We start from the raw sequence: 50,746 nt of genomic DNA on the forward strand, positions 1-50,746 counted from the left end.
TTCGGCGAGGTCAGGACCACAAGCGAGGCAGTCTTTGCAGCCTCGACGAGCCCGTCCACATCAGGCAGGAGCGTCACCGGATCGCGCGGCACCTCGACGACCGGCGTCTCGACCATCTCGGCGTAGAGCTTGTAGACAGAAAACGTCGGCGGGCATGTCACCATGGTGTGCCCGGCGCCTCCGAAGGCGAGGAACAGGTTGAAGAGCGCCTCGTCGCCGCCATTCGAGACAAGCACCTGCTCGGGCGTCACCTCATGCCACTCGGCAAGGGCCTCCCTGAGCTCAGGAGCCAAGGGTGCCGGATAGCGGTTCACGACGACATGCGCCAGCGCCGCCTGCACGGAGCGCCTGACCTCTTCAGGCATCCCATGCGTGTTCTCATTGGCAGAGAGGTTGATGCGTACCGGCGTGAAGCCGGGATCGTACGGCTCGAGATCGGCGACACTCGGACGGGCGAGCGCACGCACACGGGGAGAGAGTCCTTTCCCCATGGCTACTCCCCCAGAGGCACGCGGCCAGGGGTGGAAAGCTTCGTCGGCCAGGCAATCTCCTGCGCCCCGGCAAAGGCAGCATCGGCGTCAGCGATGTGGTCCTGGCCTTCCTCGACGAGCTTCCTCCTCAGTCCTGCCGAAAGGGCATGTGCCCAGAGGCCTTCCGCTTCTGCCATGGCCTGGGTTGCCGGGGCATCTGCCATGAGGCCCTGGGGCGTATAGGAGATGACGGAAGAGCGCTTCTGGAAGTCGTAGACCCCAAGAGGATTCGAGAAGAGCGCCGTGCCACCGGTCGGCAGCGTGTGGTTCGGGCCTGCGACGTAGTCTCCCAGAGGCTCGGAGCTCCAGGGACCACAGAAGATGGCGCCAGCGTTCTTGATCTTGCCGAGGATCGAGAAGGCCTCCGGCACATGGAGCTCGAGGTGCTCAGGGGCGATCACATTGACGGAGTCGATGGCAGCGTCGAGCGAAGGCGCAATCACGATCTGGCCACGGTTGTCGAGGCTTGCCTTCGTGATCTCGGCACGCGGACTCTCCTTGAGAAAGCCATCGATTGCAGCAAGCACCCTGTCCGGAAGCTCCGGCGCATCTGTCACGAGGTAGCACGCAGCCATCGGGTCGTGCTCTGCCTGTGCCATGAGGTCGGCAGCGACGATCACAGGATCTGCCGTCGAGCCAGCGAGCACGCAGACCTCGGAGGGGCCAGCCACCATATCGATGCCGACATCGCCCGAGACATAGCGCTTCGCAGCGGCCACATAGGCATTGCCCGGACCGACAATCTTCGCGACCTTCGGGATGGACTCCGTGCCATAGGCAGCAGCAGCGATGCCCTGGGCACCGCCGACAGCGTAGACCTCGTCGACCCCTGCGATGGCGGCAGCGGCGAGCGTATAGGCAGAGAGCGTGCCATCCTTCTGGGGCGGCGTCAGCATGATGACACGCTCGACGCCTGCAACCTTTGCCGGGACCGTGTCCATGATGACGGTAGAGGGATACTGGGCGCGTCCTCCCGGAACGTAGACGGCAACAGAGGGCACCGGCGTGACCTTGACGCCCAGGATCGTGCCATCAGGCCTCGTCTCGAACCAGGAATCCTCGCGCTCGTGCTCGTGGAACTCGCGCACCTGCGCATAGGAGCGCTTCACGGCCTCGACGAAGCGCGGATCGACTTTCTCGAGCGCGCCTTTGACGGCCTCGTCGGGCACGCGGAAGCTCTTGGGGCAGGCACCATCGAACTTGAGACAGAAGTCACGGACAGCCGCATCGCCGCGCTCGCGCACCTCGTCGACGATTGCCTGGGCAGACTCCATGACCTCCTTCGGCAGGGCACCTGTCCTCTTCAGGTCAGCATTGGTGAGGGTCTCTCCCTCGGACAGCACGATCTTCCTCATTATTCCTCCTTGCTGGCTGCAGCCGCGAGGCGGTCAGCCAGGGAACGTATGCGGGCATCGGAGCGATAGGCAGCAGGGCCTGCGAAGAAGCGGGCACTGCACTCGAGTACGTCGTCGACAATCTCGAGGTCGTTCTCCCTGAGCGTCGTGCCCGTCGCCGTGATATCGACGATGCGGTCTGCCATGCCGACAATCGGGCCAAGCTCGATGTTGCCGTGGAGCGGCAGAATCTCGACCTGCCGGCCGATACGGTCATAGTACGCCTGCGTGATGTGGGGGTACTTCGTTGCAACGCGCTCGTAACCGCGCCAGGCATAGGCACGGTCGGTCTTGCCGGCAGCGCTTCTCGGCTCTGCGACGACGAAGCGGCAGGCACCGTAGCGCAGGTCCACAAGCTGCAGGAGCTCGACCTGGGCCTCGAGGATCGAGTCGTTACCGCAGATGCCGCAATCGGCACCACCATAGCCCACGAAATACGGGGCATCCTGGGCACGGACGATCACATAGTCGACCCCGTCCTCATGCACGATGAGGCGGCGTCCCGGGTCCTTGAGCCCCTCGACCGGAAGCCCAGCCTTCTCGAGCAGCTTCACGGTATCGCCGAAGAGCGATCCCTTCGGCACGGCAATGCGGATCGGACGCTCTGCCAGGCGCACGCCCGGCGTCACGACGCCGGTATCTCCCATCTCGCCCAGGACCTCCTGGAGACGCTCGAGCGAGAGGGCGAAGCCGCAGGCGCAGGTATCGGGCATGCCGAGGTTCTTGAGGACTGCATCGTAGCGGCCGCCGGAAGCAAGGGATGCGGCGATGCCTTCCGAATAGGCCTTGAAGATGATGCCCGTGTAGTAGTCGAATGAGTTGATGATCGAGAAGTCGAAGGCAAGCTCCCCTGCCTGGGCAAGGTCGGAAAGCGATGCCACGAGGGCCCTGAGCTCAGAGGTGCCTCTTCCCTCCTGGGGGACACCGGCACCATCCAGGAGCTCGTCGAGCGCATCGATCGTCTCAGCTCCGCCATTGAGCCTTGGCAGCTCGTGGAGCGCACGTGCCGCCTCGGACGCAAGCGAAGAGGCTGCGACAAGCTCATCCAGGCTCACAAGATCGCTCTCATGGACGAGGGCAAGCGCCTGCTTCGCGAATGCCTCATCCGGTGCGCAGGTCTGGAGCAGCGCCTTCAGGGGCGAGACAGAGCCGCAGACAATCTTCCAGGCCGGCACATGGAGGGCCTGGAGCACCTCGCCCAGAAGGGAGACGACCTCGGATTCTGCCTTCACGTCGTCTCCGCCGATGAGCTCGACGCCGAGCTGCGTGAACTGGCGCGGCTGGCCCTTGAGGCTTGCACGCTCGCGCACGACAGGCGCCACATACCTGAGGCGTGCCGGCAGCTGCCCTGCCGCGAACCTTGCTGCTGCCATGCGCGCGATCGGCAGCGTGAGATCGGGCCTGAGCACGAGGAGCTCGTCGTCCTCCGCGTCGAAGAGCTGGAACGGCAGGTTCTTGATGCGTCCTGCCTCCTCGAGGGTATGGCGGTCTTCGAGAAGCGGCGTCTCGACCGGAAGATAGCCATGGCTCGCGAAGCAGCTCCTGACTGCGTCGCAGATTCGCTCGCGCGCCAATGCCTCCTTCGGCAGGATGTCGCGGAATCCTTGGGGTGTACCGCTCAGCACGATGTCGCTCCTTCATGTCCAGGATGCTTCTGCATCCATCTTGTCTGCTGGTGGCACTTTAGCACACTAAAGTGCTTGCCGCAGCGAGGACGCCGCTCTGTAACGTAGCGGCAATGGAGCGTGCCTGCCCATCCTGGAGCCCGGCCTATTTCCCCAGATACTTCTTCAGCGCCTGGATTGCGAGAATCAGCAGGTAGAAGACAAGGACCATGAAGACGATGACGGGAATCCAGATGAGGGCAGAGAGTCCTCTGAAAAGAGATCAAGGAGCATGGCACATCTTCTCCGGCAAGCGTGGGCTCTTGGGTTCTGTCCCGCATGGTACCAAGCAGGCAAAGGCCGAGATCTCGCCTGTGCCATTGTTTCGGCAGATGCAGCGAGGCCCCCGCCAAGCGGAGGCCTCGAAATCGTTTCGATGCTATCTGGCTGTTCTCTACCTGCGCAGGCGTGCCGGCAGGAAGCGGTCCATGAGGCGGCCGATTGCATCAGCCTCAGGGATCTTCAGGGCGACCGCTCCGCCGTAGGTCACGATCAGGGCCGGGATGCCGCCGATGACGGAATAGAGGATGCCCTTGAGCATCGAGCCGTCCGTGGGGCCGAAGAAGTGTCCGAGGAGCTGGAGGATGAGGAAGGCAGCGACAGCGCCTGCGGCACCGAGTGCGAGCGAGCGCACGGCAGAGACTGCCATATGGCGGATGCCGACACCGCCGATCCGGTGATGGAGCTCCATGAAGGCCACGATATCGACGATCACATAGAAGACTGTGTTGCCCCAGGCCGAGCAGTTGAGGCCGTATCTCGGCGTCGCGACCATGAGGTAGATGACCTCGACGACGCCGGCCACGATGTTGGCAACAGCGAAGAGCATCATATGGCGCATCGAGGAGCAGATCTTCTGGAGATAGATATAGACGCCGTAGAGCGGAAGCGAGAACGCAAGGGCGATGAGGAAGCTCGCCGTCATCTCGATCTCATCAGCAGAGAAGCTCCTGCCTGCCATCACGGTAATCAGGGGCGTCGAGAACACGATCAGGAAGAGCATCATCGGGATCAAGAGGAACAAGATCTTGCTTGTGCCGGACGAGATGCCGCGCCTATATCCCGTCATATCGTGCTTCGCATAGAGATCTGAGAGCTCTGTGAACATGGCCGTCGTGATCGGCACGCAGAGAATCGAATACGGCAGCGTATACCAGATGCGGGCATAGTAGGCGACCGAGGAGCCGGAGACCGAAGACTGCATCTCGCAGGATGTCTGCACGGAGGATGTGACGAACATCACGATCGTGCAGAGAAGCGACGGGATGCCGATGGAGAGCGTGTCCTTGATGGCAGGATCGTGGAGGTCGATCTTGAAGTGGATGCGCACGCCCATCTTGTGGAGGCTCGGCAGCTGCACGAGGAGCTGCACGGCAACGCCCAGAGGGTTGCCGAGCGCCAGGATCAGGAGCGCCAGCCCCTGGTTCGTGGGAACGAGCCAGGCATAGAGTACGAAGGAGGCGATCGTCACGAAGTTGTTGAAGATCGGCGCTGCCGTGCTCCAGAAGTACTCGCGTTCGGCATTCAGGATGCCGGAGACGACGGTCGAGAGCGAGTAGAGCATGATCTCGATTGCGAAGAAGCGGAAGAAGTAGACCGAGAGGTCGAAGTCGAACTCCTTGGTCGCCGAGAACGTCTGCGTCCACACGACCGGCGCCGCGAAGATGATGCAGAGGATGGAGAGGCCGCCCATGATGAGGAGGATGAGCGAGAAGAGGTTCGAGGCGTAGGCATTGGCACCTTCGCGTCCGAGCTTGCGCTTCACGTTCATGTAGACAGGCAGGAATGCCGTGACGAGCATGCCGCCCATGACAAGCTCATAGAGCAGATTCGGGAGGTTGTTCGCGATCGTGTAGCACGAGGCGAGCATCGTGACGCCGACGGCATATGCCTGCGCCCAGGTGCGGAAGAAGCCCGTGACACGCGAAATCATCACGAGCACGCTCATCATTGCAGACGAGCGGCCTACCGACTCGGCAAGCGCCTCTTCCTCGTCAGTCTGCTGCTCCTCGATGTCCATTTCTCTGTTCTCCATCATCGCCCTTCCTGCACGATATCGACGAAGCGTGCGTCCAGGAACTTGGCCAGGGGCTCCGGTGCCACGATGAGGCCGACGCCACGCTTCCCGCCCGAGATGCCGATCTCATCGAAGAGTTCGGCCGTCTCGTCGATCAAGGTCGGGAACTTCTTCTTCATGCCGACAGGGGTGCAGCCGCCACGCACATAGCCCGTGACGCTCTCGAGCTGCTTTATCGGCATGAGCTCGAGCGACTTCTCCCCTGCTGCCGCTGCTGCCTTCTTGAGGTCGAGCTCTTCTGCCACAGGTATGCAGCACACGACGTGGTCCCGTGTCGGCGAGACGCAGACAAGCGTCTTGAACTGGCTCTCGGGGTCTGCCCCGACCTCTTCTGCCATGCGGACGCCGAGTCCTCTCGAGATATCTTCTTCGCCCTCGACGACCTGCACCCTATAGGGGATGTGTGCCTGGTCGAGCTCGCGCATCGCATTCGTCTTGACCTGCCCCTCACGCTTCGACATCTGCTGCATCCTCCTTCTCCATGCGTGCCCGGTCGCGCGCAAGGATCGGCGCAAGATAGCGTCCGGTATACGATTCTTTGACCTTCGCGACCTCTTCGGGCGTGCCATAGGCAACGACCGTGCCACCCCCATCGCCGCCTTCAGGGCCCATATCGATGAGACGGTCCGCCATCTTTATGACGTCCAGATTGTGCTCTATCACAAGGACCGTGTTGCCGGCATCCACCAAACGCTCCAATACCTGAACAAGCTGGCGCACGTCCTCGAAGTGGAGACCCGTCGTCGGCTCGTCGAGGATATAGAACGTCCTGCCTGTCTGGACACGCTGGAGCTCCTTGGCAAGCTTCACGCGCTGTGCCTCGCCGCCGGACAAGGTCGTTGCCGGCTGTCCCAGGTGCACATAGCCCAGGCCCACATCGAAGAGCGTCTCGAGCTTGCGGCGGATCTTCGGGATGTTCTGGAAGAATGAGAGCGCCTCTGTGACCGTCATGTCGAGGACATCGGCAATGGACTTGCCGTTGTACTTGACCTCCAGGGTCTCCCTGTTGTAGCGCTTGCCATGGCAGACATCGCAGGGTACATAGATGTCAGGCAGGAAGTTCATCTCGATCTTGATCTGGCCATCGCCCTTGCAGGCCTCGCAGCGGCCTCCCGGCACATTGAAGCTGAAGCGTCCTGCGCTGTAGCCGCGGGCACGGCTCTCGGGCGTCGAGGCAAAGAGCTGCCGGAGATCGTCCCAGAGGCCGATATAGGTGGCCGGGTTCGAGCGCGGCGTGCGCCCGATCGGGCTCTGGTCGATATCAATGACCTTGTCGATGCACTTCCTGCCATCCTCGTCCTCGAGCCCCTCGAGCGTACGATAGGGGCCGACAGGACGCTTCGAGTGCTGGATGATGTTCGTCAATGCTGGTGCCAGCGTATCGGTCACAAGCGATGACTTGCCCGATCCCGAGACGCCCGTCACGACCGTGAAGGTACCGTATTCGACCTTGACCTTCACGTTCTTGAGATTGTTCGCGCGGCAGCCCGTGATCTTGAGGGCACCGCGTCCAGGATTCCTGCGCTCCTTCGGAAGGCGGATCATGCGCTTGCCGGTGAGGTAGGCGCCCGTAAGCGACTTCTCGTCTGCCATGATCTCTTCCGGCGTTCCTGCCGCCACGACGTGGCCTCCGAGCTCGCCGGCACCCGGACCCATATCGATCACATAGTCGGCAGCACGGATCGTATCCTCATCGTGCTCGACGACGATCACGGTATTGCCCTGGTCGCGCAGGCTCTTGAGCGTTGCAATCAGGCGGTCGTTGTCGCGCTGATGGAGGCCGATCGAGGGCTCATCGAGGATATAGAGGACGCCCATGAGGCCGGCGCCGATCTGGGTGGCCAGGCGGATGCGCTGAGCCTCGCCACCGGAAAGCGTCGCCGAGGCACGCGAGAGCGTCAGGTAGTCGAGACCGACGTTCACGAGGAAGCGCAGGCGTGCGCGGATCTCCTTCACGATCGGCCCACCGATCACCTCATGGCGCTCATCGAGCTTGAGATGATCGAAGAAGTCGAGCGCCTCCCTGCAGGAGAGGTCGCAGAGCTGCTTGATGTTGAGGTCGCCCACCGTGACTGCCAGATACTCAGGCTTCAGGCGTGCGCCGTGGCAGGTCGGGCAGGGCTCTTCGCGGATGTACTTCTCGAGGTGTGTCCTCATGGTCTCAGACGTCGTCTCCTGGTACTTCTCGAAGAGGATCGTCCTCACGCCTGAGAACTTCGTGAGCCAGCTCGTGTCGCGCCCATCGAGCGTGCGGTAGTCGACACGGATCTTCTTGTCTCCCAAGCCATCGAGCAGCGCATTCTGGGCCTTGCGGGGCAGCTCGTCCCACGGCGTATCGGCAGAGACGCCGATATAGTCGCAGACTGCACGCAGAATCTGCGGATAGTAGTTCGAGCGGTTGAAGAGGCTTCCGAAGACGCCCTGGGCAACGGAGAGATGCGGATCCTCGATGAGCGAGCGTGCATCGACCGTCTTCTTGAAGCCGAGGCCATCGCAGTCAGGGCAGGCACCATAGGGTGCATTGAACGAGAAGTCGCGCGGCTGCAGGTCGTCGATCGAGTGGCCATGGATGGGGCAGGCAAGCGCAAGCGAGTACTGCAGGAGCTCTTCCGGCATGTGCTCGGGGTCTTTCCTGTCGGCAAGCAGGAGCACGCCGACCTTGCCGGAGGCGAGCTTCGTCGCCTGCTCGACGGCCTCGGCGATGCGGCCAAGGGAGTTCTCGCGGATCACGATGCGGTCGACAACGACCTCGATCGTGTGCTTGATCTTCTTGTTGAGCACGATCTCTTCGGTGAGCTCATGCACCTCGCCGTCGACGCGGACGCGGGAGAAGCCTTCCTTCGCAAGGTCCTGGAAGAGCTTCTGGTACTCTCCCTTGCGGCCAAGGACGACAGGCGCGAGCACGAGCGCACGCCTTCCCTGCCCGGCTGCGAGCACCTTGTCTGCGACCTGGTCCGTCGTCTGGCGCTCGATGACACGTCCGCACTCAGGGCAATGCGGCACGCCGACGCGGGCATAGAGCAGGCGCAGGTAGTCATAGATCTCTGTGACGGTGCCGACGGTCGAGCGCGGATTCTTCGACGTCGTCTTCTGGTCGATGGAGACAGCCGGCGAGAGGCCTTCGATCGAGTCCACATCGGGCTTGTCCATCTGGCCCAGGAACTGCCGGGCATAGCTCGAGAGGCTCTCGACGTAGCGCCTCTGGCCTTCTGCATAGATCGTGTCGAAGGCAAGAGACGACTTGCCGGAGCCCGAGAGGCCGGTGATCACGACAAGCTTGTCGCGGGGAATCGTCACATCGACGTTCTGCAGATTGTGCTGCCGGGCACCGCGAATGACGATGGAATCTGATGCCATGCTTCCAACCTTCTATCCAAACGGCAGCAGGAACTGTCAGTCCCTGCTGCTGAAGAGCAGTCTTCACCCATCTCGAGATGGATACATCCATGGTAGCAATAAGGACCCCGCCCCGAACCTCCAAGGTCCGAAGCGGGGTCCCGAAACCCGCATGCCACCAAAGAACCAACAAGAAATGGCTATATCGTGAGATGCATCCCCGGCACACGGAACGTGCGCACGCGCGTGTCATGGGCAGCCCGTGCCTCCTCCTCGAAGGCAAGGGAAGCGTCCTTCTCCCCCATCTCGTCCAGGAGCCAGCGCACGAAACCGGGATTCTCCGGCAGGAGCGGACCTATGATCCAGGTAGCGATGAGGCCGCCCCGTCTCCAGCCTTCGAGCTTCGTCTCGACGTTGAGGCCGAATCCCACCTCGTCCTCGCAGAAGAAGCAGGACTCGTTGTGCCCTTCCATCTGCGTGAACTGTGCCTTGAAGCCGGCAATCTCGATAGGGTCTTCCCCCGGTGCCGGCACGAACGTGCCGAGCACGACATCGAGGTAGCGCTTCGGCATGTTCCGGTGCGTCGTGAAGCTGAAGAGGTCGAGTGCAGGGTTCGTCGTGCCGTCCGGATCCACGATCCAGGTGCCGAGGAGCTCGGCTGCGCTTCCACAGAAGAGCATGGGGACGCCACTATCGGCCAGCTCGGCGAGCCTCTCCTTATAGGGCATGAGCTCCTTGACCGATATGTCCTGCTGCTGCTCTGTCATGTTGCAGCAGAGGATGAAGGAGGGCACGTGCTCTGCGAAATAGGGCACATCTCCCCTATGCGTATGGATGAAGCGGGCATCGGGCAGGCAGGCTCTGAGATACATCTCGTTGCCATTGTCTCCGCCCTGGTTTCCGAACTCCGGAAAGAGGACTTCGATCGTCGTATCAGCGCTCACCATCTGCCTCCTCGATCCTTTTCGCCAGGGCATATGCTGCCTTGCTCGCGATGCCGACATTCGAGACGGCAAAGGCGATGTAGGTCGCATCGGCTTCCATCGGATGCACGGCATTGACGGCATCCTCCCAGCCTGCGACCTTTGTGATCTTCTCTGCCGGCACGCCTGCCAGCCGCAGGCGCAGCGCCTGCTCATCTGCCGTCGCGCCGACGAGCACGATCTCCTTCACGGATGGATCGTCCAGGAGCTCATAGTCCGTGAGATAGAGCCAGCCCGGGTATTCCACTTCATCGGCATTCTCTGCCATGTGTCCATCGGAAAGGAGCATGATCAAGGCCTTCGTGCCCGGCTCCGACATGACGGTCTGAAGCGCGACCGAGGTGGCCGTGCCGTTCTCCCCCTTCGAGGCGATTGTCACGATGCGCCTGTCGCAGACGCTGCGTGCCTGGTAGCGCTCGGTCGTGATGTTGATGCCATGCTCGAGCGAGTGCGCAATCTCCTCGGCAGAAAGCCCCATCTCGCGCACGGCGACGATAGCGGCAAGCAGGTTGTATGCGTTCGTGATCGAGAGCGACTGAAGATAGTACTCATGCGCAGGCGACCCCTCGTGGCAGCGCTCCTCTATCGTCAGGAGATGCTTCTCGTGGTCGATCTTCGTGAGCACATAGTCGGGCTCGGGATTCGTGTAGCCGCAGGACGTGCAGCGTGCATGGCCGAGATGGCGGAAATGGGCGTAGTCATACTCGAGCCTGCCGCCACAGACCGGGCAGGCCGGCAGGTCGCAGACGATGCCCTGGGGCTCCTTCGTATCCTCGGGCTGAGGGGCTATCGCATAGTAGACACGGCTCTTCGTCTGCGGTGCCATACGGCAGGAGATGAGGTCGTCTGCATTGAGGACAAGGCGCGTATCCGGCGAGATGTTCCTGCTCATGACCGAGAAGACATAGTCGGGATTTGCCGAGCGCGTGAATGTATCCGAGTAGAGGTTCGTCACGACGACGAGCTCCGGGTCCACATAGGGCATGACCTCATTGAAGCAGATCTCGTCGAGCTCCATGACAGCCGTATCGGCACGGGGATGGCCGCCCGCGTCAGCATTGGCAATGAGCGTCGAGGCGATGCCGGTGCCGATATTGCCGCCCGCGCGGTTCGTCACGAGCATCCGCCTGTTATCGAAGAGGATATCGGCGATAAGGTTCGTGGTCGTCGTCTTGCCATTCGTGCCGGACACGAACACGAGGTGCTCCGGCATCGGAATATGTGCAAGGAAGTCTGGATCCATCTTCTCGGCGATGACGCCGGGAAGCTGTCCTCCCACATGTCCGGTCTTCCTGAGCACGCCGCGCACAAGCTTCGAGGCTGCCAGCGCGCAGCGGAATCTGATGGGGGAACCCATGCGTGATGCGGCCACGTTCTTGCTCCTTTGCCCAATCCATATCCAGCGCAGAGAGTCCAGGGCATGTCTTGGCCACAGCCATGCTGCCTGGTCCCGCGCATCGTCTGCACCACCCTGCCCAGATGCGTTCCCGGAGAGCGGACAATCTTTTCATTATTTCTTAATGGTACCTTAAGATACATGCTGCGCCCACCCAGGAAGGCATCGTCCAGAGAAATTCGGTGAAACCGCCTTTCCGCCGTTCAATTCAGCACCTTCCTCCCCTGGGCGTGAACATGGTGCCGAGAGCCTTCGACTTTCTCCTCATGCCAAAGCATGAGAGGCATGAGAAAGCCCCCGCCCAAAGGCAGGGGGGCCAAAGACGCTGGATTCTGTGTCGTACGCTACAGGGCGACCTTCACGACGACCTTGCGTACATGCTCGGGACCTGCAAGGGCACATCCTGGCTTGTGTGCCTCCTCGGGACCCAAGATCATGAGCTCGCCTGCATGGAGCGGAACCCACGAGCAGGCCTTTGGCTCGTCGTAGAGGCAGAAGTCGGATGCCTCGTCGAACTCCTGGAGTGCCTTGACGCCTTCGACCGGCGTAACGGCAATGGCCTCCTCGCCCGAGATGATGTATTGGATATCGAAGTAGCGCCTGTGCGCCTCATAGTGCTTCTGGGCTGCCGGCACCGTATCGTATTCCTGGACGTTCGCGAATACCTCGTCGCCTGCGACCTCATGCTTCCCGAGCGGAAGTGCGCTGAGGTCGTTCTGGCGCAGGAAGGCATAGGCCTTCTGGAACCGCTCGTTCGAAAAGTCGTAGCGGTCGACATAGCCAAGCGTTGCTGCAAGCATGCTCAATCCCTTCAGACGGATGCATTGCCTCCCATTATGCACCCAAAGGCGGCTTTTCAGGCACCGCGAGCATGATGAAAGGACCGTGCGGGGTATGATAGGTGGGAAACAGCATTTACCTAAGAGAAAGGCGCACCATGCCGCTTTCACCTGAAGAGGAACAGCAGATACGCGAAGAGATGGGCCAGATGCACGAAGATGCACCCCAGGCCGAGCAGGGACCCCAGATCTTCCCGCTCAACGAGAACTCGAACATCAGGCATGTGATCGGTGTCATCTCCGGCAAGGGAGGCGTCGGCAAGTCGCTCGTGACCGGCATCCTGGCCACCGAGCTTGCCCGTCACGGTGCCTCTGTCGGCATCCTCGACGCCGATATCACCGGCCCCTCGATCCCGAAGATGTTCGGCCTCGCCGACGATATGGTCGCCGCTGACGGAAACAACATGGTCCCCTGCGAGACCGCAAACGGCATGAAGGTCATGTCGACAAACCTCCTGCTCGAGCACAACGATGATCCGGTGCTCTGGCGTGGACCCATCCTCGCTGGCGCCCTCCAGCAGTTCTGGGGCCAGACGAACTGGGGCAACCTCGACTTCCTGCTCGTCGATATGCCTCCAGGAACCGGTGACGTAGCCCTCACCGTCTTCCAGTCCCTCCCAATCGAGGGTGTCATCATCGTCTCCTCGCCGCAGGACCTCGTCCAGATGGTCGTCGGCAAGGCCGTGAAGATGGCATCGATGATGGAAGTGCCGTGCCTCGGCCTCGTCGAGAACATGGCCTATCTCACCTGCCCGCACTGTGGCGAGAAGATCGAGCCGTATGGCCCGAGCCGCGCCGAGGAGACTGCAAAGCGCTACGACCTCGACTTTTTGGGCCAGCTGCCGATCGATCCTTCCTTCGCGCAGATGTGCGATGCCGGCAGGATGGAGCAGGACCTCCCCGACGGCCTCATCCCCGATGCGATTGCCGCGATCGTCGCCTCTGCGACCGTGATGGACGCACTGAAATAGAAAGGCTCCCATGGCAGGAGGCAGAAGACAGAAGACCGCACGCTCGCAGCTGCGCGAGCGTGCCCTCGATGCTGCGATGAAGGTGGCACCGCCAAAGATTGCAGATGTCTGCGTGGTCGGCGGCGGCGCCTCAGGCCTTGCCTGTGCCATCACGGCAGCAGAGGAAGGCGCCTCAGCATGCGTCCTCGAAGAAGCCCTCGAGTGCGGCCGCACGATTCTGGCGACCGGCAACGGACGCTGCAACTTCACAGCGGCTGATCTTGCTCCCTCCTTCTACAACCACCCCGATTTCGTCGAGTCAGCCGTCGGGCAGGACATGGCAGATGAGGTCTTCGCCTTCTTCCTGGCATCAGGCATGGCATGGACGGCAGACGACACCCGCTGCTATCCCCTCTCGAGGCAGGCAGCATCTGTGCGCGATGTCCTTCTTGCCCGCGCCCAGCGTGCAGGAGTCCTGCTTCTGCCAGGACGCGGTGCCAAGAAGCTTGAATCCCAGGGCAAGGGCTGGAAGGTCTCGTTTTCAGGCGAGGCCGGCGAAGGTGCGCTTGTATCCTCCTGCGCCGTCCTTGCAGGCGGCGGACACCTGGCCGAGACGCTTGTGCCACAGCTTCCCCGCATCGCACCGGAGCCCATCCTCTGCCCGCTTGCGCTCAAGGGGCTTCCGCTTGAGACCCTCGACGGCAGGCGTGCCCATGGCAGAGCCACGCTTCTGCGCGGAGCAGAGAAGATCGCCGAAGAAGCAGGGGAGTTCCTGTTCAGGCCCTATGGACTCTCCGGCATCGCTGTCTTCAATCTCTCACGGCTGGCCGAACCAGGCGATACGCTCGCTCTCGACCTCGCGCCGGATTATGCCGCATCGCAGCTGTCCCGCCTCATCCGCCTGGCACATACCGCGGAAGGCGTCTCAGACCCACGCCTTGCAGAGCTCCTCTGGAAACGTGAAGGCGGAGATCCCGACCGCATCGCGCAGGCGCTCAAGGCCCTTTCCTTCACGGTCGAAGGACGCACAGATACCGGACATGCTCAGGTCACGCGCGGCGGCCTTGCCATCTCTTCATTCGCGCCGACCCTTGAAGCAGATCCTGCCCTTGCCGGCTCCCGTGGCCTTTTTGCCTGCGGCGAGGCGCTCGATATCGATGGGCCCTGCGGAGGATACAATCTGGGCTGGGCCTGGACCTCGGGCATGAAGGCCGGAACAGAGGCTGCCAAAGCCGCCCGAGAGATCCGGAACTAGAAAGGAGCGCTCCCTGTGATCGAAATCTCAAACATCGCAATACCTCTGGGAACGCTGGATGGGACCGTCGAGTCCGCAAAGCACATCGTCGAGCAGCATGTGCTGAAGAAATACCATCTCACGAAGGCACAGATCGCCTCGTTCGAGCTCAGGCGCCGCTCGATCGATGCCCGCAAGAAGTCGGATGTCCACCTGATGTTCACGGTGCGCATCGCGCTTGTGGGCGGCAAGGAGAAGGAGCGTGCTTTCCTGCGCCGTCTTGCCCACCACCGCCAGGACAGAAACGTCCGCACGGTCGACGAGGTGCCGCCCCGCTTCCCGCAGCGGCATACCTCGACGCTCGATGAGCGCCCGATTGTCGTCGGGGCCGGATGCGCTGGCCTCTTCTGTGCCCTCACGCTTGCAGAGGCAGGCCTCTCCCCGCTTCTGATCGAGCGTGGAGATGACGCGGAGCGAAGGACCGCGCGGGTCAGCCGCTTCAATGAGACCGGCCTCCTCGATACAGAGAGCAACATCCAGTTCGGCCTTGGAGGCGCCGGCACCTTCTCTGACGGCAAGCTCCAGACCGGCACGAAGAGCCCGCTCCATAGGCTGATACTTGAGACCTTCGTCGAGGCAGGAGCTCCCGAGCGCATCCTCTGGGACGCAAAGCCCCATGTCGGCTCCGACATCCTGCCCCATGTGGTCACGAACATCGTGCACCGCATCGAGGAAGCAGGCGGCGAGGTCCGCTTCCGCTGCAGGCTTGATGACATCTACCTTGCCCAGGATGGCTCGATCTCAGGCATCCATGTGACGCAGGAGCATGAAGGCATCGAGCGCGGCGAGGATATCGCAGCGCATGAGGTCGTGCTTGCCTGCGGCCATTCGGCCCGCGATGTCTTCGAGCTCCTCCATAAGAAGCAGGTAACGCTCGAGCGCAAGACCTTTGCCATGGGTGCCCGCATCGAGCACCTCCAGGCACAGATAGACAAGGCGCAGTATGGACCTGCTGCAGGACACCCCGCACTCGGCGCTGCCCCCTACAAGCTCGTGAGCCACCTGCCTTCCGGCAGGAGCGCCTTCAGCTTCTGCATGTGCCCGGGCGGCTATGTGGTTGCCGCAGCCAGCGAGGAAGGCGGCGTCTGCACGAACGGCATGAGCCTCTCCGACCGCGCCGGCACAAATGCGAATGCCGGCATCCTTGCGAATGTCTTTCCCGAAGACCTTCCCGGAGACGACCCTCTCGCAGGGCTGTCGCTCCAGCGTTCCTGCGAGAGGAAGGCATTCGAGCTTGGCGGGGGCGCCTATCAGGCACCGGCACAGCTTGTCGGCGACTTCCTCAAAGGCCAGCCATCGTCAGCAGCAGGCACCGTCCAGCCGACCTATCCGCGCGGCGTCACCTGGGGTACGATCGAGCCAGCTCTTCCTCCCTACATCGCAGAGACCCTGCGTGCTGCGATTCCGCAGATGGGCAAGCACCTCAAGGGCTTCGATGTGGCAGATGCCGTGCTCACCGGCGTCGAGACCCGCTCCTCTTCTCCGGTGCGTGTCGTGCGCGAGAAGGATGGCCAGTCCGTCTCTACAAGAGGCCTCTGGCCCTGCGGCGAGGGTGCAGGCTATGCAGGCGGCATCATGAGCGCAGCAGCGGATGGCATCAGCTGCGCCGAGCACCTGATACGCGAGATCAGGGAATAGGGCGCAGAAAGAACTGGCAGATGTGAAGCGGGGGCAGCGCGTGCTGCCCCCGCTCTTTTCTGCACCTTCTAATGCTTGCGCGGTCCCCGGTAGCGGCGCCTTGTCGCATGCTCGGAGCCCTTCCGGGCACCGGCCTTGAGGCGGCGCATCACATCCTCCTCGGTCGTGTGCTCGACGAGCGCCTTCACCTGGACGAGCTGGTCGCGCACGCGCGCTGCCTCCTCGTAGTCCATGGACTCGGAGGCCGCTGCCATCTCTTCCTGGAGGGTCGAGATGAGGCGCTCGACCTCGGCACGCGGCAGCTTCTTCAGGTCCTCCGTGAGCTGCTCTTCTGTCATGGCAGGAGCATCTCCTGCTTCAGATCCTGCCGGCGTGAAGAAGACGCCGTCCTTCCTCTCCTTCGTATCGAGCGTATCGTGCGCCTCTGCCAGGAAGGCCGAGATATCGTTGATCGCCTTGCGCACGGTATGCGGCTCGATATGGTGCTCCTCGTTGAACTTCTCCTGGATCGAGCGGCGCCTCCTCGTCTCGTCGATGGCCTCGCGCATCGAGTCCGTGATCTCGTCTGCGTACATGATGACCTCGCCCGAGACGTTTCTGGCGGCGCGTCCCATCGTCTGGATCAGCGACCTTCTGTTCCTGAGGAAGCCTTCCTTGTCGGCGTCGAGTATTGCGACGAGCGAGACCTCGGGGATATCGAGGCCCTCGCGCAGGAGGTTGATGCCGACAAGGACATCGATCTTGCCTTCGCGGAGCTCGCGGATGATGCGGACACGGTCGAGCGTCGCTGTATCGGAGTGCATGTAGTTGACCTTGATCCCCTCGTCGAGGAGATGGTCGGTCAAGTCCTCTGCCATCCGCTTCGTGAGCGTCGTCACGAGCACGCGCTCCTTCTTTGCCGTACGCTCCTTGATCTCGCTGATGAGGTCGTCAATCTGGCCGCGGACCGGACGCACCTCGATCTTCGGATCGAGAAGGCCGGTCGGCCTGATGATCTGCTCCACCGTCTGCTGCGAGACCTGCTCCTCGTAGTCTCCCGGCGTCGCCGAGACATAGATGAACTGCGGGATGCGCTGCTCGAACTCGTCGAAGCGCAGTGGGCGGTTGTCGAGAGCGGATGGAAGCCTGAAGCCATGCTCGACGAGCGTGACCTTGCGCGAGCGGTCGCCTTCATGCATGCCGCGAATCTGCGGCACCGTGACATGGGACTCGTCGATGATGCAGAGCATATCGTCCGGGAAGTAGTCGATGAGCGTATAGGGCGGCTCGCCCGGCTTTCTGCCATCGAGGTGGCGCGAGTAGTTCTCGATGCCATTGCAGTAGCCCATGTTCTCGAGCATCTCGAGGTCGTAGGACGTGCGCTCCTTCAGGCGCTGTGCCTCGAGGAGACGGTTGTCTGCCTTGAGCTCGGCGAGACGCTGCGTGAGCTCGTCGTTGATGGTCTTGAGTGCGTGGTTGATCTTCGGGCGCTCTGTCACGTAGTGCGATGCCGGCCAGATGGGGATGGCATCGAACTCGCGGATGACCTCGCCCGTGACCTTGTCGATCTCGGCTATGAGCTCGACCTCGTCGCCGAAGAACGAGATCCTCAAAGGATTCTCTGCATAGGGCGGCCAGACATCGACCGTGTCTCCCCTTACGCGGAACGTGCCGATCGAGAGGTCGAGATCGTTTCGGTCGTACTGGATATCGATGAGGGAGCGTATGAGGTCGTCGCGCTCGAGCGGCTCCGACTTGTCGATGTTCGGAGCGAGCCCTGCATAGTCCTGCGGAGACCCGATGCCGTAGATGCAGGAGACAGACGCCACGACGATCACATCACGGCGGGAGAGCAGGCTCGAGGTCGCCTGGTGGCGGAGCTTCTCCACCTCCTCGTTGATCGAGGCATCCTTCTCGATATAGGTATCGGACTGCGGCACATAGGCCTCAGGCTGGTAGTAGTCGTAGTAGGAGACGAAGTAGACGACGGCGTTGTTCGGGAAGAGCTCCTTCATCTCGCCTGCCACCTGCGCCGCAAGCGTCTTGTTCGGCTCCATGATGAGCGTGGGCTTGTTCACGGCCTCGATCGTCTTTGCCATCGTGAACGTCTTGCCCGATCCCGTGACGCCCAGAAGCGTCTGGTAGCGAAGGCCGCGCCTCACGCCGTCTGCCAACTTCTCTATGGCCTGGGGCTGGTCTCCTGCCGGCTCATAGGGCGAGACGACCTCGAGCTTCGAGGAGTCTGCACCAAGACCGAATCGCTTCAGCTCGGCACCGAAACGCTCGCGCGCCTCCTTCGAGCCGGCAAGCGGCTCTGAGAACTGATCTTCATCCTTGTCTGCCATCATGACCTCCTGCAGCTATCATACAGGAACATCTGTTCTTGCAACAGAGCTCAGGCCTTCGCAGCAAGGCCTTCCGTATAGAGTGCCCGGTAGCGCTCATAGGCATTCTGGACCTTCTTGAGATAGGTCGCCGTCTCGGGATACTCCTGGGAAAGCTCCGAGATGGAGCCCGTGCCAAATGCGAGCCACTCCTTCACCTTGCCGATGCCGGCATTGTAGGAAGCGATGACCTCATCCGTGCTGCCGAGCTCGTGCCTTGCAAGCTCGAGGTAGGCACAGCCGAACTCGATATTTGTCTCCGGATCATAGAGTGCATCTGCGCTGTACACGCTGCCATCCACATAGCCCTGGCGTATGAGCTCTTCTGCGGTTTCCGGCATGAGCTGCATGAGGCCACAGGCGCCGGCATCCGATGACACAGATGGATCCCAGTTGCTCTCGCACTTGATGACGGCACAGACAAGAAGCGGATCCACGTTGTGGCGCTCAGACGATGCGAGTATCGCCTCGTCGTAGGAGACAGGATAGGCAAGACGCTCTGCCTTCTTCGCATAGGGCTCGAGATGGGCTCCGAAGAGCTGCCAGATGAAGCCTGCCGCCAGGACACAGACGATGATGCGCAGAAGGCAGCCGCCGCAGCCATGTGCCCTCATCGCGCCCTCCCCTGCCAGCCGGCAGCCTCACGCTTCTTCCACCATGCATCGAGCTGCGCTCTGAGCGCAGCCTCGTCGCCGTCGTTCCTGAAGACGGTATCTGCCTTCTTTTCGAGGTAGGCATCGGTCGGCTGCTGGGCGACTCGATGGTCGAAATCGGCTCCGTCCATGCCACGCGCGATGGCACGCTCGCGGCGGAGTGCCAGAGGCGTGATCACGCAGGCAATCTCGTCTGCCTCGTCGAAGTAGGACTCTGCCCTGTCAAGCAGAGGAATCTCGACGACCGCGACCTCGGCCTGTCCCTCGGAGAGGATGGCCTTCAAGGCACCGGTGATATGGGGAAGCTCGATGTCTTCGAGCCTCTTCGTCGAGGCTGCATCCTTGAAGGCCCGCTCTGCCAGAAGGTGGCGGTCGAGGATGCCGGTCGCAGGATCGACGAGATCGGATCCGAAGGCATCGGCAATCTCTCTAACGCACGGCTCTCCCGGCGCCAGGACGGCACGGGAGAGCTGGTCGAGATCTATGCGCAGGGCGCCCTTCTGGGCCAGATACCTGGCGGCAGAGGACTTGCCGGAGGCGGTGCCTCCGGCAAGGAAAAGGCGGTACATCGAATTCTCCTAGGAGCGCGTGTCGAACTTCTCATGGCAGCGCGGGCACGTGACGCGGATGGCGCCCTTGCCGCGCGGCACGCGGACCATCTGGCCGCAGTGCGGGCACTGGAGATGCCTGTACTGCTGCGACTCCTTCAAGGCAGCTGCCGGGTCGCGCAGCCACGGCGCGACGGGGCCGACGATCTTCACGAAGTGCTCATTCTGCTCCCTCAGCTGCTCGGATGCCGGTGCAAAGAAGCGGAAGAGGCCATAGGCGACGAAGGCCAGGACGACAATCGTGAGCCAGAGCTGGCTGGCGAAGATATTGATGATCAGGAGAATGAGCGCAGCGCAGAGCGATGCTACCGCAAGCTCGTCGGTGCCGTTCCTGCCGCGCATGAAATCGTTCAGATTCTTGTTCCCCTTCTGCATGGGCCAGTCCTTCCTCAGTGCCGCTCCCGCGGGTCGTTCAGTCACTATCTATGATGCCCACATGGAGCAGCTCTTGCCACCATGTTTTCCCAAAGACCGAAAAGCACCACGAGGCTATGCGCGGCCCTGGCCCATGAGGTAGGCACGGGCAAGCTTTTCCGTCTCGACGAGCGCATCCACATGGCAGCGCTCGCGGCCATGCGTGTTCATGCAGGCCATGCCGAAGGCACCGGAAGCGAGATTGTTGCCGAGGACATAGGCAGCATTCGCATCCGTGGAGTAATGGAAGCAGACCTGCGTGTTCCAGTGTCCCGGCGTGCAGGCACTCTCGGCACAGCGGATGAGGCGGTTCGTGAGCTCCCAGTCATAGGGGCCCTTGTGGTCTGCGCAGATGATGCCGACATTGTGTTCGTCGGCATCGTAGTCAGGACCGATGAGCGTGATATCGAGCGCCACATACTCGGAGACCTCGGGGGGCACATATGCTCCGCCGTGCCCTATCTCCTCGTAGATCGGGAAGGCGAAGAGCGTCGTCACAGCAGGCTTCTGGCCGGTCTCGTGGAGCCACAGGAGCGTATCGAGAAGCGCTGCCACGGCTCCCTTGTCGTCGATGAAGCGCGAGACGATATAGCCGTTATCGAAGGACTCGAAGTGCGGGTCGGGTGCCACGATGGCACCCTCGGTGATACCGAGCGCGCGGGCATCTTCAGGGGACTTCACGTCGCCTATGACGGAGACGAACATCGTATCCTCGGTGCGCTCGACGGTCTTCGCATCCTCGAAGACATGGACCGAGTGCTTCTCGCAGATGACCTGTCCTGGCACGACACGGCCATCGCGGCAATGGATGCGGCAGCACTCGCCCTCGAGCGAGTGGTAGTTGACGCCGCCAAGCTGGCGCACGCGGAGCGTCCCGTCGTCGTTGAAGCCACGGACGATGAGGCCGAGCGTATCGAGGTGGGCTCCCACCATCACGGTCTTGGACGTGTCCTCGCCCTCGACCTTCACATAGGCCGTTGCCTTGTTGTCCGTGTACATCTCATAGCCCCAGGAAGCGAGGCGGTCTTTGAGCCATGCATGGATCTCAGGGTAATAGCCGACAGGAGAGTCGACCGATATGAGCTCGCGCGTGAGGGCGAGAAGGTTCTCTGCCTTGACCTCGTTTGCCGTATCTGCCACCTTATGCCTCCTGCTTCTTTGCGTAGAGCTGCACGAGCTCCACGAGCATGTCCACCATTGCCTCGAGCTCCGGCACCGGCACGAACTCACGGACGCCGTGGGCGTTATAGTAGCCGGCACTCAGGTTGCAGCACGGGAAGCCGCGGAAGCTGAGCTGGGAGCCGTCGGTGCCGCCCCTCATCGGGATGCAGCGCATGTCCTGGCCGATCTTGCCGTACGCCTCGCGGGCATTGTCGATGAGGTGCCTGTACTCGGGCTTCGTCACGACATCTGCGAGGTTATGGTACTGGTCGTGAATCTCGATCCTGAGCACCTCCTCGCCGTACTGGAGGTTCACGAGCTCGACCGCGCGGCGCATGAGCTCCTTCCTCTTCTCGACGAGCTCCTGCTTGTGGTCGCGGATGATGTAGTCGGCCTCGGCGACCTCGCAGTTGCCCTCGACGCGCTCGAGATAGTAGAACCCGTCATAGCCTTCCGTGTACTCTGGACGCTCCTGGGCAGGGATCATGCTGTGGAACTGCCAGATAGCCTCGGACGCATTGATCATGAGGCCCTTGGCCGTGCCAGTATGGACCGAGCGACCCGTTGCATAGACCTTCGCCTCGGCGGCATTGAACGTCTCGTAGCAGAACTCGCCGAGCGGTCCGCCGTCGATCGTGTAGCCATAGTCGGCACCGAACTTCTTGAGGTCGAGAAGGGCAGCACCGTGTCCCAGCTCCTCATCCGGCACGAACGAGAACGCAAGGCGCGGATGCGGAATCGAGGGGTCGTCCTTGAGACGCTTGAGCAGGCTCACCATCTCGGCGTCTCCTGCCTTGTCGTCGCCACCGAGAAGGGAGGTGCCATCGCTTGTCACGAGATCCCAGCCGACCATGTGCTCAAGTGCCGGGTTCGTCTTCGGGCTGATCGTGACCGGCTTGCCATCGCGCCCGGTGCCGATCAGAAGCTCCCCTCCCTCGTAGTGCTTGATCTCGGGATGCACCTCATCGCCCCAGGTCTGCCAGGCCGTATCGATATGGCAGCAGAAGCCGAGGCACGGCAGGTCCTCGAGGCCTGCGCTTGCCGGCCAGTGGGCAATCGCATAGGCATGCTCGTCGACAGAGACGTCCTCGGCGCCAAGCTCCCTGAGGTCGTCTGCAATAGCGTTGGCAACAGCGAACTGCGTCTTCGTCGTCGGGATGTTCTCCGGCTTCGTGATATCCACCGAAGGGTCGGACTGCGAAGCGATTGCGCAATAGCGGACAAAGCGGTCGACTACATCGCTCATGGAAATCCTTTCTCTCGTTCTCAGACCTCTCCATTGTGCGCCGCCAGGGCAGGGCGCGCACGGGGCATCCATCAATTTTTGCGAGGTGGACATGTTTGCAGCTCCGTGTCGCCTGTTTCCATTTCGCTGCAATCTCAGAAGGCTTCGCCTCCATCGATAGTGCTGCGCCCCTGCAGCGCGTACCGTTCATCCTATGCACTTTATCGATAACCCGAGCTCCGGGCATCCCAGAGAGGCTGGAGCTGATCTTCATGGCCGGCCATCAGACCTTTGCCATCGCGCATGCGCTTCCGGCATCCCTCACGCGCCGGTCGTTTCTCAAAGGAGCGCTCGGCTCTGCCGTGGCGGCAGCTGCCATCAGCGCCACCGCCTGCTCCGGCGGAGAGGCTGCCTCCACCTCCGGCTCCTCCCCTGCCGTGCTCAAGGTCGGCGTCGAGAATCCGAAGGCCTCCTTCGATACGCAGACGACCTCTCTTACCTGGGGCGCCTCTGAGAATATCTGCGAGACGCTCGTCGAGCTCGATCCTGACACGCTCGAGGTGAAGCCGGTACTTCTGACGAAGCTTCCTGACGTCTCAGACGATGGCCTCACATACTCTTTCGAGCTCAAGGACGATATCAAGTTCCATGACGGACCGACGATGGCAACAGAGGATGTCGAGTACTCGCTCACGCGTCTTCTTGCCAAGAAGGCCGAGGCCGACTCCTTCGTCTACATCGAGGGCAGCCAGGAAGTGCTCGACGGCACGGCCACGACGCTTTCCGGCTTCACCGCCACCGACAACACGCATTTCACGATCAGGCTGAAGCAGGTCTTCTCGTCCTTCTTGAACATGCTTGCCTCGATCTATCCGAAGGCAGCCTGCGAGGCGGCAGGTGATTCCTGGGGCCAGGGCACGAACTTCATAGGATCGGGCTCCTACAAGCTCGACTCGAACGATGATTCCTCAGAAGTCGTGCTCAAGGCCTTCGAGGACTGCCACGAGGGCAAGCCAGGCCTGGACGAGATCGATGTCTACTACATCGACGATGCGAACACCCGCATGATGAACTACAAGAACGGCGACATCGACCTCTGCTTCTTCAGCACCTCGCTCCTGACACAGTACGAGGCAGACTCGGACGTGAAGGACCAGATCCAGATGTACATGCCGGGCTCCACGCAGTTCGTGAACTTGAACCTGAATGAGCCGAAGCTCCAGGATGCGCGCGCGAGGCACTCTCCTTCGCAATCAACCGCCAGGAGCTCGCAGACACCGTGCTTTCCGGCTCGGCCGAGCCCTGCTGTGGCTTCATCCCGCCCTCAGTCACGAACTCCGACGAAGGCGCCGATGTCCTCGAGCACGACCCCGAGAAGGCACGTGAGCTTCTCGCCGAGGCAAAAGTCACAGATCTTTCCCTCACCGCCCAGGTCAGGAGCTCCGACCAAGCGGTCATGGTCGCAATCCAGAACTACTGGAGCCAGATCGGCGTGAATGTCGATGTCCAGACCATCGATGCCGGCCTCTGACGCGAGGGGCGTGCAAACGGCGCTCTCACGGTCACACTCGTGACCTGGTCGGCGCTCTCCTTCATCGGCGTGGAGTTCATGGCCTCATACTTCTACAGCTCGAATGCTTCCCAGCGCTCGGGCTTCTACAGCTCGTCTGCCTTCGACGGCTACGTCGATGCTGCCAGGACGACGCTCAACGAGGACGAGGCAAAGGAAGGCACGATTGCCGCAGACCGCCAGCTCGTCCGCACGGACTTCGCAACGATCCCTGTCGTGTGGCCGAAGACCCCCTATGTCCTGCGCGAAGGCTACGATGGCCTCTCGATCCTCGTGAACTTCCACTACAAGGACATGTCCAAGAGCGCCTGGAACTGGACGAAAGACACATCGCAAGCCGGTTGCACTCCAGCCTCTCCGAAAGCTGCTCCATTGCCGAAAGCAGCTTTCGGAGAGGCTGGAATTGTTACATGATGGGTCTCGAGGCATGGAAATCTTTCTAATTCCTAGTAAAGTGTAGCCATTAATCTTGCATGTCCGGGGATGCTGCCCTGCCAAGCCGCAGAGCCACCAAGAGAGAGGAACCCGCATGACCAGCCCGAGACAGACGGTGCTCAGCCACATCCTGCCCGAAAGCGTCACAAGGCGCTCATTCCTGAGGGGAGCGCTCGGCGCCGCCGTTGCTGCCTCTGCAGCAGGCCTTGCCGCCTGCGGCGGCTCGAATGCCAGTACGTCCACGTCCGACTCCGTCGTCCTCAAGGTCGGCACGACGAACTCGAAGACCTCGTTCGATACACAGACGACGTCGAGCACCTGGGGTGCCTCGGAGAACATCTGCGACACGCTCGTGACGCTCAACACGAAGACGCTCGAGGTCGAGCCTCTGCTCGTGACCCAGCTGCCGACGGTGTCTGATGATGGCCTGACGTATTCCTTCGAGCTCAAGGACGGCATCAAGTTCCACGATGGCTCGACGATGACATCAGAGGATGTCGAGTACTCGCTCACGCGTCTTCTTGCCAAGAAGGCCGAGGCCGACTCCTTCGTCTACATCGAGGGCGGCCAGGAAGTGCTCGATGGCACAGCGGAGACGCTTTCCGGCTTCACCGTGGTCGATGATACGCACTTCACGATCAAGCTCCGTCAGGTCTACTCCTCCTTCCTCAACATGCTCTGCCAGTTCTATGCCTCGATCTATCCGAAGGCAGCCTGCGAGGCCGCAGGGGATGCCTGGGGCACCGGCACGAACTTCATCGGTTCCGGCCCCTTCTACCTCGAATCGAACGATGAGTCCTCCGAAGTCGTGCTCAAGGCCTTCGAGGACTACCACCAGGGCAAGCCTGCCATCGACGAGGTCGACGTGCTCTACATCGATGACGCGAACACGCGCATGATGAACTACAAGAACGGCGATATCGACCTCTGCTTCTTCAGCACGTCGCTCCTGCAGCAGTATGAATCGGACGACGATGTGAAGGACCAAATCGTCTTCTACACGCCTGCTGCAACGCAGTTCGTGAACCTGAACCTCAATGAGCCGAAGCTCCAGGATGCCCGCGTCCGCCAGGCCCTCTCCCTCGCAATCAACCGCCAGGAGCTGGCAGATACGGTCCTTTCCGGTGCTGCCATCCCCTGCACGGGCTTCATCCCGCCCTCGGAGACCGGCTCCGACGAAGGCGCCGACATCCTCGAGTACGACCCCGAGAAGGCACGTGAGCTCCTCGCCGAGGCAGGAGCGGATGGCCTCTCCCTCACCGCCCAGGTCAGGAGCCAGGACCAGTCTGTCATGGTCGCAATCCAGAACTACTGGAGCCAGATCGGCGTGAATGTCGATGTCCAGACCATCGATGCGGGCCTCTGGGCCGACTCCCGCAAGAACGGCACGCTCCAGGTCACGCTCGTGACCTGGTCGACGCTCTCGTTCGTCGGCGTCGAGCACATGGCATCCTACTTCTACAGCACGAATGCCTCCCAGCGCTCGAGCTTCTACAATTCATCTGCCTTCGACGGCTACGTCGATGCCGCACGTGCCTCCCTCGACGATGCGACGGCGAAGGAGAACACGATCAAGGCAGACAACCAGCTCGTCCGCACCGACTTCGGCACGATTCCTGTCGTCTGGCCGCAGAACCCGTATGTCCTGCGCAAGGGCTACGACGGCCTCGATATCCTGGTCGACTTCCACTTCAAGGGAATGACCTACAGCGCATAGCAGCTGGCAGGCATAGATTGGGCTTCTTGGGGAGGAGGGCATGCGCCCTCCTCCCTTTCTTTGTGCCTGCCTTACAGAGATGTAAGGAAAGAGACGGACATATCGATGGATAGATGGGAGGCGGAAGGAGACGATAGCATCGAGAAGCCAAAAATCCGCTGGCCGATATCTGGTTCCAGCGCCTCGCGCCTTCTGGCTTCTACGGGTACCTTTGATTCAAGCTTTCTTTCAGAACTGCATTCCTATCTCTTGTGTGTAATGGCCCCTCCCTCAGACAGACAAAGGAGCGTGCACCATGGCTGAGAACAAGCACGTGCCGGAAGACAGAGCGCCGAAGCCCCTCAATGTCCTGGCACCTGGCGAAGGGCTCGGAAAGACGGCTGCCACGACGCAGCTGCCACGCACCGAGGCCGAAGAGGATGCAGAAGGCCTTGCTGCCTTTGCCGCCTTGGAGCGTGTCCGCAGGGAGAAGAAGCGCAAGAAGCGTATCCGTGCCCTCATCATCTGTGCTGTCATCGCGGCTGCTGCCGCAGCGTTCATCCTGCCGCAGCTCTTCGCCTCTCAGGGCACCGGCACGATCGAGCACGTGACGACCTTCGTCTACAAAGGCGACCTCATCTCCTCGGTCACGGTTTCGGGCTCTGCCCAGCCGGTCTCGAGCACCGTCGTGACGCCTGAAGTGGATGGCATCATCCAGGATGTGCGGGTCTCGGAAGGCGACACCGTCAATGCAGGAGATGTCCTCTTCACCCTCAAGAACGACAGCCTTGACCGCGCTGTGACGCAGGCCCAGCAGGAGGCAGCCTCCGCCCAGCGCGCGCTCGACGATGCGAATGCCACCTATGACCAGGCATACCGCACGTACAAGAAAGCGCTGAACACCTGGAACAGCGCCAAGACTGCAGAAGAGCAGACCATGATGCAGGACCCGGACGATGTCTGGTACTCGACGGTCGTGCCTGCTGCAAGCTCGGTCGATGCTGCAAAGACGACGCTGGCAAATGCCCAGCAGGCTGTGGCCGATGCCCAGGCAACGGCTGACAAGCGCACGGTCACCGCTCCCGTCTCCGGTTCCGTCATCGCCGTCAATGCCCAGAATGGTGCCTCCTGGGGTGCCGCCGCTGCATCCGGCAGCGCAACGACAGGACCCCTTGTCCAGATAGCCGACCTTTCGCAGCTCCGCGTCACGACCTCGGTCGACGAGATGGATATCTCCTCGCTTGCTATCGGCCAGAGCGCCACGGTCACGTTCTCGGCACTGCCTGATGTCGCGCTCGAAGGCACGGTCGAGCGTGTCGCCACGGCCTCTGAGAGCTCGGAGAGCTATGGCTACGGCTACAGCAGCACAGCCACCTACAAGGTCTCCCTCATCATCCCCGCTCCCGATCCGCGCGTGAAGCCGGGCATGACAGCAGATGCGACCATCGTGACGCAGGATGTGCCCGACTCGCTGATCGTGCCGATCGCAGCGCTGCACGAGGCGGAAGACGGCTCCTCCTATGTCTGGATACTCAAGGGCGATGACCCTTCCCAGGAAGGAAGCTGGGAGAAGCGCACGGTCGAGATCCTTGCGAAGAACGCCGATGAAGCTGCCATCACGAACGTGAAGGAAGGCGACGAGGTCGATATCTCCGGCTACGATGCAGCAGATTCCGATTCCTCCTCATCCCCTGCCTTGGACGAAGGTGCCACAGCAGGCGCGACGAAGGTCTCATCATGACCCCGATCATCGAGATGCAGGGCATACACCGCATCTACGACGAAGGAGGCATCCCGACCCATGCCCTGCGCGGCGTCTCGCTCACGGTGAAGCGTGGCGAGCTCCTGTCGATCATGGGGCCCTCCGGCTCCGGCAAGTCGACCCTCATGTACATCATGGGCTGCCTCGATACGCCGACCTCGGGCTCATACAAGCTCGAAGGCCTCGATGTCTCGAAGCTCACAGACGACGAGCTTGCCCAGATCCGCTCTGAGCGCATCGGCTTCGTCTTCCAGTCCTTCAACCTGCTGCCGCGGGCGACAGTGCTCCGCAATGTGATGCTGCCGCTCCTCTATGGCCCGCTGCCTCCGAAGGAGCGGGAGCAGCGGGCCTGCTCAGCCCTTGCCGCCGTCGGCCTTCCTGCCGAGTACTATGACCACCGCTCGAACGAGCTCTCAGGCGGCCAGATGCAGCGTGTCGCAATCGCCCGTGCCCTCGTGAACGACCCGGCGCTCATACTTGCCGATGAGCCGACCGGAAACCTCGACTCTGCAACGAGCCGCCTCATCCTCGAGACCTTCCTGAAGCTCAGGGATGAAGGAAAGACCATCGTCCTTATCACCCACGATGCGGAGGTCGCCTCCTGGACAGACCGCTGCGTCCATATCAGGGACGGGCATCTGCTCACCGACGAGGAGGAACGGGCCTGGGTGGCCCAGTCCGGGTCCCACGAAAGGGGGCGCACATGAGAGCAAGAGACTACTTCGAGGAAACCTGGGAGGCGCTCGATGCGAACCGCGGACGCTCCCTCCTCACGATCCTCGGCATCGTCATCGGTATCGCTGCCGTCATAACGATGACAGGGCTCATCGGCGGCGTCCGCGAGTCCATCATGGGCGAGATGGGCGCAAACCGTGCCCGGATCATCACGATCGGCGTGGGATCGGGCATCAAGAGCACCGACATCGACTCGCTCAAGCAGAGCGTGGACGGCTATGAAGCCATCAGCCTCACGAACAATGCCGGCGTCGACCTTTCGAACTCCTCGCAGAATGGCGGAAGCTCCGACTCCTATCTCCAGGTCCAGGGCGTCGAGGCCAGCTACTTCAAGATCATGGGCACGAAGCTCATTGCCGGCCGCTTCTTCACAGACATGGAGGACGAGGAAGCCGCGAACGTGGTCCTCGTCGACGAGGGAGCGGCAAAGAGGCTTACTGGCATGGACGCAGAGGGTGCTGTCGGCCAGAAGGTACGCCTCGTCAATGCGAACTTCACGATCATCGGCGTGTATGAATCCCAGGCAGGCATGAGCTCGATCCTCACGTCCTACATGCCGTTCAAGACCTGTCAGAGGCGTCTCGGATACACCAGCGTCCCGGCATTCACGGCAATAGGCCTCGCCCGCAAGGACAAGGATGTGATGGAGCTTGTCGCAGAGACCGATGCCTGGGTCCAGAAGCACTACCACCTCGAGAGCTCGGAAGACCATATGGGGCAATATGACGTATCAGCCATGCAGTCTGCGATCGATCAGGTCAACAGCGCGATGATGACATTCCAGCTGCTCATGACAGCAGTGGCCTCCATCTCGCTTGTCGTCGGCGGCATCGGCATCATGAACATGATGCTCACAAATGTGACCGAACGCATCCGCGAGATAGGACTCAGGAAGGCGCTGGGTGCCCGGAGCTCCGACATCACGAAGCAGTTCCTGCTCGAGTCCGTGATCTTGTGCATCACGGGCGGCATCTTCGGCATCGTCTTCGGCTATCTCGGCTCTCTTGCCGTGGCGCAGCTGGCAGGCTCTCTTCTGGCCTCTGCCGGCTTCGGCGGCATCACGCCGGTGCTCGACCTTGCCTCGATCGCCATTGCGACCGGCATCTCGATCCTGATCGGCATCATCTTCGGCTACTACCCCGCACGCCGGGCTGCCAAGCTCGACCCGATCGAAGCACTCCGCTACCAGTAAGCATCAGCTTCAGGGCTACAAAGAGCGCGCCGGCACCCTCAGGATGCCGGCGCGCTTGCTCTCTATGGAGTCAGCTTCTAGGAGAGGGCATCTGCCTTCTCTTCTGCAACAAGCGTCTCGTTGAGTTCGAGCTGGCGCTCTGCCTCGGTGAGGTCCTTGTCGAAGAGGTGGCAGGCGCAGAAGTGGCCCGGCTCCACCTCGTGCATCTCGGGTGCACGCTCGGTGCAGACCTTCATGCAGCTCGTGCAGCGCGTATGGAAGACGCAGCCCTTCGGCGGATTCGTCGGGGATGGCACGTCGCCCTCGAGGATCTTCTTGTCCTGGATGCGCTCGTGGCGGATGCGGGGAATGACATCGAGCAGGGCCTTCGTATAGGGATGGAGCGGATTGGCGTAGAGGTCCTTCTTGGAGGCGAGCTCCATCGTGTGGCCGAGGTACATGACCATCACGGTGTCGGATATGTGCTTCACGACCGACAGGTCATGGCTGATGAAGATGTAGGAGAGCCCGAGCTTCTTCTGGAGCTCTATGAGCAGGTTGATGACCTTGGCCTGGACGGAGACGTCGAGAGCCGAGACCGGCTCGTCGCAGACGACGACCTCAGGCTCGAGGACGATGGCACGGGCAATGCCGATGCGCTGGCGCTGGCCGCCCGAGAACTCGTGCGGATAGCGGTACTTGAACTCGAGGTCGAGGCCGACGGCCTTCATGATTTCCTCGACGCGGGCATCGCGTTCTGCCTTCGTCTTGTAGGTGCCCGCGATATCGATCGGCTCTGCGATGATGTCAGAGACGGTCATGCGCGGGTTGAGGGAGCTGTAGGGGTCCTGGAAGATGAGCTTCATCTTCTGGCGTGCCTTCGTGAGCGCCTCTCCCTTGAGCGCCGTGAAATCCTCGCCGTCGAGGATGACCTTGCCCGACGTGGGCTCCGTGAGGCGCAGGATGCATTTGCCGGTCGTCGACTTGCCGCAGCCGGACTCGCCGACGATAGCAAACGTCTCGCCGCGGTGCAGCTCGAACGAGACATCCTCGAGGGCATGCACGACCTTGTCGGAGTGTCCGAACACGCCGGCCTTCACAGGATAATGCTTCGTCAGATGCTCGACCTTGAGCACGACTCCATTGCTTTCTGCCTCGCTGCTCATGCTAGTCCTCCTTCCATGCATCGGTGTACTTCCAGCAGGCGACCTTGTGGTACTCGTCGCCGTCGATTGCCTCGAGCTTCGGGCACTGCTTGCGGCAGATGTCCTTTGCAAACGGGCACCTCGGGTTGAAGGGGCACCCATCCGGCAGCGCATTCAGCATCGGGACATTGCCTGGGATTGCATAGAGCGTATCCACGTCGTTGTCGAGAGACGGAATCGAGTTGATGAGGCCGACGGAGTAGGGATGCTTCGGATCGGTGAAGAGCGTTCCTGCCATCGTGTACTCGACGAGGTGTCCGGCGTACATGACGATGACCCAGTCAGCCATCTCGGAGACGACGCCCATGTCGTGGGTGATGAGCATGACAGCGGTGCCGAGCTCCGTCTTCATGCGGTCTATGAGCTGGAGGATCTGTGCCTGGATCGTTACGTCCAAAGCCGTAGTCGGCTCGTCGCAGATCAGGAGCGACGGCTGGCAGGCAAGAGCCATAGCGATCATGATGCGCTGGCGCATGCCGCCCGAGAGCTCATGCGGATAGCTCTTGAAGACCTTCTCCGGGGCGGGGATGCCGACAAGCTTGATCATCTCGAGAGCGCGCTTGTCTGCCTCCTCCTTTGCCATTCCCGGATTGTGCACGAGGATGCCCTCGCGAATCTGCTTTCCTGCCGTCATGACCGGGTTCAGCGACGTCATGGGCTCCTGGAAGATCATGCCGATCTTGGAGCCACGGTACTGGCGCATCTCATCCTCGGAGAGCTTCGTGAGATCGGTGCCCTCGAGCTTGATGGCGCCGCCCGTCACCTTTGCAGGCGGCTGGGGCAGAAGGCCCATGATCGAGAGCGCTGTCATCGACTTGCCGCAGCCGGACTCGCCGACGACAGCGAGCGTCTCGCCACGGCGCATGATGAAGGACAGATGCTGGATTGCGGGAAGGGCACCATCTTCCGTGAAGAGCGTGACGCAGAGGTCGTCCACATCGAGCAGGACATCCTTCTTGTGGGCCTGCTTCTGCTGCCTCTCGAGCTCCTGCGCGTAGATGCGATCCGCTTCCGATATGGCATGTACGGTATCAGTCATGATGCTCCTCCCCCTACGAACGCATCTTCGGGTCGAGCGCATCGCGGAGGGCGTCGCCGAAGAGGTTGAATGCCATGACCGTGATGATGATCGCGATGCCCGGGATAACGCTGTAGTAGGTATTGGACTGGATGTAGGGCTGGGAGGCCGAGATCATCTGGCCCCAGCTCGACATGGGCGGCTGGACGCCAAGGCCCAAGAACGAAAGCGATGCCTCGCTCATGATGGCAGAGGGGATGCCGAGCGTGGCCGTGACGATCAGGGTCGAGGCGCAGTTCGGAAGCAGATGGCGGGTGATGACACGCCAGCTCGAGCCGCCGGAAAGTATGCAGGACTGGATGTACTCAGAGCCCTTGAGGCGCATGACATCGCCGCGGATGAGTCGTGCTGTCGAGGTCCACATCAGAAGGCCGAGTGCGACATAGAGGTTGATGAGGCCAGGACCCATGACGTACATGACGACAATGGCGAAGAGGAGGAACGGGAAGCTCGAGAAGACCTGGATGATGAAGGAGATCACGGCATCCACAGCGCCTCCGAAGTATCCTGCGCAGACACCGGCAAAGAAGCCGATGAGCGTTGCGATGAGCTGGGAGACGACGCCGACGGAGAGCGAGACGCGGCAGCCATAGATAACACGGGACAGGATGTCGCGGCCATACTCGTCCGTACCGAAGAGATGCTCTGCCGAAGGTGCCTTGAGCATGTTCGAAAGCGTCTGGGCATCAGGGTCGTAGGGCGCCAGCACCGGCGCCAGGATTGCGACGGCAATCAGGAAGATGATGATGCCGAGGCATACCATGCCGACACGGTTCTTCTTCATGATCTGCCAGGACACGGCCCAGTAGGTGGAAGCGCGCTTCGATCCGGCCTTGGCAGATCCTGCCTTGGCCGAAGCCTCGAGGTTGCCCCTTGCGATATCGTCTGCAATGCGCTCAGCATTCTGTGTGCGCTTGTCGTTCTTGTCGCTGTTCAAGAGTGCCATTATTCAGCAGCCTCCCCTCCGAGACGGATGCGCGGATCGACCACGGCATACAGGATGTCAACGATCAGATAGACGACCACGCATATGGCGGCAATGTACATGACGCCGCCCTGGATGAGCGGCAGGTCGCGCGCATTGATGGCATCGAGCAGGAGCTTGCCCATGCCCGGCAGCGCGAAGATGGACTCGATGAGGATCGATCCCGTGAAGATGTCGCCGAGCTGGGTGCCAGCAATCGTGATGATCGGGATCAGGGCATTGCGGAAGCCATGGCCGAGGATGACGGACCACTTCTTGAGGCCCTTTGCCTCTGCAGTCCTCATATAGTCCTGGTTCAGGACATCGAGCATCGAGGTGCGCGTGACACGGGCAATCGATGCTGCATAGCGCACGCCCAGAGCTATCGTCGGCAGGACGAAGGCCGCAGCCGACTTCGTGCCTGACAGCGGGAACCACTTGAGGTTCAGCGCAAAGACGATCTGGAGGATGATGGCCACCCAGAAGGCCGGCGCAGAGATGCCGAAGATGGCAAGTCCCATGAGGACACGGTCAAGCGCCTTGCCGTGGTTCACGGCAGCAAGCACGCCGAAGATGAGGCCCAGTGCAAGCGCGAACAGATACGCAAAGCCTGCAAGGCGCGCTGTCACGCCGAAAGCATTGCCCATGAGGACCGAGACTGCCTTCTTCTGCGTATATGAGGTGCCGAAGTTGCCCTGCAGCATGTTCGTGATCCAGCTGATGTACTGCTCCCACACCGGACGGTCGAGGCCCATGGTGTGGCGGACCTGCTGGACCGTGTTCTCATCGGCCATATCGCCCATCATGATGCGGACGGGGTCGCCTGGCACGATGTTCAGGACGAAAAAGGTGATTGCAGAGATGCACAGGATGACACCGAGTGCCTGCAGGATCCTCTTCACGAGGTAGCCCTTCATCGTCGCTCCTTCCCACGTGTTCTGTGGCTCGCAGCACGGAAAGGAAGGACGGCTCCCTTGGCCCTCGTCCTTTCTTTCTGTCCTGCAGCCCTCTCCTAAAGTAACGGGAGGATGCCCCGGAGAGGCACCCTCCCAATCAGCATAGACAGTTCAAGTTTCTATCTCGTATACGGCGTGCAACCTTCAGAGACTTGATACCACCTACTCGACAGGGCTGTAGTCGTCCTTCGTCGTGTCGATGTCCACATCGAACATGTGGTAGATCAGGTTGCCGACCTTTGCGTTCAGGACGTAGTCCTTTGCAACGAGCTGGTTCTTCGGCCAGTAGAGCGGAAGCGTTGCATAGTCCTGGCGCGTGAGCAGGTCGTCTGCCTGCTTGTAGAGGTCTGCACGCTCGGAGGAATCCTGGGAGACGCGGGCGCGGCTCACGAGATCGTCGAACGTCGCGTTGTTGTAGAACGAGGACTTCTTCGCAGCGTTGGCGCTGTAGAAGTACGTGTACATGTGGTTGTCTGCATCAGCATAGAGCGGGAACCAGCCGAGTGCGGTGATCTGAAGAGAGCCTGCTGCCCAGTCGGAAGACCAGACGCCGTTGTCCTCGACCTGGACGTCCAGGTTCACGCCGATCTCCTGCCACATGGCCTGGATTGCCACGAGCTGGCGCTGGTTGACGCCGCTCCTGACCTTGGCCGTGAGGGAGAGGCTCGTAGCGCCTGCGTCGGAGAGAAGCTGCTTTGCCTTCTCGACGTTGTACTCGAAGGCAGGTGCAGAATCGTCGTGGCCCGGCGTCTGAGGAGCAAGCCAGCCCGTAGCGACCGTGCCGGCGCCGTTGACGACGTTCTCGACGATCGAGTCGCGGTCGATGCCGAGGGACAGTGCCTGGCGGACACGGACATCCGTGAGGCCCATGCCGTCGGAGAGGTTCAGGTTCACGAACTGGACACCGAGCGTCTCATACTGGTTGATGAGCGGAGCGACTTCGGGGTCATTCTGGTACTGCTGCAGGAGCTCTGCGGACAGGTCGCAGTAGTCGATGTCGCCGTTCTTGAAGGCCATGAGCTTCGTGTTGTTGTCGTCGTAGAAGACATACTTCAGCTCATCGAGCGCCGGCTTCCCGTCATGGTAGTCATCGAAGCGCTCCATATCGACCTCGGTCGTATCGTCGTTCGAGACGATCTTGTACTTGCCGGTGCCGATGAAGTTCGTGCCGGTGCCCCAGGCATCGCCTGCAGCCTCGCATGCCTCATGTGGGAAGATCTGGGCATAGGAGATGCCGAGGTTGTTGATGAAGGTGACCATCGGCGACACGATGTGGAACGTGAAATTGTAGTCGTCCTCGCACGTGATGCCTTCGTCGAGGTTGTCACGCTCGCCTGCGAGCATCTCCTTGGCGCCGACGATCATGTCGTACATATAGGTGGACTTGGCACCCGTCGACGGCGTCATCATGCGCTCGAACGTGTACTTGACGTCCTTCGAGGTGAGCTCGGTCCCATCGTGGAACTTGATGCCCTGCTTGAGCTTGCAGTGGAGCGTCACGCCGTCGGACTCGAACGTCGGGACCTCCTCGAGCAGGCAGGTGACAAGCTCGTTGTCCTCGTTCCAGCGCAGCGGAGCCTCGCAGACGGACTCGGAGATCGAGGACTCGGCGGAGTTCGTCGACTTCTGCATGTCCATGCCTTCCTTGGCATTGGCCTGGCCGAAGCGCAGAATCTTCTTCTTGTCGCCGGATTCAGTCGTGGCCGCGCCGGAGCCGCCGCAGGCAGCAAGGCCCAGAGCAGCAGCGCCAGCACCTGCGAGGGCAGAGCCCTTCACGAAGCTGCGACGTGTCACATTCTTCATGTTTGTCCCTTTCTGTGTTCTCCCCTTCCGGGCACAAGGCCCGAAAGCCACACTGGAAGCAGACGCCTCCAGAGTTATGCAGGTAACAAAGTAGCCTATTGCTTCCTGAATGGAGCTGTTCGGGCAGGAGCTTAACGGGCAGTTTACATTTTCATGGAAACGGGACCTGAATCGTAGCCAGCTGTCCCGATTCGTTCACGCCCCGTAACGAGACAGAAAAAGCGGCAGGAAGCCACTTGGCTTCCTGCCGCTTGGGCAGCGCTATGGAGCTAGAAGCTACTCGGCGTCCTTCTCAGCCTCTGCCTCAGCAGGAGCCTCCTCGCCTTCCGGCTTGTCGAGCGGCTTGACCTCGACCTCGACGCCCAGCGTCTCGGCAGCAGCCTTCATGGACAGGGAGATACGACGACGATCGAGATCGATCTCCATGACCTTCACCTGGACCTTGTCGCCGACCTTGCAGACCTGCGACGGAGCGTCGACATGCTGCTTGGCCATCTCGGAGATGTGCACGAGACCCTCGATGCCATCGCCGAGGTCGACGAATGCGCCGAAGGTGACGAGCTTCGTGACAGTGCCCTCGACAATAGCGCCGACCGGGTACTTCTTGACGAGGGAGCGCCAAGGATCTTCCTGAGTCTGCTTGAGACCGAGGGAGATGCGCTCGCGATTGAGGTCGACGTCGAGCACCTGAACCTCGACTTCCTGGCCGACCTTGACAACCTCGGAAGGATGGTTGACATGGTTCCAGGAGAGCTCGGAGATGTGGATGAGTCCGTCGATGCCGCCGAGGTCGACGAATGCGCCGAAGTCGACAATCGAGGAGACAGTGCCCTTGAGACGCATGCCCGGCTTGAGCTTCGAGAGGATCTCGGAGCGCTCTGCCTTGCGTGCCTCTTCGAGGACGACGCGGCGGGAGAGGACGACGTTGTTGCGGTTGCGGTCCATCTCGATGACACGGGCCTCGATGCGGGTGCCGAGGTAGGCGTTGAGGTCCTTGACCCTGCGGAGGTCAACGAGGGAAGCAGGCAGGAAGCCACGGAGGCCGATGTCGAGAATGAGGCCGCCCTTGACAACCTCGATGACCTCGCCCTCGACGTTCTCGCCCTTGTTGAACTTCTCCTCGACGCGGTTCCAGGCGCGCTCGTACTCAGCACGACGCTTGGAGAGGATCAGACGGCCTTCCTTGTCCTCCTTCTGGAGAACGAGAGCCTCGATCGTGTCGCCGAGCTTCACGATGTCAGCAGGATTGACGTCCTTGCGGATGGACAGCTCGCGGGCAGGAATGACGCCTTCGGACTTGTAGCCGATGTCAAGCAGAACCTCATCATGCTCGATCTTGACGACCTCACCGGTCACCAGGTCGCCCTCATCGAAATCGGTGACGGAGCCGTCGATGAGGTTGTTCATCTCCTCATCGGACACATCATCCAGGGAGAAGATGGACGAGTTCTGAATCTCACTCAAAGGTGGACCCCTTTCGGAAACGGGGCCCCGGTCGTCATGATTGCCGCTTGCCGTGCGGAGAGGCGCTATAGTGCACCAGACACAGACCGCAGAAATTGCATGCTCTCGGGGGCCAACAGATACAGGTACACGACGTTATCGTCATGCAGTATTAAGAGTATCTTCATCGGCGAAGAAATTGCAAGCTCGCAGGGCGAATCTCCCGATATTTCTGGGAAGTGACCCATGCTTTCTTTATATGGCAACTCTAGATATATCTATTCTTACTATGCCTGCATCAGAGACTCTCCATAAAAGAGCCTGGCCTCCCCTTCCAGGGAAGCCAGGTCTTGAAAAGCTCCTGTTGCGCTGAACCTATGCTGCAGACACCGTGAGGATGCCGCAGAAGTAGCCGACGATCGCGATGACGAGGAAGAGCAGCATCGTCTTGCCAGCAGACCAGTTCTTCTTCACCATGAGCCAGTACGTGATGAACGACAGAATCAGGACCGGAAGGCCCGGCATGATGGAGTTCAGGATCGTGCCGAGGTTGATCGAGAGGTCGCCGCTCGTATAGGTCCAGCCGATGTTGAACTGGGCATAGGAAGCCGTAATGGCGCCGACGACCACAAGGCCGATCGTCTCAGCGGCGCGGGTGACCTTGTCCTTGATGCCGCCAGAGAGAATCTTCTCGGCTGCATTCGCGCCTGCCTTCACGCCGTAGCTGAAGAGGAACCACGTGAGCGGCAGCATGATTGCGAGGAACACGACGATGTAGAAGATCGGTCCCGTGAGCTCGCCGTTCGGGCACATGCCGAGTGCGATGGAAAGCAGGATCGGGATGAGCGTGCCCGGAAGGAGCGAGTCGCCGATGCCGGCGAACGGGCCCATGAGGGCAGTCTTGATCGCGTTGATGAACTCAGGCGTGATGTCCTCGTTGCCTTCTGCGCGTGCTGCCTCCATGCCGACGACGATGCCCGGCACGATCGAGCCGAGGTACGGCTCGGTGTTGAAGAACACCTCATGGCGCTGGAGCATCTCCTGCTGAGCTTCCTTGTCGCCCGGATAGAGGTCTTCACGGATGTCGCCGAGCATCTTGATGATGGCAGGGCCCTGCATCCTCTCGAAGTTCTGCACGGACAGGTTCCAGAACATCCAGTCCCAGTAGGCCTTGCGGATCGCCTTCTGGCTCAGATGCTTGGCACCACCCATCTCGGTCGAGTCTTCGATCTCCTGCTCGATATTCTTGGCTTCAGACATGGCTATTCCTCGCTTTCAGAGACGGGGGCGGCAGTGCTCTTGTACTGCATATAGGCGATGCAGAGCGCCAGAACGACGATGGAGATCATGTCGAGGCCCAGAGACTTCACAAGCACGAAGCCGACGCAGAAGAGGATGAGCTCGAGGTCGGTCTTGCAGATCATACGCATGAGGAGCATGAAGCCGACGAGCGGGAGCATGTTCGCGAAGATCTGGAGGATGTCGGTGACCTGGGTCGGCATCATAGCGACAAGCTGGGAGATGAGATCGGCACCGAAGTAGTTGATGAGAAGGATCGGGAAGAAGCGCAGGACGAAGTTCGTAATCTGGCCAATCACCGGGATGCGGGCAGCCTGATCGAGCTTTCCTGCATCGACGAGCTCATCCTGCTTGTGGACGAAGAACAGGTTGATAGCGCAGAGGCCATAGACTGCCAGGACGCCGAGCGTCGAGAGCGGCACAGCGAGGGCAAGCGCATATTCCTTGCCGGCGCCTGCGACCATAGCGAGAGGGATGCCAATCCAGGCCGCAAAGTTCACGTCGGCCGGCATCGTGCCGCCCGGGGTCACGAGGCCGATATAGAGCATCTGGATGGCAGCGCCCATGATGATGCCGGTCTGCACATCGCCCAGGATGAGGCCGATGATCATGCCGGAGACGAGAGGCCTGCCGATCGTATACCAGCCGGCAAGGCCGCCGATGAGGACAGGCGAATAGATCGATCCCATCCATCCGAAGAGTGCAAGAAGAAATGCCTGGAAGAATGTCATACGATGCCTCCTTGATAGCACGTCCCCAGCTCCCCGCTGCGCAGGGAGTCAAAGACGCTCATGCATTCAGTTCTTCTTTCAGCCAGACCGCCTAGAAGCGGTCCTCGACATCAGCCCATTCGATGCGGGGCTGGCTTGGCACCTGCTGGAAATAGATGTGGGCACCCTTTGCGACGCTGGCTTTCACTGCCTCTGCCTCCTTGGGCAGGAGATGGCAGGCTGCGTGCACCTCTGTCGTGCCCTTGCGCTTCGACATCGGGCCGACATTGAGCTCCTTCGGCATGTTCGGAACCTTCTCCAGGAGCTGGGCATAGACCTCCGGCGACTTCATGAGCACGAGTGTGCGCACGTCGTCGTTCATTGCCGCCTCGATCTTCGGCACCGCCTGGTCGACGGTATAGACGTTGGCATGCATGGATGGCGGAACGGCTGTCTTGAACACTGCCTTCAGAACAGAATTCGTGGCCGTGAAATCATCCACGACGATGATGCGGTCGATCTTCTGGTCCTTCACGACGACAGTCATGGTCTGGCCATGGATGAGCCTGTCATCGCAGCGTACAAGCGCTATCATCTCTCCTCCTTCTCTTGTAGTGCGCCAGAAGCTGGCCTCGCCTCTGGCAGCTATCTCTCGGAGCCCTGCGCGCCAAAGCTCCGCCTGGAACCTGGAACATATGCCAGCTGCGCTAGGCAGCGGCTTTCAGAAGGACGCTTTCCCTCACCTCGGCCGAGACGATGGCGCGGCGCCCTTCGGATGACTGTTCGAAATAGATGACGGGGACAGAAGCGCTCCCCTTCTTCCTGAATCCAGCCATAGCCTCGCGTACCGCTTCGAAGCGGCCCGTCCGGCTGCTGGAGAATCCGGTGAACATGAAGAAGATCGCTTCGATCGTGAAAAGCTGCATCAGGAAAGACAGAAGTTCCGACAGGGTATCTGCGAAGGAGGGGCCTGCGGCGGGTCCGAGCGTCTCTGTAAGGTCGGCAGAGCTGCCTCCGCGCAGGTTCACGGTCTGTCCCTTCTGGGCGATGCTCACCCGCACGCGCGAGCCGAAGGCCACGAGCAGGTGGTTGTCGCGCACGGTCTCCGCCTGCCGGCTCAAGATCTCTGCTTCCGCACACTCCTGCTCATCGCGTTCGCATACCGGCACCCCGTAGCGTTCCTTGAGCTGACGCAGAAGATGCGCACGTGCCTCCCTGTCATCGGCACCAGGTGCACCATCGCACCAGACAACGCCGATGCCGCGGAGCTCCCGTCCGAAGGATGTCGGATCGGGCAGGACATGGCAGATGCGCTTCAATGTCTTCTCTGCCGTTTCGGCATAGGCAAGCGGCACCGATGCCGTCTCCTTGAGGCTGAAATCGAAGAGATGGACCACGAGGCCGTAGCACTCGAACTCAATCAGGGCGACGATGCCGTAGCTTGGATTGATGATGATAGGGATGCGGCTCCTGCCCTCTGTCGCGACAAGCGCCGTATCCTCGGCGAGGATGCCGACCGTCATGAGGTAGGCGACGACTCGTGTCACCGTGGCCGTCGAAAGCCCTGATTGCTCGGCAATCTCTGTCCGGGAGGGATGGCCGGCATCGAGGACGCACTGAATCACGAGGCGCCTGTTTGCCATGACCACTTCGGTCGGACCCAGCTTCCCCACAGTGCACCCCCGTTCCACTTGCTCAAGAACCTGCTGGCCACATGCTTAATTTCACTTTGAAAATAGCGCATCCCAAGACACCTGAATGCCTTGGGAACCGTATTTCCCGCTCAGCGACAACCATAGCGCGGCAGACGGCATATAAGGCTTCCCGCGCATGAAAGGAAGGATGCAGACAGGTTTCCAGCCAGGGACGCTCCTGTTGCCCTGGACCTCCGAATGGTCTATTCCTGCACCTTCGTCCTATCCTCTGCATAGATGAGCTGCAGGCGGGGAACGGTGTAGTAGAGGTTTCGGCAATTCCGGAGGGTGCTTCGATGATCAAGGCGGTCCTATACGACCTGGACGATACGCTGCTCAATATCAATCTGACTGCGTTTGTGGCCCAGTATCTCTCGGGCGAGGCGAAGCTGCTCTCGAAGATAGCAGGAATCCCCTATCCGAAGACGATGCTCGCAATCACCCAGGCCTACCTGGCAGTTGATAGCCAGGAGCGCACCGATGACCTCACGAACCGCCAGCTCTTCGATTCCATCGTGTACGCCCGTACCGGCATCCCCCTGGCAGATCCTGCGATTGCCGATGCCGTGACGTGCTACGAGGAGACAGAGCTCCCGATGATGCGCGACGGCCTTGTCCAGGCACGTCCGCGTGCCGGCGTCCGCGAGGCGCTCGAAGCCACGAAGAGCCTGGGCCTCATCTCGGCCCTGGCAACGAATCCCCTGTTCTCGCTTGCGACGGACGAAGTCCGCATGGTCTGGGCGGGCGTCACGGACGACGACTTTGCCGCCATCTCGACGCTTGACAACTCGAAGCGCTCGAAGCCGTCAGCCCGCTACTACGAGGAGTTCTGCGCAAGCATCGGGTGCACGCCTGACGAGTGCCTCATGGTCGGAAACGATGCCCGCCGCGACTTCCCGCATCCCGATATCGGACTGCCGACAGCCTATGTCGGCCATGCCTGGCCGAAGCGCGCCATGTTCCGCGGCGACCTCCTGAGCTTTGCAGAAGCCCTCCCAGGCATCGTGGCGTATCTTGACGCCGCCGACACCCAGAAGGGCTGTCTGAACAATATGCCTGATGGAAAGGGCGAGGCCTAGGCGAGCCTGTATCCTGCTTCCTTGACCGCACGGGCAAGTGCCGCCTCGTCGATCTCCTTTTTCGAGCGCACATGTGCCGTGCCGGAAGCAAGGTCGACCGTTGCCCAGGTCCCATCGACAGAATCGAGCGCATTCGTCACATTGCGGGCGCAGTTCTCGCAGTGCATGCCCTTCACGGCAAGATCTGCCACATACGGGTAGTGCGACTCATCCGTATCCTCGATCCTGCGGGTCGGGAACGTCTTGGCACCATCCTTCTTGGCACCAGAGCAGCAGTCGCGCTTGCCAGAGAATGTCTGGCCGGCACGGCGCGCCGCAAAGAAGAAGGCAACCGCGACAATCGCGATGATGATGATATCGACAGCACTCATAGGCACTCCTTTGTCCCTGTCTGTTTGATGATGCTAACTTAACACCCCTGAGGGGTATATGCAAGAACCACAAAGCTCTCCCCAGAGCAGACACAAAAGAGGGACAGGATGGATATCCCGCCCCTCAAGAGAATCTGCTTGCCTGTACCCTATCCAGCAAATCCCGGATCTTCTGCCCAGGATGCACGGTCATCTGCTGCCGTCGTTGCCAGCTCATCGCAGCGTTCGTTGAACTCGTGGCCTGCATGCCCCTTGACCCAGATGAAGCTCACGTCGTGCGGACGCATCGCATCGAGAAGACGCCGCCAGAGATCGGGGTTCTTGACCGGCTGCTTCGAGGCGGTCTTCCATCCCCTCTTCTGCCAGCCTTCGACCCAATGCTTGTTGAACGCGTTCACGACATACTGCGAATCGGAGTGGAGCTCGACCGTGCAGGGACGCTTGAGCGCCTCGAGCGCGACGATCGCTCCCATGAGCTCCATGCGATTGTTCGTCGTGAGCCTGTATCCCTGCGAGAACTCGCGCCTGTGGACCTCGCCCTTCGAATCCGTGAAGAGAAGCACAGCGCCGTAGCCGCCCGGTCCCGGGTTTCCCCTGCTCGAACCATCCGTATAGATGGTGACCTGCATGCGCCGGGGAGCCTGAGACACATCCTCCGGGTGCTGGCGCTGGAAATCGTCGAACGATGCCATTCCCTACTTCGCCTCCGCCCAGTTCGCACCATAGGAGACTTCGGCAATCAAGGGCACGCGGAGCTCTGCCACGCCTTCCATCGTTTCCTTCACGAGCTGGGAGAGCGCCTCGATCTCGTCTTTCGGCACCTCGAAGTCCAGTTCGTCGTGGATCTGGAGGACAAGCTTCGATTTCAGGCCCTCTGCTGCAAGCTTCTTCGGCACTTCCACCATTGCCATCTTGATGATGTCAGCAGCGGTGCCCTGCATCGGGTGGTTCATGGCCGTACGTTCGGCAAACGAGCGACGCTGGAAGTTCGAGCTCTTGATATCGGGCGTATAGCGGCGCCTGCCATAGGCAGTCAGTGCATAGCCCTTCTCGCGTGCGAACTGGATGCACCAGTCGAGATAGGTGCGCACGCCCGGGTAGACCTCGAAGTAGCGGTCAATCATCTGCTGTGCTTCGGCACGGGAGATCTTGAGCGACGTCGAGAGGCCATAGGCCTGCTGGCCATAGACGATGCCGAAGTTCACGGCCTTGGCACGGCTCCTCTGGGCAGGCGTGACCTCCTCGACCGGCACGTTGAAGACACGTGCTGCGGTCTGGCGGTGGAAATCGGCCCCGGAGCAGAAGGCATCGATCAGATGCTCATCGCAGGAAAGATGTGCCAGGAGCCTGAGCTCGATCTGCGAATAGTCGCAGGCCAGAAATACCGAGCCCTCAGGCACTGTGAAGGCACGGCGTACCCTGTGGCCAAGCTCAGAGCGGGTCGGGATATTCTGGAGGTTCGGGTCGGAGCTCGAGAGGCGTCCCGTAGCTGCGACGGTCTGGTTCAAGGTCGTATGGATGCGGCCATCCTTGCGGATGTCTTCCGGCAGGGCGTCGAGATAGGTCGAGCGGATCTTGTTGCGCTCGCGGTAGTCGAGCACCTCGCGCACGATCTCGCTCGTCTCGGCAAGGTCGGAAAGCACCTTCGCATTCGTGGAATAGAAGCCCTTGCGCGTCTTCTTGAGGCCGACTGTGGGCAAGCCCAGCACATCGAAGAGCACATGGGAGAGCTGCTGCGGCGAGTCGATATTGAAGTCCTCGCCTGCCTCCTCGTGGATCTTCTCTGCCATAGCATCGATCTCGGAACCAAGCTCCTGGCTCTGGCGGGCAAGCTCTCCTGCGTCTGCATGGAGTCCTGTCCTCTCCATCTGGAGGAGCACCGGCAGAAGCGGCATCTCCACCTCGCAGAAGAGCTCGTCGCACTCATCCTCCTTGAGATGCTTTTCGAGCTCGGGCACGAGGAGCTGGGACCCATAGGCTTCGAGTGCGGCCGCCGGCGCCTTGTCAGTCGGCTCAGGCAGAGGAGCCGAGAGCACACGGGAGCAGATGTCAGGTACGAGATAGGAGACGCCTTCCGAGCGCAGCAGGTAGTCTGCAACGCCGACATCGAAGATGCGGGAAGGGTCTATCTCTTTAGCTTCCACTTCGGCAGCATCTGCCGAGTCATAGGGGCACACGAAATGGAGAAGCGCCTTCACATCTCCTGCGGCAAGCTTCCCCTCATGTACAAGGCGGCAGAGCGCCTCTTCGCACGCATCTCCCTCGAAGCGCATGAGGACCGCATCGGTTGCTGCCCAGAGCACGCGCTTCGGGGCATCCGAGAATAGGTCGAGCGACATCTGCTTCTTGTCCTCGAGAGGCTCAAGCGCACATCCTACCCACGAACCATCCTTGATTGCCTTGTCGAGTGCTGCCTCTGCCTTCTTGCCCGTGACGACAGCTGGAAGCTCCAGCGCGGCAGGCTCTGCCGGCGCCTCGGCACCCTTCCCCTCGAGCTCGATGAGCCTTGATGTCATGCCCGTGAATCCGAGGTCGCCGAAGGCCTTTGCGACCTTGGCCGGGTCGAACGTCGGGAACTTTGCATCGGCGAGGTCGATATCGATCGGTGCATCGCGCCTGATCGTCGCGACCTTGCGGGAAAGGAGCGCATCATCGATGTGTGCCCTCAGGTTCTCCCCCATCTTGCCTTTGACCTCGTCGGCGTGTGCCACGACGTTGTCGAGGGTGCCGTACTGGACGATCAAGGCTGCTGCCTTCTTGGGGCCGATGCCGGGAACGCCCGGGATGTTATCGGACGTATCACCCTTGAGTCCATAGAAGTCAGGCACGAGATCGGGGGTGATGCCGTGATAGAGGTCATCCACCGATTCCGGCGTCATGATCTGCACGTCGGAGACGCCCTTCTTCGTCGATACGATCTTCACATGGTCCGTTGCAAGCTGGTACATGTCGCGGTCGCCCGTAAAGAGGAGCATATCGTAGCCCTCATCCTCGCCCTTCTTGGCAAGGGTGCCCAAGATATCGTCACCCTCCCAGCCTTCGCATTCGCAGACCGGCACATCGAGGGCGCCCAGAAGCTCCTTCACCATCGGGAACTGCTCGTGGAGCGCTTCGTCCATGGGAGGGCGCTGCGCCTTGTACTGCGGCAGCATATCAATCCTCACCTGCGGCTTGCCCTTGTCGAAGGCACAGATGACGCCGTCAGGCTTGAACGTCTCGACCATCTTGATGAACATGTTGAAGAAGCCGAAGAGGGCATTCGTGGCACGTCCGTCCGGTGCGCTCATCGGCTGCATGATTGCGTGATAGGCGCGGTGCATGAGGGAATTGCCGTCGATTACGGCAATGCGGCGGCGCTTCTCTTCCGCTTCCTGGGTAGCTGCTTCTTCAGCCATGGCTGACCTCCTGCTCGCTTGTTTTCCCCACCATTGTACCGGGAGAGGCGAGCACAGCCCTGTGCGAGAAGAGGTCTACATAGAGCAGCGCCCCCGGCTGCTGAGCAGCCGGGGGCACCGCTATAAGCATTTGGGGGAAGAAATGCTTCCTTACACGTAGAAGAGCATCTTGTTGTAGGAGGGAACCGGCCAGTACTCGTGGCTGCAGATCTTCTCCATTGCATCGACATCGCTCCTGAGCTTTGCCATTGCGGGGATGACCTTGTCACGGTAGCCATCGTCCTCAGCCTGGATGTCATCCTCTGCCTTGACCTCGTCGTTCGTCTTCTCGAGCGCGTCAACGTCGGTGAGGATGGCATTGATGCCGTCAGTGAGGGTCTGGACGAGCTTCTTCTCGCCTGCAGCATCGATGCCGATGGCATCCTTCGTGGCCACGGTCTGCGCGATGTCTCCCGAGTAGTCGGAAAGCGCCGGCAGATACATGTGCCTGGTCATGTATACCATCGTGTTGACCTCGATGTTCAAAAGCTTTGCATACTGCTCGGCCTTCGCGATGTAGCGTGCATGGATCTCGGAGTCGGAGAGGACGCCGTACTTCTGGAAGAAGGCGATGTTCTCCGGCTTGATGAGGGCAGGAAGGGCATCAGGCGTGGACTTGAGATTCGGAAGGCCGCGGCGTGCTGCCTCCTCCTCCCACTCCTCGGAGTAGCCATTGCCGTCGAAGAGGATGCGCTGGTGGTCGCGGAACGTGTGGCGCACGAAGCGCATAGCGACGGTCGTGAAGTCCTCATCGGAGCGGTCGGCGACATAGTCGACGAAGCGCTCGCACTGCTCTGCGACAGCGGTGTTGAGGACGACATTCGGGTCGGACAGGTTCTGCTGGGAGCCGCACATACGGAACTCGAACTTGTTGCCGGTGAAGGCGAACGGAGACGTACGGTTGCGGTCCGTGTTGTCGCGCAGGACGTTCGGCAAGGCCGGGACGCCGAGATCCATGACCTCGCGGCCATGGTTCTCCGGCTCCTCCTTCTTGATGAGAGCGTCGACAATCGGCGTCAGTGCATCGCCCAGGAAGACGGAGATGATTGCGGGAGGCGCCTCGTTCGCGCCGAGACGGTGATCGTTGCCGGCAGAGGCGACAGAGAGACGGAGCAGGTCTGCGTGGGTATCGACAGCGGCGACCAGGCATGCGAGGAAGACGAGGAACTGCAGGTTGTCCTTTGGATCGTCGCCCGGCTCGAGCAGGTTCTTGCTGTCGGCACATACTGACCAGTTGTTGTGCTTGCCGGAGCCGTTGACATAGTCGAACGGCTTCTCATGCTGCAGGCACACAAGACCGTGATGGGATGCAAGCAGGCGCATCTTCTCCATCGTGATCAGGTTGTCGTCGATAGCAAGCGAGCCGCGCTCGAAGATCGGGGCAAGCTCATGCTGGCACGGTGCAACCTCATTGTGCTTGGTCTTTGCCGGGATGCCGAGCTTCCAGAGCTCGTCGTCGAGCTCCTTCATGAACTCGTTCACGGTCGGACGGATGGAGCCGAAGTAGTGCTCCTCGAGCTCCTGGCCCTTGGCCGGCTCGCAGCCGAAGAGGGTGCGGCCCGTGAGGATCAGGTCCGGACGCTGCTTGTAGTCGTCCTCCTTGATCAGGAAGTACTCCTGCTCAGGGCCGACGGTCGTGAAGACGCGATGCGGATTTTGGCCGAAGAGGGCAAGCACACGCTTTGCCTGCTTCTCAAGTGCGACCTCGGAACGCAGAAGCGGCGTCTTCTTGTCGAGAGCCTCGCCCGTGTAGGAGATGAAGGCCGTCGGGATGCAGAGCACCTCGTCCTTGATGAAGGCAGGAGAGGTCGGATCCCAGACCGTATAGCCGCGGGCCTCGAACGTGGCACGAAGGCCGCCCGACGGGAAGCTCGATGCATCCGGCTCACCCTGGACAAGCTCCTTGCCGCTGAAGGCCATGAGCACGGTGCCGTCTTCGCGCGGGTTGATGAACGAGTCATGCTTCTCGGACGTGATGCCGGTGAGCGGCTGGAACCAGTGCGTGTAGTGGGTCGCACCATGCTCGAGCGCCCACTCCTTCATCGCATGGGCAACCTCGTTCGCGATATCGATGTCCAGAGGATCGCCGTTCTTGATGACGGTCTGCAGCTTCTTGTAGGTCGGCTTCGATAGCCGTTCCTGCATGTCAGCATCGGTAAAGAGCAGACTGCCATACTCTGCTGTTACCTTGTCTGTTGCCATGTACGCCTCTCTCCCTTGAGCAAGTGGTACGTATCTGGTAGGCGGATGCAGCCAGTGGCCGCATCTGATGATTCAAAGACTACCGCCACATTGTTTCATCAATTGTTTTCTCATGTTTCCCACAGATAAAAGATTGCAGACCAGCACAAGACCGACACGTATCCACGATCCAAACAGAAAAGAGGCCCCGGTCCGATGGGCCAGGACCTCTGAGAGTTCGCTCATAAGGTTGCCGGATGGGTGGATGCGACAAGGACTCCGGGCAATGATCCAGCTGTCGGACATTCATACCTGTATGTATATGATGGCTGGAATGGCTTATGTCGATTATAACTATCCAGGGTTTACATCTACCTTTGGGACTTTTTTCAGTGGTTAGAAACTAGGCTGCAGCAGTTTACTATTGGCATTATGGAAGGGCACTGATGCGAAAACAGATTGGTCTCATGCTTGCTGTCCCCTCGCTCATCCTGCTGTTACTCACATTATTGCTTGTACATCTCGCTGCTAGCGATCAAGGGGAAAAGCATAATCGAAGCGATGCCCTTCCTCCTATGCAGCTTGCCGGCACAGTCAGAAGGGTCACTCCCGGCATTCTGAATGAAGATGATACGTATCTCTATGTCGAGGTTACGAGCTGCAACTGGGATTCCCTTCCCCAGCCAGGTGAGACAGCCTGCCTTGTGTATACACCTGAGCGTCTCGAAGGCCCTGCTCCTGCTGCAGGAGACGCGATAACTGCTCTCGTAGACAAGGACATGGTCCATGCCACGATCGAGGGGGCGAACCAGAATGTCGTTATCGTCTATTCGATCAGGACCATAGCCTACGCAGAAGAGCAGCAGCAAGCTGAACAGGAACGTCGACAGGACTACGAGAAAAACCGAAAGACCTATGAGGAACTAGATCGCAGGCTCAAAGAGCAAGTCCAGGCCATGCAGTCTCCGCAGCTTGGCTGACATTCTTTTCCATATCTCCCGCGCTTGTCCACAAGGAGGAAACCTGTTAGGGAAACGCTGAATAAATAGCGTCGCACTCGCGGGCTCCCGGCCGCACGGGATACCTCCAAGTGGGATAATAGGCATGTCTACCAGCGCAGATATCCTTCCGGAGGCATTCTGAGGTGGACCCCAATCTCCGCACACTGCTAGGCAGTGAACCTTCCTGCATGCTCCATGGGGGTCAGCCATCCCAGGCGCTCCTGCCCCCTGCGATCGCTGCAGCAGCCGGCGTGCCTGCCGGCAGGCGCCATGGCCCCCTCGGAGGGAGATGCGCCGTGTCTCCCATCTGCTCCTCCATCCGTCCCCAGAAGCTCCCGATGCATGCACTGTCCCGGCAGCATGCCCGCCTGGACATGGACTGCCGGATCCCGGGCTCCCGGGGCCTGTCCCGGCAGGCCCGTGCGGCATGGTGGACGCCCCGGTCCGAGCATGCCCAGATGTCGTCGGGAAGGCCGGGCCCCTGAGCTGGTCATATGTTTTGTTTTCTTTCAATAAGAAGTGAACGGTAATATCACCAGGAATTGAACATCCCGATGATCTGTTTCTGCACATCCCGTTCACGGGACATGGCATCTCTCCGCACATGAGCCAGAGGTCACGGCCATGCCCCACAATTCCTTTCTGGCGGGCAAGACAGCGACGAACGTCCCGCCAGAAGGAGGAAAGGAAAGATGACCGTGTCCCCTGACGTACAACAATGTATCAGACGGATGGATGCCGACGGAGCCGGGCCGACCGAGATAGCGGAGGCCCTCGGCGTGTGCCGCAACAGCGTGTACAAGTATTCGAGGATGGAGGACCTCTCCCCGCAGCCGCCTGTGGCGGAAAGGAGGAAGAGGCCTGCAATCGACAGGTACGCCGATTTTATCGTCGGCATACTCGTGGACGACCGCTCCGTCCCCAGGAAGCAGCGCCACAGCGCGCAGAAGATCTTCGACAGGCTCGTCGCCGAGCAGGGCTACGCAGGATCCTATCCGACGGTGTGCCGCTTCGTGAGGGAATGGAAGCTCGCGCAGGAGCAGTCCCCACGCGACGGCTTCCTCGAGCTCGACTGGGCGCCGGGCACCATGCAGGCCGACTATGGCACCTTCACCGCCACCGTCGCAGGTGAGAGGCTCGAGCTGAAGCTCCTCGTCGCGACGTTCCCGCATTCGAACGTCCGCTTCTGCATCGCGATGATGTGCGAGAAGGCAGAGTGCTTCTGCGAGGGGCTCGTCGAGATATTCGAGATGGCAGGGCGCGTGCCGCGCCTCGTCGTGCTCGACAATGCCACCGAGGCGGGGCGGATGCTCTTCGGCAGGGTGACGGAGTCCAAGCTCTTCTCCCAGCTCAGGGCCCATTACCGCTTCGAGGCCAGGTTCTGCAACCCCGATTCCGGAAACGAGAAGGGATCGGTGGAGAATGCCGTGGGGTTCCTGCGCCGCAACCTCCTCGTCCCCGTGCCCTCCGTGCCGAGCCTCGATGCGCTGAACTCGATGCTGCTCTCCGGCTGCAGGAGGATCAACGCCACGGCGAAGAGCAGGCTGCACGGACCTGCGCCCAAGGCCTTCGCCGAGGACCTCGCGGCGATGATGGCCCTTCCGGGCGTGCGCTTCGACTCCGTGAGATGGGTG

Annotated in this window: 41 protein-coding genes and 1 pseudogene (1 of these 42 cut by a window edge); 12 read left to right on the forward strand and 30 right to left on the reverse strand. The window is 60.9% G+C overall.

The features are described from left to right. From hisC to VXJ24_RS01890, 9 genes are all read right to left on the reverse strand, one after another. Nucleotides 1-491: the 5' portion of a histidinol-phosphate transaminase gene (gene hisC / locus VXJ24_RS01850; protein ID WP_330971214.1), read on the reverse strand. Its footprint begins 604 nt before the window's first position; the window shows 491 of its 1,095 coding nt (coding positions 1-491); the start codon lies at nt 489-491; its stop codon lies off the left edge, out of view. Nucleotides 492-493: 2 nt separating this feature from the next. After that, nucleotides 494-1,885, reverse strand: a complete 1,392-nt coding sequence (gene hisD / locus VXJ24_RS01855; RefSeq protein ID WP_330971215.1) for a histidinol dehydrogenase — start codon at nt 1,883-1,885, stop codon at nt 494-496. Further along, nucleotides 1,885-3,549 carry an ATP phosphoribosyltransferase gene (gene hisG / locus VXJ24_RS01860; protein WP_330971216.1) on the reverse strand — a complete coding sequence of 555 codons (1,665 nt, stop codon included), beginning with the start codon at nt 3,547-3,549 and terminating at the stop codon, nt 1,885-1,887. The genes hisD and hisG overlap by 1 nt, the downstream gene beginning before the upstream one ends. Before the next feature lie 433 nt (nt 3,550-3,982). Next, on the reverse strand, nt 3,983-5,623 hold the full coding sequence (gene murJ, locus VXJ24_RS01865) for a murein biosynthesis integral membrane protein MurJ (protein ID WP_330971217.1): 1,641 nt from the start codon (nt 5,621-5,623) through the stop codon (nt 3,983-3,985). Then, a complete protein-coding gene (ybaK, locus tag VXJ24_RS01870) occupies nt 5,623-6,126 on the reverse strand; it encodes a Cys-tRNA(Pro) deacylase (RefSeq protein WP_330971218.1) in 504 nt (167 codons plus the stop codon). The genes murJ and ybaK overlap by 1 nt, the downstream gene beginning before the upstream one ends. After that, nucleotides 6,113-9,022, reverse strand: coding sequence for an excinuclease ABC subunit UvrA (gene uvrA / locus VXJ24_RS01875; protein WP_330971219.1), 2,910 nt, complete (start codon nt 9,020-9,022; stop codon nt 6,113-6,115). Before uvrA ends, ybaK begins: the two co-directional genes overlap by 14 nt. 179 nt (nt 9,023-9,201) lie before the next feature. Then, a complete protein-coding gene (locus VXJ24_RS01880; RefSeq protein WP_330971220.1) occupies nt 9,202-9,948 on the reverse strand; it encodes a glutamine amidotransferase in 747 nt (248 codons plus the stop codon). Continuing rightward, the gene (locus VXJ24_RS01885; RefSeq protein WP_330971221.1) at nt 9,935-11,356 is read right to left on the reverse strand and encodes a MurT ligase domain-containing protein; all 1,422 of its coding nucleotides are present in this window, start codon (nt 11,354-11,356) and stop codon (nt 9,935-9,937) included. The genes VXJ24_RS01880 and VXJ24_RS01885 overlap by 14 nt, the downstream gene beginning before the upstream one ends. 368 nt (nt 11,357-11,724) lie before the next feature. After that, complete coding sequence (locus VXJ24_RS01890) at nt 11,725-12,180, reverse strand: NanQ anomerase/TabA/YiaL family protein (protein WP_330971222.1); 456 nt, start codon at nt 12,178-12,180, stop codon at nt 11,725-11,727. A gap of 137 nt (nt 12,181-12,317) precedes the next feature. Here VXJ24_RS01890 and VXJ24_RS01895 point away from each other — a divergent pair, with 137 nt between their 5' ends. From VXJ24_RS01895 to VXJ24_RS01905, 3 genes are read left to right on the forward strand one after another with little or no spacing between them, the layout of a single operon-like run. Further along, nucleotides 12,318-13,190, forward strand: coding sequence for an Mrp/NBP35 family ATP-binding protein (locus VXJ24_RS01895; protein WP_430623805.1), 873 nt, complete (start codon nt 12,318-12,320; stop codon nt 13,188-13,190). Nucleotides 13,191-13,200: 10 nt separating this feature from the next. Then, nucleotides 13,201-14,424: an aminoacetone oxidase family FAD-binding enzyme gene (locus tag VXJ24_RS01900; RefSeq protein WP_330971223.1), complete on the forward strand. Its 1,224-nt coding sequence runs from the start codon at nt 13,201-13,203 to the stop codon at nt 14,422-14,424. 15 nt (nt 14,425-14,439) lie between these two features. Continuing rightward, nucleotides 14,440-16,101: an NAD(P)/FAD-dependent oxidoreductase gene (locus tag VXJ24_RS01905; protein ID WP_330971224.1), complete on the forward strand. Its 1,662-nt coding sequence runs from the start codon at nt 14,440-14,442 to the stop codon at nt 16,099-16,101. Nucleotides 16,102-16,169: 68 nt separating this feature from the next. Here VXJ24_RS01905 and uvrB read toward each other — a convergent pair whose 3' ends face one another. The 6 genes from uvrB to pepT form a co-directional block, all read right to left on the reverse strand. Beyond that, the gene (uvrB, locus tag VXJ24_RS01910; protein ID WP_330971225.1) at nt 16,170-18,425 is read right to left on the reverse strand and encodes an excinuclease ABC subunit UvrB; all 2,256 of its coding nucleotides are present in this window, start codon (nt 18,423-18,425) and stop codon (nt 16,170-16,172) included. A 50-nt stretch (nt 18,426-18,475) separates the two neighbouring features. After that, nucleotides 18,476-19,078, reverse strand: coding sequence for a lytic transglycosylase domain-containing protein (locus VXJ24_RS01915; protein WP_330971226.1), 603 nt, complete (start codon nt 19,076-19,078; stop codon nt 18,476-18,478). Beyond that, nucleotides 19,075-19,686, reverse strand: a complete 612-nt coding sequence (coaE, locus tag VXJ24_RS01920; RefSeq protein WP_330971227.1) for a dephospho-CoA kinase — start codon at nt 19,684-19,686, stop codon at nt 19,075-19,077. The genes VXJ24_RS01915 and coaE overlap by 4 nt, the downstream gene beginning before the upstream one ends. Before the next feature lie 9 nt (nt 19,687-19,695). Then, entirely contained in the window at nt 19,696-20,100 is a 405-nt protein-coding gene (locus VXJ24_RS01925) for a hypothetical protein (RefSeq protein WP_330971228.1), read from the reverse strand. 114 nt (nt 20,101-20,214) lie between these two features. After that, the gene (locus VXJ24_RS01930) at nt 20,215-21,279 is read right to left on the reverse strand and encodes a zinc-binding metallopeptidase family protein (protein ID WP_330971229.1); all 1,065 of its coding nucleotides are present in this window, start codon (nt 21,277-21,279) and stop codon (nt 20,215-20,217) included. Nucleotide 21,280: 1 nt separating this feature from the next. Next, on the reverse strand, nt 21,281-22,546 hold the full coding sequence (gene pepT / locus VXJ24_RS01935) for a peptidase T (RefSeq protein WP_330971230.1): 1,266 nt from the start codon (nt 22,544-22,546) through the stop codon (nt 21,281-21,283). 251 nt (nt 22,547-22,797) lie between these two features. Between pepT and VXJ24_RS01940 the strand changes: the two are divergent. After that, a pseudogene (locus tag VXJ24_RS01940) lies at nt 22,798-24,056 on the forward strand (ABC transporter substrate-binding protein). On the opposite strand, the gene VXJ24_RS01945 reads toward VXJ24_RS01940, so the two are convergent. Beyond that, the gene (locus VXJ24_RS01945) at nt 23,999-24,136 is read right to left on the reverse strand and encodes a hypothetical protein (RefSeq protein ID WP_330971419.1); all 138 of its coding nucleotides are present in this window, start codon (nt 24,134-24,136) and stop codon (nt 23,999-24,001) included. The pseudogene VXJ24_RS01940 and the gene VXJ24_RS01945 overlap by 58 nt on opposite strands. Here VXJ24_RS01945 and VXJ24_RS01950 point away from each other — a divergent pair. The 5 genes from VXJ24_RS01950 to VXJ24_RS01970 all read left to right on the forward strand — a co-directional run bounded on the left by VXJ24_RS01950 (nt 24,096) and on the right by VXJ24_RS01970 (nt 29,915). After that, complete coding sequence (locus VXJ24_RS01950) at nt 24,096-24,509, forward strand: hypothetical protein (protein WP_330971231.1); 414 nt, start codon at nt 24,096-24,098, stop codon at nt 24,507-24,509. The genes VXJ24_RS01945 and VXJ24_RS01950 overlap by 41 nt on opposite strands. A 115-nt stretch (nt 24,510-24,624) precedes the next feature. Beyond that, nucleotides 24,625-26,247 (forward strand): ABC transporter substrate-binding protein, encoded by a 1,623-nt coding sequence (locus VXJ24_RS01955; RefSeq protein WP_330971232.1) that lies wholly within the window; start codon nt 24,625-24,627, stop codon nt 26,245-26,247. A gap of 295 nt (nt 26,248-26,542) precedes the next feature. After that, nucleotides 26,543-27,967, forward strand: coding sequence for an efflux RND transporter periplasmic adaptor subunit (locus VXJ24_RS01960; RefSeq protein ID WP_330971233.1), 1,425 nt, complete (start codon nt 26,543-26,545; stop codon nt 27,965-27,967). After that, entirely contained in the window at nt 27,964-28,695 is a 732-nt protein-coding gene (locus VXJ24_RS01965; protein WP_330971234.1) for an ABC transporter ATP-binding protein, read from the forward strand. The genes VXJ24_RS01960 and VXJ24_RS01965 overlap by 4 nt, the downstream gene beginning before the upstream one ends. After that, nucleotides 28,692-29,915 (forward strand): ABC transporter permease, encoded by a 1,224-nt coding sequence (locus VXJ24_RS01970; RefSeq protein WP_330971235.1) that lies wholly within the window; start codon nt 28,692-28,694, stop codon nt 29,913-29,915. The genes VXJ24_RS01965 and VXJ24_RS01970 overlap by 4 nt, the downstream gene beginning before the upstream one ends. Before the next feature lie 77 nt (nt 29,916-29,992). Here the strand turns inward: VXJ24_RS01970 and VXJ24_RS01975 are convergent, their stop codons facing one another. From VXJ24_RS01975 to VXJ24_RS02020, 10 genes are all read right to left on the reverse strand, one after another. After that, nucleotides 29,993-31,060, reverse strand: a complete 1,068-nt coding sequence (locus VXJ24_RS01975; protein ID WP_330971236.1) for an ABC transporter ATP-binding protein — start codon at nt 31,058-31,060, stop codon at nt 29,993-29,995. 1 nt (nt 31,061) lies between these two features. Continuing rightward, nucleotides 31,062-32,138 carry an ABC transporter ATP-binding protein gene (locus VXJ24_RS01980; protein WP_330971237.1) on the reverse strand — a complete coding sequence of 359 codons (1,077 nt, stop codon included), beginning with the start codon at nt 32,136-32,138 and terminating at the stop codon, nt 31,062-31,064. 13 nt (nt 32,139-32,151) lie between these two features. After that, complete coding sequence (locus VXJ24_RS01985) at nt 32,152-33,123, reverse strand: ABC transporter permease (RefSeq protein WP_330971238.1); 972 nt, start codon at nt 33,121-33,123, stop codon at nt 32,152-32,154. Further along, nucleotides 33,123-34,058, reverse strand: coding sequence for an ABC transporter permease (locus VXJ24_RS01990; RefSeq protein WP_330971239.1), 936 nt, complete (start codon nt 34,056-34,058; stop codon nt 33,123-33,125). The genes VXJ24_RS01985 and VXJ24_RS01990 overlap by 1 nt, the downstream gene beginning before the upstream one ends. A 201-nt stretch (nt 34,059-34,259) precedes the next feature. After that, entirely contained in the window at nt 34,260-35,900 is a 1,641-nt protein-coding gene (locus VXJ24_RS01995) for an ABC transporter substrate-binding protein (RefSeq protein ID WP_330971240.1), read from the reverse strand. Nucleotides 35,901-36,176: 276 nt separating this feature from the next. Beyond that, nucleotides 36,177-37,364, reverse strand: coding sequence for a 30S ribosomal protein S1 (gene rpsA, locus VXJ24_RS02000; protein ID WP_330971241.1), 1,188 nt, complete (start codon nt 37,362-37,364; stop codon nt 36,177-36,179). A gap of 354 nt (nt 37,365-37,718) precedes the next feature. Next, on the reverse strand, nt 37,719-38,603 hold the full coding sequence (locus VXJ24_RS02005; RefSeq protein ID WP_330971242.1) for a PTS system mannose/fructose/sorbose family transporter subunit IID: 885 nt from the start codon (nt 38,601-38,603) through the stop codon (nt 37,719-37,721). A gap of 2 nt (nt 38,604-38,605) precedes the next feature. After that, complete coding sequence (locus VXJ24_RS02010; protein WP_330971243.1) at nt 38,606-39,373, reverse strand: PTS mannose/fructose/sorbose/N-acetylgalactosamine transporter subunit IIC; 768 nt, start codon at nt 39,371-39,373, stop codon at nt 38,606-38,608. Between the two features lie 91 nt (nt 39,374-39,464). Continuing rightward, a complete protein-coding gene (locus VXJ24_RS02015; RefSeq protein ID WP_330971244.1) occupies nt 39,465-39,947 on the reverse strand; it encodes a PTS sugar transporter subunit IIB in 483 nt (160 codons plus the stop codon). A gap of 112 nt (nt 39,948-40,059) precedes the next feature. Continuing rightward, nucleotides 40,060-41,025, reverse strand: coding sequence for a hypothetical protein (locus VXJ24_RS02020; protein WP_330971245.1), 966 nt, complete (start codon nt 41,023-41,025; stop codon nt 40,060-40,062). A gap of 317 nt (nt 41,026-41,342) precedes the next feature. Between VXJ24_RS02020 and VXJ24_RS02025 the strand changes: the two genes are divergently transcribed. After that, nucleotides 41,343-42,125 carry an HAD family hydrolase gene (locus VXJ24_RS02025; protein WP_330971246.1) on the forward strand — a complete coding sequence of 261 codons (783 nt, stop codon included), beginning with the start codon at nt 41,343-41,345 and terminating at the stop codon, nt 42,123-42,125. Here VXJ24_RS02025 and VXJ24_RS02030 read toward each other — a convergent pair. The 4 genes from VXJ24_RS02030 to VXJ24_RS02045 all read right to left on the reverse strand — a co-directional run bounded on the left by VXJ24_RS02030 (nt 42,122) and on the right by VXJ24_RS02045 (nt 48,132). Continuing rightward, nucleotides 42,122-42,496, reverse strand: coding sequence for a heavy-metal-associated domain-containing protein (locus VXJ24_RS02030; protein ID WP_330971247.1), 375 nt, complete (start codon nt 42,494-42,496; stop codon nt 42,122-42,124). The two genes, VXJ24_RS02025 and VXJ24_RS02030, sit on opposite strands and share 4 nt — an antisense overlap. A gap of 149 nt (nt 42,497-42,645) precedes the next feature. Then, a complete protein-coding gene (rnhA, locus tag VXJ24_RS02035; protein ID WP_430623806.1) occupies nt 42,646-43,188 on the reverse strand; it encodes a ribonuclease HI in 543 nt (180 codons plus the stop codon). A gap of 3 nt (nt 43,189-43,191) precedes the next feature. Continuing rightward, on the reverse strand, nt 43,192-45,891 hold the full coding sequence (gene polA / locus VXJ24_RS02040; protein WP_330971248.1) for a DNA polymerase I: 2,700 nt from the start codon (nt 45,889-45,891) through the stop codon (nt 43,192-43,194). 150 nt (nt 45,892-46,041) lie between these two features. Then, nucleotides 46,042-48,132, reverse strand: coding sequence for a glutamine synthetase III family protein (locus tag VXJ24_RS02045; RefSeq protein WP_330971249.1), 2,091 nt, complete (start codon nt 48,130-48,132; stop codon nt 46,042-46,044). Nucleotides 48,133-48,815: 683 nt separating this feature from the next. On the opposite strand from VXJ24_RS02045, the gene VXJ24_RS02050 reads away from it, so the two are divergent. Both VXJ24_RS02050 and istA read left to right on the forward strand, forming a co-directional pair. After that, nucleotides 48,816-49,091, forward strand: coding sequence for a hypothetical protein (locus tag VXJ24_RS02050; RefSeq protein ID WP_330971250.1), 276 nt, complete (start codon nt 48,816-48,818; stop codon nt 49,089-49,091). Between the two features lie 752 nt (nt 49,092-49,843). Further along, the coding region (gene istA / locus VXJ24_RS02055; RefSeq protein WP_330971251.1) for an IS21 family transposase at nt 49,844-50,746 on the forward strand (903 nt) is incomplete at its 3' end.

This window comes from Olsenella kribbiana (assembly GCF_036408795.1).
GTDB classification, from domain to species: Bacteria; Actinomycetota; Coriobacteriia; order Coriobacteriales; family Atopobiaceae; genus Olsenella_L; species Olsenella_L kribbiana.

Excerpts from the sequence above, each read along its gene's own strand:
- uvrB (WP_330971225.1), bottom strand. The coding sequence starts at position 18,425 with ATGGCAGACAAGGATGAAGATCAGTTCTCAGAGCCGCTTGCCGGCTCG.
- VXJ24_RS02015 (WP_330971244.1), bottom strand. The coding sequence starts at position 39,947 with ATGATAGCGCTTGTACGCTGCGATGACAGGCTCATCCATGGCCAGACC.
- VXJ24_RS02010 (WP_330971243.1), bottom strand. The coding sequence starts at position 39,373 with ATGACATTCTTCCAGGCATTTCTTCTTGCACTCTTCGGATGGATGGGA.
- VXJ24_RS01900 (WP_330971223.1), top strand. The coding sequence starts at position 13,201 with ATGGCAGGAGGCAGAAGACAGAAGACCGCACGCTCGCAGCTGCGCGAG.
- VXJ24_RS01985 (WP_330971238.1), bottom strand. The coding sequence starts at position 33,123 with ATGGCACTCTTGAACAGCGACAAGAACGACAAGCGCACACAGAATGCT.
- VXJ24_RS01915 (WP_330971226.1), bottom strand. The coding sequence starts at position 19,078 with ATGAGGGCACATGGCTGCGGCGGCTGCCTTCTGCGCATCATCGTCTGT.
- VXJ24_RS01995 (WP_330971240.1), bottom strand. The coding sequence starts at position 35,900 with ATGAAGAATGTGACACGTCGCAGCTTCGTGAAGGGCTCTGCCCTCGCA.
- polA (WP_330971248.1), bottom strand. The coding sequence starts at position 45,891 with ATGGCTGAAGAAGCAGCTACCCAGGAAGCGGAAGAGAAGCGCCGCCGC.
- coaE (WP_330971227.1), bottom strand. The coding sequence starts at position 19,686 with ATGTACCGCCTTTTCCTTGCCGGAGGCACCGCCTCCGGCAAGTCCTCT.
- VXJ24_RS01955 (WP_330971232.1), top strand. The coding sequence starts at position 24,625 with ATGACCAGCCCGAGACAGACGGTGCTCAGCCACATCCTGCCCGAAAGC.
- VXJ24_RS01975 (WP_330971236.1), bottom strand. The coding sequence starts at position 31,060 with ATGAGCAGCGAGGCAGAAAGCAATGGAGTCGTGCTCAAGGTCGAGCAT.
- VXJ24_RS02005 (WP_330971242.1), bottom strand. The coding sequence starts at position 38,603 with ATGTCTGAAGCCAAGAATATCGAGCAGGAGATCGAAGACTCGACCGAG.
- hisD (WP_330971215.1), bottom strand. The coding sequence starts at position 1,885 with ATGAGGAAGATCGTGCTGTCCGAGGGAGAGACCCTCACCAATGCTGAC.
- VXJ24_RS01990 (WP_330971239.1), bottom strand. The coding sequence starts at position 34,058 with ATGAAGGGCTACCTCGTGAAGAGGATCCTGCAGGCACTCGGTGTCATC.
- VXJ24_RS01970 (WP_330971235.1), top strand. The coding sequence starts at position 28,692 with ATGAGAGCAAGAGACTACTTCGAGGAAACCTGGGAGGCGCTCGATGCG.
- VXJ24_RS01925 (WP_330971228.1), bottom strand. The coding sequence starts at position 20,100 with ATGCAGAAGGGGAACAAGAATCTGAACGATTTCATGCGCGGCAGGAAC.
- VXJ24_RS01890 (WP_330971222.1), bottom strand. The coding sequence starts at position 12,180 with ATGCTTGCAGCAACGCTTGGCTATGTCGACCGCTACGACTTTTCGAAC.
- pepT (WP_330971230.1), bottom strand. The coding sequence starts at position 22,546 with ATGAGCGATGTAGTCGACCGCTTTGTCCGCTATTGCGCAATCGCTTCG.
- VXJ24_RS01965 (WP_330971234.1), top strand. The coding sequence starts at position 27,964 with ATGACCCCGATCATCGAGATGCAGGGCATACACCGCATCTACGACGAA.
- VXJ24_RS02030 (WP_330971247.1), bottom strand. The coding sequence starts at position 42,496 with ATGAGTGCTGTCGATATCATCATCATCGCGATTGTCGCGGTTGCCTTC.
- VXJ24_RS01980 (WP_330971237.1), bottom strand. The coding sequence starts at position 32,138 with ATGACTGATACCGTACATGCCATATCGGAAGCGGATCGCATCTACGCG.
- VXJ24_RS02045 (WP_330971249.1), bottom strand. The coding sequence starts at position 48,132 with ATGGCAACAGACAAGGTAACAGCAGAGTATGGCAGTCTGCTCTTTACC.
- VXJ24_RS01880 (WP_330971220.1), bottom strand. The coding sequence starts at position 9,948 with ATGGTGAGCGCTGATACGACGATCGAAGTCCTCTTTCCGGAGTTCGGA.
- murJ (WP_330971217.1), bottom strand. The coding sequence starts at position 5,623 with ATGGAGAACAGAGAAATGGACATCGAGGAGCAGCAGACTGACGAGGAA.
- VXJ24_RS01960 (WP_330971233.1), top strand. The coding sequence starts at position 26,543 with ATGGCTGAGAACAAGCACGTGCCGGAAGACAGAGCGCCGAAGCCCCTC.
- VXJ24_RS02025 (WP_330971246.1), top strand. The coding sequence starts at position 41,343 with ATGATCAAGGCGGTCCTATACGACCTGGACGATACGCTGCTCAATATC.
- rnhA (WP_430623806.1), bottom strand. The coding sequence starts at position 43,188 with ATGGCATCGTTCGACGATTTCCAGCGCCAGCACCCGGAGGATGTGTCT.
- ybaK (WP_330971218.1), bottom strand. The coding sequence starts at position 6,126 with ATGTCGAAGCGTGAGGGGCAGGTCAAGACGAATGCGATGCGCGAGCTC.
- uvrA (WP_330971219.1), bottom strand. The coding sequence starts at position 9,022 with ATGGCATCAGATTCCATCGTCATTCGCGGTGCCCGGCAGCACAATCTG.
- VXJ24_RS01895 (WP_430623805.1), top strand. The coding sequence starts at position 12,318 with ATGCCGCTTTCACCTGAAGAGGAACAGCAGATACGCGAAGAGATGGGC.
- VXJ24_RS01945 (WP_330971419.1), bottom strand. The coding sequence starts at position 24,136 with ATGAACTCCACGCCGATGAAGGAGAGCGCCGACCAGGTCACGAGTGTG.